20 protein-coding genes and 4 pseudogenes (2 of these 24 running past the window's edge) are annotated in these 57,671 nt (G+C 73.4%); 10 read left to right on the forward strand and 14 right to left on the reverse strand.

The window, feature by feature from the left end; translation table 11 throughout:
- The 4 genes from P8A18_RS33565 to P8A18_RS33580 all read left to right on the forward strand — a co-directional run.
- Positions 1 to 668 carry the 3' portion of an alpha/beta hydrolase gene (locus tag P8A18_RS33565; RefSeq protein WP_306061499.1) on the forward strand. 517 nt of this gene lie to the left of the window's left edge, so the window shows 668 of its 1,185 coding nt (coding positions 518–1,185); its start codon lies beyond the left edge, outside the window; its stop codon occupies positions 666 to 668.
- Positions 669 to 790: 122 nt separating this feature from the next.
- Entirely contained in the window at positions 791 to 1,969 is a 1,179-nt protein-coding gene (locus P8A18_RS33570; protein WP_371933812.1) for a macrolide family glycosyltransferase, read from the forward strand.
- Positions 1,970 to 2,053: 84 nt separating this feature from the next.
- Positions 2,054 to 3,043, forward strand: a complete 990-nt coding sequence (locus P8A18_RS33575) for a UDP-glucuronic acid decarboxylase family protein (protein WP_306061501.1) — start codon at positions 2,054 to 2,056, stop codon at positions 3,041 to 3,043.
- Between the two features lie 125 nt (positions 3,044 to 3,168).
- Positions 3,169 to 4,500 (forward strand): activator-dependent family glycosyltransferase, encoded by a 1,332-nt coding sequence (locus tag P8A18_RS33580; protein ID WP_306061503.1) that lies wholly within the window; start codon positions 3,169 to 3,171, stop codon positions 4,498 to 4,500.
- A 60-nt stretch (positions 4,501 to 4,560) separates the two neighbouring features.
- Here the strand turns inward: P8A18_RS33580 and P8A18_RS33585 are convergent, their stop codons facing one another.
- Both P8A18_RS33585 and P8A18_RS33590 read right to left on the reverse strand, forming a co-directional pair.
- Positions 4,561 to 19,341, reverse strand: a complete 14,781-nt coding sequence (locus P8A18_RS33585) for a type I polyketide synthase (protein WP_306061505.1) — start codon at positions 19,339 to 19,341, stop codon at positions 4,561 to 4,563.
- Positions 19,338 to 26,897, reverse strand: a complete 7,560-nt coding sequence (locus P8A18_RS33590; protein WP_306061507.1) for a type I polyketide synthase — start codon at positions 26,895 to 26,897, stop codon at positions 19,338 to 19,340. The genes P8A18_RS33585 and P8A18_RS33590 overlap by 4 nt, the downstream gene beginning before the upstream one ends.
- A gap of 410 nt (positions 26,898 to 27,307) precedes the next feature.
- Here P8A18_RS33590 and P8A18_RS33595 point away from each other — a divergent pair, with 410 nt between their 5' ends.
- The 3 genes from P8A18_RS33595 to P8A18_RS33605 all read left to right on the forward strand — a co-directional run bounded on the left by P8A18_RS33595 (position 27,308) and on the right by P8A18_RS33605 (position 30,138).
- Positions 27,308 to 28,057, forward strand: a complete 750-nt coding sequence (locus P8A18_RS33595; RefSeq protein WP_306061509.1) for a thioesterase II family protein — start codon at positions 27,308 to 27,310, stop codon at positions 28,055 to 28,057.
- A gap of 10 nt (positions 28,058 to 28,067) precedes the next feature.
- Complete coding sequence (locus tag P8A18_RS33600; RefSeq protein ID WP_306061511.1) at positions 28,068 to 29,315, forward strand: macrolide family glycosyltransferase; 1,248 nt, start codon at positions 28,068 to 28,070, stop codon at positions 29,313 to 29,315.
- A gap of 157 nt (positions 29,316 to 29,472) precedes the next feature.
- A complete protein-coding gene (locus tag P8A18_RS33605) occupies positions 29,473 to 30,138 on the forward strand; it encodes an FkbM family methyltransferase (protein ID WP_306061513.1) in 666 nt (221 codons plus the stop codon).
- 94 nt (positions 30,139 to 30,232) lie between these two features.
- Here P8A18_RS33605 and P8A18_RS33610 read toward each other — a convergent pair whose 3' ends face one another.
- Complete coding sequence (locus P8A18_RS33610) at positions 30,233 to 31,849, reverse strand: beta-N-acetylhexosaminidase (protein ID WP_306061515.1); 1,617 nt, start codon at positions 31,847 to 31,849, stop codon at positions 30,233 to 30,235.
- Between the two features lie 421 nt (positions 31,850 to 32,270).
- Here P8A18_RS33610 and P8A18_RS33615 point away from each other — a divergent pair, with 421 nt between their 5' ends.
- Entirely contained in the window at positions 32,271 to 33,041 is a 771-nt protein-coding gene (locus tag P8A18_RS33615) for a helix-turn-helix transcriptional regulator (protein ID WP_018554963.1), read from the forward strand.
- A gap of 65 nt (positions 33,042 to 33,106) precedes the next feature.
- Here P8A18_RS33615 and P8A18_RS33620 read toward each other — a convergent pair whose 3' ends face one another.
- Positions 33,107 to 34,315, reverse strand: a complete 1,209-nt coding sequence (locus P8A18_RS33620; protein ID WP_306061518.1) for a macrolide family glycosyltransferase — start codon at positions 34,313 to 34,315, stop codon at positions 33,107 to 33,109.
- A 195-nt stretch (positions 34,316 to 34,510) separates the two neighbouring features.
- Here P8A18_RS33620 and P8A18_RS33625 point away from each other — a divergent pair, with 195 nt between their 5' ends.
- Both P8A18_RS33625 and P8A18_RS33630 read left to right on the forward strand, forming a co-directional pair.
- A complete protein-coding gene (locus P8A18_RS33625; protein WP_306061520.1) occupies positions 34,511 to 35,161 on the forward strand; it encodes a class I SAM-dependent methyltransferase in 651 nt (216 codons plus the stop codon).
- Between the two features lie 27 nt (positions 35,162 to 35,188).
- On the forward strand, positions 35,189 to 36,052 hold the full coding sequence (locus P8A18_RS33630; RefSeq protein WP_306061521.1) for a 1,4-dihydroxy-6-naphtoate synthase: 864 nt from the start codon (positions 35,189 to 35,191) through the stop codon (positions 36,050 to 36,052).
- Between the two features lie 48 nt (positions 36,053 to 36,100).
- Here P8A18_RS33630 and P8A18_RS33635 read toward each other — a convergent pair whose 3' ends face one another.
- The 10 genes and pseudogenes from P8A18_RS33635 to P8A18_RS33660 form a co-directional block, all read right to left on the reverse strand.
- Positions 36,101 to 37,399: a macrolide family glycosyltransferase gene (locus P8A18_RS33635; RefSeq protein ID WP_306061523.1), complete on the reverse strand. Its 1,299-nt coding sequence runs from the start codon at positions 37,397 to 37,399 to the stop codon at positions 36,101 to 36,103.
- Complete coding sequence (locus tag P8A18_RS33640) at positions 37,396 to 38,427, reverse strand: Gfo/Idh/MocA family protein (protein ID WP_306061525.1); 1,032 nt, start codon at positions 38,425 to 38,427, stop codon at positions 37,396 to 37,398. Before P8A18_RS33640 ends, P8A18_RS33635 begins: the two co-directional genes overlap by 4 nt.
- A gap of 105 nt (positions 38,428 to 38,532) precedes the next feature.
- On the reverse strand, positions 38,533 to 39,843 hold the full coding sequence (gene rfbH, locus P8A18_RS33645) for a lipopolysaccharide biosynthesis protein RfbH (protein WP_306061527.1): 1,311 nt from the start codon (positions 39,841 to 39,843) through the stop codon (positions 38,533 to 38,535).
- A gap of 27 nt (positions 39,844 to 39,870) precedes the next feature.
- Positions 39,871 to 40,845, reverse strand: coding sequence for an NAD-dependent epimerase/dehydratase family protein (locus P8A18_RS33650; protein ID WP_306061529.1), 975 nt, complete (start codon positions 40,843 to 40,845; stop codon positions 39,871 to 39,873).
- A 194-nt stretch (positions 40,846 to 41,039) separates the two neighbouring features.
- The gene (locus P8A18_RS34475) at positions 41,040 to 41,765 is read right to left on the reverse strand and encodes a thioesterase domain-containing protein (RefSeq protein ID WP_445978210.1); all 726 of its coding nucleotides are present in this window, start codon (positions 41,763 to 41,765) and stop codon (positions 41,040 to 41,042) included.
- A 204-nt stretch (positions 41,766 to 41,969) separates the two neighbouring features.
- Positions 41,970 to 42,452 (reverse strand): annotated as a pseudogene (locus tag P8A18_RS34480) (acyl carrier protein); the annotation flags it as partial.
- A gap of 18 nt (positions 42,453 to 42,470) precedes the next feature.
- Positions 42,471 to 43,031, reverse strand: a pseudogene (locus P8A18_RS34485) (beta-ketoacyl reductase); the annotation flags it as partial.
- Positions 43,032 to 43,055: 24 nt separating this feature from the next.
- Positions 43,056 to 43,661, reverse strand: a pseudogene (locus P8A18_RS34490) (SpnB-like Rossmann fold domain-containing protein); the annotation flags it as partial.
- Positions 43,644 to 52,358 (reverse strand): annotated as a pseudogene (locus P8A18_RS33655) (type I polyketide synthase); the annotation flags it as partial. The pseudogenes P8A18_RS33655 and P8A18_RS34490, both read right to left, overlap by 18 nt.
- A gap of 47 nt (positions 52,359 to 52,405) precedes the next feature.
- A protein-coding gene (locus P8A18_RS33660; protein WP_511101562.1) for a type I polyketide synthase crosses the window boundary here: on the reverse strand, positions 52,406 to 57,671 show its 3' portion. Its footprint extends 1,100 nt past the window's final position; the window shows 5,266 of its 6,366 coding nt (coding positions 1,101–6,366); the start codon falls outside the window, past its right edge; the stop codon is at positions 52,406 to 52,408.

Genomic DNA, 57,671 nt, shown 5'->3' on the forward strand with positions numbered 1-57,671 from the left:
GCGGCGGGTTCACCAGCGGGGGCAAGAGCCGTGAGGCGCGGCCCCTGCTCTACCGCCTGGCCCAGCAGGGCTGGGTGTGCATCAGCGCCAACTACCGGCTGCGGCCCGAGACCGACTTCCCCGGCCACCAGATCGACGCGAAGAAGGCCATCGCCTGGGCCCGCGAGCACGCCTCCGAGTACGGCGCCGACGCGTCGAAGCTGTTCCTGGCGGGCAGCTCCGCCGGCTCCAACATGGCGGCCATGTGCGCGCTCACACCGAACGACCCGGAGTACCAGCCCGGATTCGAGTCGGCCGACACCTCGGTCACCGCGGCGATCTGCCTCTACGGCTACTACGGCCACTTCTTCGGCACGGAACCCGATGTGCCGCCCTCCGCGAACCAGCCCTACGCCTACCTCGACCCCGCGGCGCCGCCGTTCTTCATCACGCACGGAACCAAGGACGCCCTGGCGACCGTCGAGGGCGCCCGGTACTTCGTCGGCCGGCTGCGCCGCGTCTCCTCCAGCCCGGTGGTGTACGCGGAACTGCCCGGCGCACAGCACTCGTTCGACCTGTTCCACTCGGCGCGCACCGAGGCCGTCGTGGACGGTGTCGAAGGCTTCACCTCCTGGGTGCTGGCCACGTCGCACGACGCTGCCGATCCGGCCGAACAGCGCGGCAACTAGGCATTCACTCAGAAGGCCGGCCCGTGGGATCACTCCGCGCGTCGGGGCGGACATGCTGATCTGCGCCCGTAACAGGAGAGGGCGGCCACCACCGCCCCGATGCCCCGATTGGTGATCCCGCCTTGACGCCTCGCCGCGCCCACATCGCGATGATCGGTACGCCGTTCCTCGGTCATGTGATCCCGTCCTCCGAGGTGCTGGCCGAACTGGTGGCGCGCGGGCACCGGGTGACCGCCGCCAACGAGGAGGCCGTTGCGGGGCGGCTGAGCGCGACCGGCGCCGAGTTCGTCCCGGTCGTGCGGCGCTTCCCGGACGACGGCGGGGCATGGGTGCGGGACCCGGTCTCCACGCTGAACGTGCTCCTGGACTGCAACATGCAGACGTTGCCGCAGCTGCGCGACGTGTACGACGAGGACCCCGCCGACCTGTACCTGTACGACACGGGCGCCTACGTCGGCCGGGCGCTGGCCGAGGCGCAGGGGCGGCCCAGTGCGCTGGTGACGCCGTGCGTGGTCGCGCTGAATCTGGACAACGAGGTGACGACGGAGGCGGAGACCGCCGAGCTGCCCGGGGCCGAGGCCTACGAGGCGCGCTTCACCGAGTGGCTCGTGCGGAGCGGGGCCGCGACGACGGACGTGGACGCGTTCACCGGGCGGCACCGGACCCTCGCGCTGATCTCGAAGGTGCTCCAGCCGCACGCCGAGCGGCTGGACCCGGACGAGGTCACGTTCACCGGCCCGTGTTTCCTCAGGCGTGAGAGCCGGGAAGGCGGCTGGAAGCGTCCGGAGCGGGCCGAGCGGGTGCTGCTGATCTCGCTGGGATCGTCGTTCACGCGGCAGCCGGAGTTCTACCGGCGGTGTCTCGCGGCGTTCGGCGGCCTGCCGGGCTGGCACGTCGTTCTCGGCATCGGCCCGGATGTGGACCCCGCCGAGCTCGGTACCGTGCCGGAGAACGTCGAAGTACACGCCTGGGCACCGCAGTTGTCGGTGCTGGCGCAGGCGGACGCGTTCCTGACCCACGGCGGCGCGGGGAGCTGCGGGGAGGCCCTGTTCCACGGACTGCCCATGGTGGTGGTGCCGCAGGGCTCCGACCAGATCAGCACCGCCGAACTGCTGGTCGAGCGGGGAGTGGCCCGGCGTATCGACACCGAGGACGCCACTCCCGAGGCGTTGCGCGAGGCCGTGACCTCGCTGGTGGGCGACCCGCTGGTGAGGGGCCGGCTGGCGGCGCTGCGCGCCGAGGTGCGGTCCGAGGGCGGTGCGGCGCGGGCCGCCGACATCATCGAGGCGATGCTGGAGTGAGACCCGACTCCCGCCACCGGGGCCCGGCCGCCGGACCGGACGCGTTCCCCTTACCTGTCACCGCATCACTGTGAGGAGTTGGACATGAGCCACACCGCTCGAACCCAGGGTCCGTCGGAGCACATGGGGAGGCGGACGGTGGTGACCGGTGGCGCCGGTTTCGTCGGCTCCCATCTGTGCCGTGCGCTCCTCGCCGCCGGGGACAGCGTCGTCTGCCTCGACAACCTGAGCACCGGGCGGCTGCGGAACATCGGCGACCTGCTGGACCGACCCCGCTTCACGTTCCTCAACGCGGACGTCGTCGAGCCGTTCGCGATATCCGGCCGGGTCGATCTCGTCCTGCACCTGGCGTGCCCGGCCTCGCCCGTGGACTACTTCCGGATGCCGGTGGCAACGCTGCGGGCCGGCGGGCACGGGACGTACAACGCGCTGTCCCTGGCGCGCGACAAGGGCGCGAGGTTCGTCGTGACCTCCACGTCCGAGGTGTACGGCGATCCGCTCGTCCATCCGCAGCGCGAGGACTACTGGGGCAACGTCAACCCGGTGGGGCCGCGGGCCTGTTACGACGAGTCGAAGCGGTTCTCGGAGGCGCTGACGGTGGCCTTCCGCGACGAGTACGGCGTCGATACCGGGATCGCGCGGCTCTTCAACTCCTACGGCCCCGACATGCGCGGCGGCGACGGCCGGGTCGTGCCCACGTTCATCAAGCAGGCCCTGGCCGGCAAGCCGCTGACCGTCATGGGCGACGGTTCGCAGACCCGGTCGCTGTGCTACGTCACCGACACCGTGCGCGCAATCCTCGCCCTGGCCGGCAGCTACGAGACCTCGCCGGTCAACATCGGCAATCCGCACGAGATCACCATGCGGGAGCTGGCCGAGTACATCATCACGCTGACCGGCAGCGCCTCCCCCGTCCGCTACGTCGAGGCGCACCCGGACGACCCGCAGCGCAGGCGGCCCGACATCGGCAGGGCGCGCCGGGTGCTGGACTGGGAGCCCGAGGTGCGGCTGTTCGACGGGCTGAAGGAGACCATCGCCTCGTTCACCCCGGCCGGTGACCTGTCGGCCGTGTGACCCGCACGCGGACCCGCGAAACTCTGGGAGTTTCCCCCGATGCTCGGGGGGCGGCCGTCCCCGGTCCCCGGCGCGGGCCGAACCTGGACGAACTCCGGATCCTTTGACTCTCCCAGGAGTTCACCGTGCGCGTGCTGTTCGCAACCATTCCCGAGAAATCCCATCTGTTCTGCATGACGCCACTGGCGTGGGCCATGCGCGCCGCCGGCCACGAGGTCCGGGTCGCCAGCTGCAAGGAGCTGGCCGACGTCGTCGCCGCCACCGGCATGACGGCCGTGGCGACCGGCACCAACGACGGCATCAACGCGTCGATGCACGCCAACCGCGACGCGCAGGAGATGGCGGAGCTGATCAGCTGGAACGAGCTGGATCCGGCGAAGCTGACCTACGAGGCCGAGGCCTACCGCGCCCAGGTGGTCGCGTACGCGTGCGCCATGTTCAACGAGACGATGATCCCCGACATGGTGGAGTTCGCCCGGGTCTGGCGGCCCGACCTCGTGGTGTGGGACTCGCTGACGTACGCCGGCCCCATCGTCGCGGGCGTCGTCGGCGCCGCGCATGTGCGCTCGCTCTGCTTCGCGGACGTGTGGGTGAAGAAGCGCGAGATCCTGCGGGAGCTGGCCCTCGGGGTGCCGGCCGACGAGCGCAAGGACCCGCTCGCCGAGTGGCTGGGCGACCGTGCCGAGGAGTTCGGGGGCGCCTTCGGCGAGGAGCTGACGACCGGGCAGCTCACCCTGGACCCGCTGCCCGGCAGCCTGGGCATCGACACCGGCGCCCCGCGCACCCCCATCCGGTTCGTGCCGTACAACGGCCCGGCGGTCGTGCCCGACTGGCTGACCGCCCCGCCCGGGCGGACCCGGGTCTGTATGACGCTCGGCGCCTCCAACACCGAGCGCCACGGCGGTGACTACGTGTCCAAGGGCGACATCCTCGGGCAGCTCGCGGAGCTGGACGCCGAGGTGGTGGCCGCGCTGCTGCCGTCGCAGATCGAGGAGCTGGGCACGCTGCCGGACAATGTGCGCGCCGTCTCCTCCGTACCGCTGCACGCCCTGCTGCCCAGCTGCTCCCTGCTGATCCACCACGGAGGCTTCGGCAGCTACGCCAACGCGCTCATGTACGGCGTCCCGCAGCTCACCGTCACCACCCCGCTGGCCGATCAGCTCTACCGGGGCGCCGGAATCGAGGAGCAGGGGGCGGGGCTGCTGCTCGGCACGGACCGGGCGACGCCCGACGCGGTGTACGAGCGGGCCGCGCGCATCCTGGCGGACGCCTCCTTCCAGCGGAACGCCACCCGGCTGCGCGAGGAGGCCGCGGCTCTGCCCTCGCCGGCCGAGGTGGTGCCCGTACTCGAGGAGCTCACCCGTGAACGGCGCCAGGAACCCTGGCAGTTCGAGGGCCCGGCCGTCTCGCGGCTGGACGACATGTTCACCGCGCTCGTGGTGGAACCCCGGGGGTAACGGGTCCAGGGGGTAACGGGTCCAGGGGGGGGCGCCGCGACGGGCGCCCCCCTTAACCGGTCAGGCGTCCAGGTCGTCCAGGAACCGGAAGATCTCGTCGTCGCTCGCCCCGTCGAAGTCGGCGATGGCGGCGTCGTCCTCCTTGGGCGCGGCGGGCGCCTGGGCCGGGGGGACGACCGTTCCGGTCAGCCGGCCCAGCGCCGCCCGCAGCCGTGTCTCCAGCCGCTCGCGCAGCGGGTCGTCGCCCGCCAGGCCGGGAAGGGTCTCGGCCAGCTGTTCGAGCCCGCTCAGGAGCGGGGCGAGGGTGCGTTCCGCGTCGGACGGCAGGATCTCGTCGAGGTGCGCGGCGAGCGAGACCGGGGCCGGGTAGTCGAAGAGCACGGTCGCCGGCAGCCGCAGACCGGTCTGCTCGCTGAGCCGGTTGCGCAGTTCTACGGCGCTGAGCGAGTCGAAGCCCATACCGAGGAAACCCGCCTCCACGTCGACCAGTTCGGCGTCCGGGTAGGCCAGCACCACGGCCGCCTCCCGGCGCACCAGGTCGAGCAGGGCCCGCTTGCGCGCGGGGCCCGTCAGCGCGCCGAACCGGTCTCCCGGCGCGGCTTCCGCCGCCCCGGACCCGGCGCCCGGCCCGGCGCCCGGTGCCCCGGGGGCGGCGGCGACGGTCGGGCGGACCCGGCCGCGCACCAGGCCGCGCAGCATCGCGGGCACCTGGTCCGGCTGCCCGTCCTCGAAGACGCCGAGGGCCGTCCTGGCCGGTACGAGCACCGCGTCTGCGTGGCCCCGGGCCGCGTCGAACAGGGCGAGCGCCTCGGCGGTGGACATCGGTACGAGGCCGCTGCGGGCGAACCGCGCGAAGTCGGCGTCGCTCAGCTTGCCGGTCATGGTGCTCAGCTCGGCCCACGGCCCCCAGCACAGCGAGACCCCGGGCAGTCCCCGGGCCCTGCGGTGCGCCGCGAGGGCGTCGAGGAAGGCGTTCCCGGCGGCGTAGGCGGCCTGCCCGGCCCCGCCGAGTGTCGAGGCCAGCGAGGAGAACAGGACGAAGGCGGAGAGCCCGGCGTCCTCCGTCAGTTCGTGCAGGTTCAGCGCGGCGTCGGCCTTGGGCGCGAGCACCCGGTTGACCTGGTGCGGGGTGAGCGCGGTGACCACCCCGTCGTCGACGACGCCCGCGACATGCGCGACCCCGGTGAGCGGGTGCGCGGCGGGGATGCTGTCGAGCAGCTTCTGAAGGGCGGCGCGGTCCGCGGCGTCGCAGGCCTCGATCGTCACCTCGGCGCCCAGGGCTGTGAGGTCGGCGCGCAGTTCGTCCGCGCCCGCGGCGTCCGGTCCGCTGCGGCTGATCAGCAGCAGGTGCCGTACGCCGTGCTCGGTGACCAGGTGCCGGGCGAGGAGCCGGCCGAGTGTGCCGGTGCCTCCGGTGATGAGCGTGGTGCCGGCCGGGTCCCAGCCCGCGGGCGTGCCGCCGGCGGGTACCCGGGCGAGCCGGGCGAGGCGCACCCCGCCGTCGCGCAGCACCAGCTGGGGTTCGTCCCCGGCGAGCGCGGCGGCCAGTGCGCCGCCCGTCGCCGGGTCGTGCGCGCCGGTTCCGTGCCCGGGGTCGAGGTCCAGGAGCGCGAACCGTCCCGGGTTCTCGGTGATGGCTGCCCGGACCAGTCCGTGGACGGTGGCGGCGGGCAGGTCGGCCGGTCCCTCGTGGGTGCCGGCCGCCACCGCGCCCCGGGTCACCAGGACGAGCCGCGATCCGGCGAACCGCTCGTCGGCGAGCCAGCCCTGGACCAGGCCGAGGGCCCAGTGGGCGGCGGTCCTCGCGGCCTCGGCCGGTTCTCCCGCGAAGGCGGGTGCGAAGGCGAGGACGCGCTCGGGGACGGGCGCCCCGGATGCGGCCAGGGCGTGCAGGGTCGGGTGGTCGTGGAGGGTGACGGCGTCCAGGAGCGCGGCGGGTGTCCCGGGTGCGGCTTCGGCGCCGACCGTCGCCCAGGTGGCGTTGCGGGGTGCCGTTCCGGCCGGGACGGGCGTCCACTCGGTGCGCATCAGCGATTCGACGCGCGGGCGGGGTGCCTGGGCCGCGGTCCTCGGGCGGAACGCCAGCGACTCGGCGTGCGCGACCGGGGTGCCGGCCGGGTCCCAGACCTGTACGGAGACCGTGTGCTCGGCCAGGTCTTCGAGCCTGACGCGCAGCTGACGGGCGCCCGCGGTGTGCAGGACGACGTTCTGCCAGGAGAACGGCATCACGCCCGCGTCGCCGATCGTGCCCACGGACACCGCCTGGAGCGCCGCGTCGAGCAGTGCCGGATGCAGTCCGAAGCCGGCGGTGTCGGCGGTGTCGGGCAGCGCCACCTCGGCGTAGACCTCGGGGCCGCGCCGCCAGGCGGCGGTGAGGCCCTGGAACACCGGGCCGTAGTCGCTGCCGTTCGCCGAGAGGCGCGGGTAGAGGCCGTCGAGGCCGATCGGTTCGGCGCCCTCGGGCGGCCATACCGCGGGGGCGTCCACGGGGGGCGCGGTGTCGGGGAGCAGGGTGCCCGTCGCGTGCTTGTGCCACTCGGCCGCGTCGTCGGCGCTGTCCGGCCGTGCGTACACGTCGAGGGTGCGGGCTCCGGCGCTGTCGGCGGCGGCGACCCGTATCTGCACCTGGGCCGCCGAATCCTCGGGCAGCGCGAGCGGTGCGTGCAGGGTGAGTTCGCCGACCCGGCCGCAGCCGACCTGGTCGCCCGCCCGGACGGCGAGTTCGAGGTACGCGGTACCGGGCAGCACCACCGTGCCGTCGATGACGTGGTCGGCCAGCCAGGGCAGCCGGCGCGTGGAGAGCAGCGCGGTCAGGACCACGCCGCCGCCGTCGGCGAGCCGGACGGCTCCGCCGAGCATCGGGTGCCCGGGGGCATCCAGGCCGGCCGCGCGTACGTCCGCCGCGGGGGCCGGGGCGTCGAGCCAGTAGGTCTGCCGCTGGAAGGGGTAGGTGGGCAGGTCGGGAAGCGCGTCGCCGTCCGGCAGCAGGGCCGCCCAGTCGCAGGCGGCGCCGTGCACATGGAGTTCGGTGAGCGCGCCGAGTGCGGTCGCGGTTTCGTCGCGGTCGCGCCGCAGGGCCGCCGCCACCACGCCGGGGGTTTCGCCCGTGCGGCTGTCGGCGGCCATCGCGGCGAGCACGGCGTCCGGCCCGATTTCGAGGAACCGGGTCACGCCCGCCGCCTCAAGGGTGCGGATTCCGTCGGCGAACCGGACGGCCTCGCGCAGCTGCGTCACCCAGTACCCGGCGGTGCACAGCTGCTCGGCCGTGGCCATGGCACCCGTGACGTCGGACACCAGGGGAATGGCCGGCGGTGCCATCGGGATGTCCCGGAGGACCGCGGCGAACTCCTCCAGCATCCCGTCCATGTGGGGCGAGTGGAACGCGTGACTGACCCGCAGGCGCGTCGTCTTGTGACCGAGGCCCTTGAAGTGCGCGACCACACGGTCGACTTCGGCGGTGTCCCCGGAGACGACGGTGGCGCGCGGCCCGTTGACCGCCGCCACGGCGATCCGGTCCGTACGGTCGGCGAGCAGCGGCCGCACCTCGTCCTCGGCGACCGCCAGGGCGGCCATCGCGCCACCGGCCGGCACCTGGCCCATCAGCCGGCCGCGGGCCACGACCAGGCGGCACGCGTCGGCCAGGGTGAAGACACCGGCGAGGTGGGCGGCGGTCAGTTCGCCGATGGAGTGCCCGATCAAGTGGTCGGGCACCACGCCCCAGGAGGCGTAGAGGCGGAACAGCGCGACCTCGACGGCGAACAGGGCGGGCTGGGTGTATTCGGTGCTGTCCAGCAGCTCCGCCTCCGGGCTGCCCGGCGCGGCGAACACGAGGTCGCGCAGCGGCCTGGGCAGGTGCAGGTCCACCTGGGCGCAGACCTCGTCGAAGGCGTCGGCGTACACCGGGTACGTCTCGTACAGCTCGCGCCCCATGCCGGGGCGCTGGGCGCCCTGCCCGGAGAACAGGAACGCGGTGCGGCCGCCGCTCGCGGTGCCGGCGGCCGAGGGTGCGTCGGTCCGGCCGTCCAGCCAGTCGCCGAGCCGGTCGCGGAGCGCGTCGCGGTCGGTGCCCCAGCACACCAGGCGGTGTTCGAAGCGGGAGCGTGCCGCGAGGCCGCGGCCGATCGCCGCCGCGTCGTGGCCGGGCTCCGTGTCGAGGGCGCCGAGCAGGTTGCGGACCTGGTCGGTGAGCGCGGCGGGGGTGCGGGCGGACAGGGCCCACGGCAGGGGGCGGGGGGCAGCCCCGTCGGGCGCCGCCGGGAGTGCGGGTGCGGTCTGCGGGCCCTCCTCCACGATGACGTGCACGTTCGTGCCGCTGATCCCGAACGAGGAGACGGCGGCGCGGCGCGGCCCGTGGTCGTCCGGCCAGGACCGTTCGTCGGCCAGGAGCCGTACGGTTCCGGCGGACCAGTCGATGTGCGGGGTGGGCCGGTCGACGTGCAGGGTGCGCGGCATCGCGCCGTGCCGCATGGCGAGTACGGCCTTGATGACCCCGGCGATTCCGGAGGCGGCCTGGGTGTGGCCGATGTTCGACTTCACCGAGCCCAGCCACAGCGGCCGGTCGTCGGGCCGGTCCTGTCCGTAGGTGGCGAGCAGCGCCTCCGCCTCGATGGGGTCGCCGAGCGCGGTGCCGGTGCCGTGCGCCTCCGCCAGGTCGACATCGGCGGCTTCGAGCCCCGCGTCGGCCAGCGCCTGGCGGATGACCCGCTGCTGGGCGAGGCCGTTGGGCGCGGTGAGTCCGTTGGACGCGCCGTCCTGGTTCATGGCGCTGCCCCGGACGACGGCGAGCACGCGGTGGCCGTTGCGCCTGGCCTCGGAGAGCCGTTCCACGAGGACCATGCCGACGCCTTCGGCCCAGCCCGCGCCGTCGGCCTCCGCGGAGAACGCCTTGCACCGGCCGTCCTGGGAGAGTGCGCCCTGCCGGCTGAACTCGATGAACGTGTACAGCGTCGAGAGCAGGGTCACGCCGCCGGCGAGAGCCATCGTGCTCTCGCCGGAGCGCACGGACCGGGCGGCCAGGTGCAGGGCGACCAGCGAGGACGAGCAGGCGGTGTCCACGGTGACGGCGGGGCCTTCGAGCCCGAAGGTGTAGGCGATGCGGCCCGATGCCACGCTGGCCGCGCTGCCGGTGGCAAGCTGGCCCTCGAACTCGCCCGCCGAAGCGGCGGCCCGGGGCCCGTAGTCCGTCTGGTTCGCCCCGACGAACACCGCGACCGGGCTGCCCTTCAGCGTCGCCGGGTCGATCCCGGCCCGCTCGAACGCCTCCCAGGAGGTTTCCAGGAGCAGCCGGTGCTGCGGGTCGATGGCCGGGGTCTGACGCGGTGAGATCCCGAAGAACATGGGGTCGAACGCGCCGATGTCGTCGAGGAATCCGCCGCCGCGCGTGTAGTGCGTGCCGGGGTGGTCCGGGTCCGGGTGGTAGCTGCCCTCCAGGTCCCAGCCGCGGTCGTCGGGCAGACCGGTGACCGCGTCGCGCCCCTCGGACAGCAGCTGCCAGAACTCCTCCGGCGTGCTCACCCCGCCCGGGAAGCGGCAGCTCATCGAGACGATCGCCACCGGGTCGTCGTCCACCTCCCCGCCCCGCCCGGCGGCCACGGCGGGCGCGGGCTGCCGCGGGGACGCGGAGGTCTCGCCGTCCGTGCCGAACAGTTCGGAGAGCAGGTGCCGGGACAGTTGGTGGGCGGTGTTGTGGTCGAAGACGACGGTGACCGGCAGCCGCAGGCCGGTGACCTTGTTGAGCCGGTTGCGCAGCTCGACGGCGGTCAGCGAGTCGAAGCCCATGTCGCGCAGGGCCCGGTCGGCGTCGACGCCGTCCGCGTCCGGGAGGCCGAGTACCGCTGCCGCGTGGGCGCGCACCAGGTCCAGGAGCGCCTGCTCGCGCTCGGCCGGGGAGAGTCCGGCGAGTCCTGCCAGGAGGCCGGTGTCGTCCTGGGACTCGTCGGGCCGCGACGGCGCTGCCTGGCGGGCCTCCGGGAACTGTTCGAGTATCCGCCCGGTGCGGCCCGCCGTGCACGACGGCCCGAACACCCGCCAGTCGACGTCGGCGACGGCGAGGTAGCCGAGGTCGTGGTCGAGTGCCTGTTGCAGTCCGGAGATCGCCGTCTCGGGCGCCATCCCGGTCACGCCGTCGCGGCGCAGCGAAGCGCCGATGTCGCCGGAGGCGAGCCCGACCCGGTCCCAGGCGCCCCAGGCCACCGACGTGGCCGGGAGCCCTTCGGCGCGGCGGGCCGACGCCAGTGCGTCCAGGTAGGCGTTGGCCGCGGCGTAGCTGCCCTGTCCGGGCAGGCCGAGCGTTCCGGCCAGCGAGGAGAACAGGACGAACGCGTCGAGGCCGAGGTCCTTGGTCAGTTCGTGCAGATGGTGTGCGGCCACCGTCTTGGGGCGCAGCACCGCTGCGGCCCGCTCCGGGTCGAGCGCGTCGAGCAGGCAGTCGTCGAGGACGGCCGCCGCGTGGACGACGGCGGTCAGCGGGTGTTCGGGGGCGATGCCGTCGAGCAGTTCCCGCAGCGCCGTACGGTCGGTGACGTCGCAGGCCGCTACGGTGACGCGGGCGCCGAGCCCGGTCAGGCGCCGCGTCAGCTCGGCGGCTCCGGGGGCCTGTTCGCCGCGCCTGCTGGTCAGCAGGAGGTGCTGGGCGCCGTTCGCCGCGAGCCAGGCCGCGACCTCGGCGCCGATGCCGCCGGTGCCTCCGGTGACCAGGACGGTTCCGGTGGGGCGCCAGTCGCGTACGGGGGTGTGGCCGGCCAGCTTCTTGCGCGCGAGCCGGCGCACGTAGAGCCCGCCGGTCCGTACCGCGAGCTGGTCCTCGCCGTCGGGGGCGCCGAGACCGCGCACCAGCCGTTCGCCGGCCCGCTCGTCCGCGTCGGCCGGCAGGTCGATCAGCCCGCCGAACCGCTGCGGGTATTCCAGGGCCGCGATCCGGCCCAGGCCCCACAGCAGGGCCTGCTCCGGTACGGGCGCCCGGTCGGAGCGCCCGACGCCGACCGCGCCCCGGGTGGCGATCCACAGCGGCGCCGCGATCCCGGCGTCGCCGAGTGCCTGGACGAGCAGCACCGCCCGGTCCAGGTCGTGCTGTCCGTGGCCCGCGTCCTCGTGGTCCGTGCGGTCGCGGAGGGCGAGCAGGGACAGGATGCCGGTGGCCTCCGCCGCGTTCCCACGCAGCCGCGCGGCCAGTGCGGCCCGGTCGTCGCCCTCGGCGATCCCGAGCACGGTGACGTCGGCGCCGTACGCGGTGAGCGCCTGCCGGGCCCGCTCCTGCCAGGCGTGGCCGCCGGACGGGGTGAGCAGCAGCCAGCGGGAGCCGTCGATCCTCGGCGTCACGCCCTGGGCCAGGGGCTGCCACTCGACGTCGTAGCGCCATGTGTCGAGTGCGGAGTCCTGGCGGCGCCGGCGGCGCCAGCCGGCGAGGGCGGGGAGCACCTGTTCCAGCGCGGCGGGGTCCTCAACGCCGAGGGTGCCGGCGACCGCGTGCGGGTCCTCGTTCTCGACGGCCGCCCAGAACTCGGCGTCGGCCGGGTCCTGCGCGCTCTCGCCGGGGCCGGTCTGTTCCAGGTCCTGCAACCAGTAGTGGTCGCCCTGGAACGCGTACGTCGGCAGGTCGACCGGCGCCGGGGGCGAGTCGGGGAAGGCGGCGGTCCAGTCGACGTCCACCCCACGGACCCACAGCTCGGCCGCACTGGCCAGGAACCTGTCCAGGCCGCCGTCGTCGCGTCGCAGGGACCCGGTGACCACGCTCTCGTCGGCCAGTTCCTCGACGGCGGCGGACAGCACCGGGTGCGAGGAGACCTCCACGAACACCCCGTACCCCTGGGCCGCCAGCTTCTCGACCGCTTCGGCGAACCGCACCCGGGAACGCAGGTTCGTGAACCAGTAACCGCCGTCCATGACCGAGCCGTCGATGAACTCTCCGGTCACCGTCGACAGCAACGGGATCTCACCGGTCCGGGGGGCGACGCCCGCGAGGGCATCGGCCAGTTCGGACCGCAGCACATCCATGGACGCCGAGTGGGAGGCGTAGTCCACCGCGATCCGCCGCGCCCGCAGCCCCAGCTCACGGCAGGCCGCGACCACTTCCTCCACCCCGTCGACCTCACCGGAGACGACCACCTGCGAGGGGCCGTTGACCGCCGCGACCGACACCCGGTCGCCCCACGGGGCGAGGATCTCCTCGACCCGGGCCACACCGGCTCCGACGGAGGCCATCGTGCCCGCCCCGCTGGCCAGTTCCGCGATCGCGCGGCTGCGCAGGCAGGCGACGCGCAGCGCGTCCTTGAGGGACAGCACGCCCGCCACGTGGGCGGCGGCGATCTCGCCCTGCGAGTGCCCCACCACGGCGGACGGCACCACACCGAACGACCGCCATACGGCCGCCAGGCCCACCATCACGACGAACGACGCGGGCTGGACGACATCGACCCGGTCCAGGGACGGCGCGTCCGCGCCGCCGCGCAGGACCTCGGTGACCGACCAGTCGACGAGCCCCGCCATCGTGGCCTCGCACTCGGCGACCACGCCCGCGAACACCGGGGACTCCTCCAGCATCCGAGCGCCCATCGACACCCACTGCGCCCCCTGACCGGGGAACACGAACACCGGCCGGCCCACGGGCCCGGTCACCCCGGACACCACACCGGCCGACGGCTGATCCGCCGCCAGCGCACCCAGCCCGGCCCCGTACGAACCCAGCACCACAGCCCGGTGCTCGAACCGCGCACGCGTCGTCGCCAACGACCACCCCACCGACACCGGATCGGCGTCCGCCAGGGCGCCCAGCGCCTCCGCCTGACCCCGCAGCGCGGCCGCGCCCCTGCCCGACAGCAGCCACGGCACCACCGACGGGGCCGGGCCGTCCGGGGCGGGGGCCTCCTCGGCGGGCGCCTCCTCCACGATCACGTGCGCGTTCGTCCCGCTGATCCCGAACGCCGACACGGCCGCGCGCCTCGGCTGCTCGGCGCGCGGCCAGTCCCGCGCCTCGGCCAGCAGCTCCACCGCGCCCGACGACCAGTCCACGTGCGACGTCGGCGTGCCCACGTGCAGCGACTTCGGCATCAGGCCGTGCCGCAGCGCCAGCACCACCTTCATGACACCCGCGGCACCCGCCGCGAGCTGGGTGTGGCCGATGTTGGACTTGACCGAGCCCAGCCACAGCGGCCGGTCGTCGGGCCGGTCCTGCCCGTAGGTGGCGAGCAGCGCCTGGGCCTCGATCGGGTCGCCCAGCTTGGTGCCCGTGCCGTGCGCCTCCACCACGTCGACCTCGGCCGCCGCCACGCCCGCGTTCGCCAGGGCCTGCCGGATGACGCGCTGCTGGGCGGGGCCGCTGGGGGCGGTGAGCCCGTTGGAAGCGCCGTCCTGGTTCAGCGCGCTGCCGCGGACGACGGCCAGTACGTGGTGGCCGTTGCGCCGGGCGTCGGAGAGACGTTCCAGGAGCAGCACGCCGACGCCCTCGGCGAGGCCCATGCCGTCGGCGTCGTCGGAGAACGCCCTGCTCCGGCCGTCCTCCGCGAGGGCGCGCTGCCGGCTGAAGCCGACGAAGCCCGTGGGCTCGGCGGCGATCGTGGCGCCTCCGGTGAGCGCGAGCGAGCACTCGCCCGACCGCAGCGACTGCGCCGCCAGATGCAGGGCGACCAGGGCGGACGAGCATCCGGTGTCGACGCTGACGGCGGGGCCGTCGAGGCCCAGCACGTACGAGATGCGCCCCGAGGCGATGTTGGTGACCGTCCCGGTGATCAGGTGTCCCTCCACCCCCTCCGGGACCTGCCGCAGATTCGTGCCGTAGCCGTCGTTGCCGACGCCGAGGAAGACCCCGCAGTCGCTGCCGCGCAGGCTGTGCGGGTCGATCCGGCCGTACTCGATCGCCTCCCACGACGTTTCCAGGAGCAGCCGCTGCTGCGGGTCCATGGCGATGGCCTCACGCGGCGAGATCCCGAAGAACCCGGCGTCGAAGCGGCCCGCGTCCTGGACGAACCCGCCGCTGCGGGCATAGGTGCGCCCCGCTTCGTCCGGGTCCGGGCTGTAGAGCCCGGCGAGGTCCCATCCCCGGTCGCCCGGGAAGGCGGATATCGCGTCGCCGCCTTCGGCGAGCAGCCGCCACAGGTCGTCGGGTCCGCTGATCCCGCCCGGGAGCCGGCACCCCATGCCGATGATCGCGATGGCGTCGTCGTCGGTCGCGGGGACGACGGCCGCGGCGGGCGAGGCCGCGGTGCCGGTCCTGTCCTCTTCGGCGTCACCGAGCAGGGCGGTGTGCAGGTGCTGTACGAGGCGGTCGACGTCGGGGTGGTCGAAGACGAGGGTGGTGGGGAGCTTCAGACCGGTGGCGGTGCGCAGGGAGTTGCGCAGCTCGACCGCGAGCAGCGAGTCGAAGCCGAGGTCGCGGAACGACCGCGTGTTCTCCAGGGCGTCCGACGAGGCGTGCCCGAGTACGTGCGAGACGTGGGTGCGCACCAGATCGCGCAGCAGGATCTCCTGCGCGTCGGGGGCCAGCGGGCGCAGCCGCTCCAGGAGCGGGTTCTCGGCGGCGGCCGACGCTTCGCCTTCCGCCAGGGCGGCCCTGACCTCCGGGATCTCGTCGAGCAGCGGGCGCCGGCGGGCGGCGGTGAAGACGCGGCTGAAGTCCGCCCAGTCGACGTCGCCGATGACGATGAACTCCTCGTCGTCGGCCATCGCCTGCCGCAGTCCGGCCATCGCGGTCCGCGGGTCCATGAAGCGCATGCCGTACCAGTTCAGCGAGCTGGACTCGGCCGCCGCCTCGCCCATGCCGTCGTCGGCGGACCACAGGCCCCAGTAGATCGTCGTCCCGGTGCGGCCACGGGCGCGCCGGTTCCGGGTGACCGAGTCGAGGTAGGCGTTGCCCGCCGAGTACGAGCCGTGGTCGCCCGCGCCCCACAGCCCGGCGACGGACGAGTAGAGCAGGAAGGCGTCCAGGTCGCGGTCGAAGAGCCGGTCCAGGTTGGCGGTGCCGACCAGCTTGGCCGCCGCGCCGTCCTCGAACGCCGCGAGTCCCACGTCCCGGAGCGAGTCGAATCGGCTCACCCCGGCGCAGTGCACCACGGTCCTGATGGGCGGCGCCCCGTCGGCTTCCACCTCCGCGACGAGTCCGGCCAGCGCGTCGTAGTCGCAGACGTCGGCCGCGGCGACCGTCACCCGGGGCCCCATCGCCCGCAGCTCGTCGGCGAGTCGACCGGCGCCGGGCGCGTCGGGGCCGCTCCGGGAGACGAGCACCAGGTGCTCGGCGCCGCAGGTCGCGAGCCAGCGCGCCGTGTGTGCGGCGAGACCGCCGGTGCCTCCGGTGATCAGGGCGGCACCGCTCGTCCGGAAGGCCGGTGCGGACGCGTCCCGGCGCGGGTCGCGCCGCAGCCGGCGCAGCAGCACCTCACCGGAGCGGATCGCGATCTGGTCCTCGTGGTCGCCGGCGCCCAGGGCGTCGGCCAGCAGGCCGGCGTCGCGGGCCGTCGGCTCGGCGGGCAGGTCGATCACTCCGCCCCACGCCTGCGGGTGTTCCAGGCCGAAGACCAGGCCCAGACCCCATGTGCTGCTCTGCTCGGGGTGGCCGACGCGGTCGGCGGGCCCGGCGGAGACCGCGTCCCGGGTGCACAGCCACAGCGGTACGGGCTCCTCCCGCTCCGCCACGGCCTGCGTCACCAGGAGGTTCAGGGCGAGTCCGGCGCTCAGCCCGGGGCGTTCGGGGTGCGCCCGCTCGTCCAGTGCGAGCAGCGACAGCACACCGGCCGCCCCGGCGTGTGCGGCCAGCGCCTCCGCGACCTGACGCCGGTCGTGCCCGGCGTCCAGCACCACGTGTACGGCCTCGGCCCCGCGCTCGCGCAGCCCGTCGGCGACCAGCGCGACGGTGTCGTCGTCCTGCCGGCCCGCCGCGCTCACCACGACCCAGGTGCCGGACAAGCGGGCGCCCGTGGTGCCCGTGCGCGGCAGCCATTGGATGTCGTAGCGCCATGCGTCCAGCACCGCGTGGGCGGTCCGGCGTTCGCGCCACCCGTCGAGGGCGGGCAGTACGGCGCTCAGGGGCGCGTCCTCGGCGAGGCCCAGTTCGCCGGCGAGCGCACTGGTGTCGCCCGCGCGGACGGCCGCCCAGAACTCGGCGTCGACAGGGTCCTGGGCGCTCTCGCCGGAGCCCGCCTGTTCCTGATCCTTCAGCCAGTAGTGGTCGCGCTGGAAGGCGTACGTGGGGAGGTCGGCCCGTGCGGCGGGCGAGTCCGGGAAGGCGGCCGTCCAGTCGACGTCGACTCCACGGACCCACAGCTCGGCGACTCCGGCCAGGAACCGATCCAGGCCACCGTCGTCCCGCCGCAGCGAGCCGGTGACCACACTCTCGTCCGCGATCTCCTCGACTGCGGCCGACAGCACCGGGTGCGAGGAAACCTCCACGAACACCCCGTACCCCTCGGCCGCCAACTTCTCGACCGCCTCAGCGAAACGCACCCGGGAACGGAGATTGGTCACCCAATAGCTCGCGTCCATCCCCGAGCCGTCGATGAACTCGCCCGTCACCGTCGACAGCAACGGAATCGTGCCCGCACGCGGGGCAACACCCGCCAGGGTCGTGGTCAGCTCGTCGTGCAGTACGTCCATGGCCGGGGAGTGCGAGGCATAGTCCACCGCGATCCGACGCGCCCGCAGCCCCAGCTCCACGCACTTGGCAACGGCTTCCTCCACAGCAGCGACCTCACCCGAGATCACCACCTGCGAGGGGCCGTTGACCGCGGCGACCGACACCCGGCCGTCCCAGGCGGAAAGAATCTCCTCCACCTGAGCCACCCCGGCACCCACCGACGCCATCGTCCCGCCCCCACTGGCCAGCCCGGCAATCGCCCGGCTGCGCACGCAGACCACACGCAGCGCGTCCTCCAGCGACAACGCCCCCGCCACATACGCGGCAGCGATCTCGCCCTGCGAATGCCCCACCACAGCCGCCGGCACCACACCGAACGACCGCCACACCGCCGCCAGACCCACCATCACCACAAACGAGGCGGGCTGAACCACATCGACCCGCTCAAGGGACTCCGCCCCACGCAGGACATCCGTAACCGACCAGTCCACCAGCCCCGCCATCGCGGCCTCGCACTCGGCCACAACCCCCGCGAACACCGGAGACTCCTCCAGCAACCGGGCACCCATCGACACCCACTGCGCCCCCTGACCAGGGAACACAAACACCGACCGGCCCACCGGACCAGCAGCACCGGAGACGACGTGCCCCGACGGCTCACCCGCCGCCAACGCCTCCAGCCCGGCCCCATGGGAACCCAGCGCCACGGCCCGGTGCTCGAACCGCGCACGCGTCGTCGCCAGCGACCACCCCACCGACACCGGATCAGCATCGGCCAAGGCGCCCAGCGCCTCCGCCTGACCCCGCAGCGCCGCCGCGCCGCGCGCCGACAGCAGCCACGGCACCGCCGCAGGCAACACCGAAGGCGCCGGCTCCGGGGTCTCCGCCTCGGGCGCCTCCTCCAGGATCACGTGGGCGTTCGTCCCGCTGATCCCGAACGCCGACACACCCGCGCGCCTCGGCTGCTCACCGGCCGGCCACTCGCGGGCCTCGGCCAGCAGTTCCACCGCACCCGACGACCAGTCCACGTGCGACGAAGGCGTGCCCACGTGCAGCGACTTCGGCAGCACACCGTGCCGCATCGCCAGCACCATCTTGATCACGCCGGCCACACCGGCAGCGGCCTGGGTGTGGCCGATGTTCGACTTCACCGAGCCCAGCCACAGCGGGCGGTCCTCGGGGCGGTTCCGGCCGTACGTCGCCAGCAGCGCCTGCGCCTCGATCGGGTCACCGAGCGTCGTGCCCGTGCCGTGCGCCTCCACCACGTCGACCTCGGCCGCCGCCACGCCCGCGTTCGCCAGCGCCTGGCGGATCACCCGCTGCTGCGCCGGTCCGCTGGGCGCGGTCATGCCGTTGGAAGCGCCGTCCTGGTTCACGGCGGAGCCGCGGAGCACGGCCAGGATCCGGTGGCCGTTGCGCTGGGCGTCCGAGAGGCGTTCCAGGAGCAGGACGCCGACGCCCTCGCCCCAGCCGGTCCCGTCGGCGTCGTCGGAGAACGCCTTGACCCGGCCGTCCTCGGCGAGCCCGGACTGCCTGCTGAATTCGGTGAAGTTGAGCGGATGGCCCATCACCGCGGCGGCACCGGCCAGCGCGAGGGAGCAGTCGTCGTCGCGCAGGGCACGGATCGCCAGGTGCAGGGCCACCAGCGCCGAGGAGCACCCCGTGTCGATGGTGACGGCGGGCCCCTCAAGGCCCAGGGTGTACGCGATCCGGCCGGACATCACGGAGTCGTGGCTGCCGGTCAGCAGATGGCCCTCGACGCCCTCGGGGACGGCTCGTACGTCGGAGCCGTAGCCCGCGTTGCTCGCACCCACGAACACGCCCGCGCGCTCGCCGGTCAGGCTCTCGGGGTCGATCCCGGCCCGCTCGATCGCCTCCCACGACGTCTCCAGGAGCAGCCGCTGCTGGGGGTCCATGGCGAGGGCCTCGCGCGGCGAGATCCCGAAGAACCCGGCGTCGAATTCGGCGGCGCGGGCCAGGAACGCCCCGCGCCTGGTGTAGCTGGTGCCGGGGTGCTCGGGGTCGGGGTGGTACAGCCCGTCCAGGTCCCAGCCCCGGTCGCCCGGCATCTCGCCGACGACGTCGGCGGCGGCCTCGACCAGCTCCCAGTACTTCTCGGGGGTGTCGGCGCCGCCGGGGAAGCGGCAGCTCATCGCGACGATCGCGATGGGCTCGGTCCGCTTGTCCTCAAGTTCCCGGACCTTCTTGCGGCTGGTTCGCAGCTCGGCGGTGAGTCGGTTCAGGTACTCCCGCAGCCGCTGTTCGGTCGCGTCGCCGCTCATCTGATACCCAACTCCCGGTCGATCAGGTCGAAGATCTCGTCGTTCGAAGCCGCCGTCAGGTCGTCGTCGGCCTGTGCGCCGGCCGTGGTCTGCTCGGCCGGCTCCACCCGGCGCAGCAGGGAACGCAGTCGGTCGGCCAGTCCGATACGGTCGCGTTCCTCGTCCGGCAGGGCGGACAACCGGGCTTCCATACGGTCCAGTTCGGCCAATACGTCGTCGGCCCCACCGAACAGCTCGTCGCTCAAATGCTGGACGAGTGCCAGCGGAGTGGGGTGGTCGTAGATGAGGGAAGCGGGCAGCTTCAGTCCGGTCGCGACGCCCAGCCGGTTGCGGAACTCCAGCGCGGTGAGGGAGTCGAAGCCGAGTTCCTTGAAGGTCGAGCGCGGTCGCACGCTCTGCGGCCCTTCGGCCTTGAGGACGGTCGCGGCCTCCCCGCCGACCAGGTCCGTCAGGGCGCTCTCCCGCTCGTCGGCGGGCAGCCCGGCCAGCCGGTCCGCGAGCCCCGACGAGGGCTCGGGCGCCGGCTCGGCACCGTCCGTGTACGAGGCCGGCACCGGGTACGCGGTGTCCTGCTGTACGGGGCTGAGCCCGGCGACGAGGCGGCGGTCCCGCGTCATCGTGTAGAGGGGCAGGAAACGGGCCAGGTCGAAGTCGGCGACGGCGACGTTCGTGTCACCCTGGCCCACCGCGCGGGCGAGTGCCCGGACGGCCCGCTCGGGCGACATGAGGCGTACGCCGCGCTGCGCGAACAGTTCGGCGGCGTCCCCCTCGGACATGCCGCCGTCCCAGGCGCCCCAGGCGACGGACGTGGCCACCGCGCCGCGGGCGCGCCGCTCGGCGGTGAACGCGTCCAGGTAGGCGTTGGCGGCGGCGTATCCGGCCTTGCCGACGTCGCCCCAGATGCCGGCCCCGGACGAGAAGAGGACGAAGGCGTCCAGGTCGAGGTCTGCGGTGAGGGCGTCGAGGTTGCGGGCGCCCGTCACCTTCGCCCGCAGCACCCGGGCGAGTTCGGCGTCGGTCAGGTCGCCGACGGGGGTCTCCGGATGGGTGACCCCGGCGGCGTGCACGACGGCGGTCAGCGGCCGGTCCTCGCCGATCGTCGCGAGGACGGCGGCGAGCCGGTCCGCGTCGGCGGCGTCGCAGGCGGCGACCGTCACCTCGGCGCCGAGTCCGGCCAGTTCGGCGGTCAGCTCGTCGGCGCCCGGCGCGTCCGGGCCGAGTCTGCTGGTCAGGATCAGGCGGGCCGCTCCGTGCCGGGCCGCCCAGCGCGCCACGTGGGCGCCCAGGGCGCCGGTGCCCCCGGTGATCAGCACGGTGCCGCGCGGGCGCCACGGCTCGGCGTCCGGCGCGGGGGCGTGGACGAGTCTTCGGGCGTACACGGTGTCGTCGCGTACGGCCACCTCGTGCTCCCCGGTGGCCCCGGACAGGACCGCCGCGAGCTGCCGGAGGCTGTCCGCGCCCGGTTCGCCCGGCAGGTCCACCAGGCCGCAGGTCCGGTCGGCCTCCTCCAGGCCGAGCACCACGCCCAGGCCCCAGACCTGGGCCTGGAGGGGGGCGCTGACGGTGTCGTCGGACGCGGTGCCGACCGCGCCCGACGTGGCCAGCCACAGCGGGGCGCCGGGAGCGCGCGCGGCCAGGGCCCGTACCGCGGTGACGGTGCCGGCGAGGCCGGCGGTGACTTCGGGCCGGCCGCCGCTCGGCCGCTCGTCCAGGGCGGCCAGCGACAGGATGCCGTCGATCCGGTCCGGCAGGGCGGCCCCCTCGCGCGCCAGGTCGGCCACGCCGATGGCGTGGGGGGTGGCGCCGTGCCGGGCGAGGCCCGTGAGCACCGTCTCCACGAGGCCGTCGCGCGCCGGGCCCGTCGGGGTGAGCACCAGCCAGTCGCCGGAGAGCGACGGCTCCCCGGTGTCCGGCACGGGCGTCCAGTCGACGTGGTAGCGCCAGCTGTCGACGACGGCGGTCTCCCGGCGTGCGGCAACCGCGGCGGGCGCTTCGAGCCAGTGGCGGCGGCGCCGGAACGGGTAGCCGGGCAGGTCGGAGGCGGGCCGGGCGGACCCCCCGGTGAACGCGGGGCCGAAGTCGACGGGGGCGCCGCGCACCCACGCCTCGGCCAGCGAGAGGAGCAGGCGGTCGGGGCCGCCGTCGTTGCGGCGCAGCGAGCCCACGGCGCAGGTGTCGTCGTGTTCGGCGAGGGTCTCCTCGGTCGCGGCGAGCAGCACCGGATGCGGGCTGCATTCCACGAAGAGCCCGTGGCCCTGCCCGGCGAGCGCCCGCACGGCTTCGGCGAACCGCACGGGGCGGCGCAGGTTCGTGCCCCAGTAGGCGGCGTCGAGCGCCGGGGAGTCGATCCAGTCGGCGGTGACGGTGGAGAAGAACGGCACCCGGGGTGTGCGGGGCCGTACGGGGGCGAGCAGTTCGCCGAGTTCGCCGAGGATCTCCTCGACGTGCGCGGAGTGCGAGGCGTAGTCGACGGGGATCGTCCGCACCCGTACACCTCGCTCCTCGCAGGTGCGGCCCACGTCTTCGAGTGCGGCGGGGTCTCCGGAGAGCACCACCATGCCGGGCCCGTTCACGGCGGCGACGGACAGCCGCCCGTCGAACCGGGACACGAGGGCTTCGGCCTCTTCCTCGGGCACCGCGACGATGGCCATGGCGCCACGGCCCGCCAGCGCGGTCAGCGCCTTGCTGCGCAGGCACACCACCCGCGCCGCGTCCTCCAGGGACAGTGCCCCGGCCACGCAGGCGGCGGCGATCTCGCCCTGCGAGTGCCCGACCACGGCGTCCGGTTCGATTCCGTACGAGCGCCAGACGGCTGCCAGCGCGACCATCACGGCGAACGAAGCGGGCTGCACCACATCCACCCGCTCCAGCGACGCGGCTCCCTCCGCGCCCCGCAGCACATCGGTCAACGACCAGTCGACGTACGCCGAGAGGGCCTCCTCGCACTGGGCGACGGCCCGTGCGAACACCTCGGAGCCGTCCAGCAGACCGGCGCCCATGCCGACCCACTGCGCGCCCTGCCCGGGGAAGACGAACACGGTCCTGCCCAGCGGTCCCGCGAGCCCCGACACCACGTGCGCGCAGGGCTCACCGGCCGCCAGCGCCCGCAGCCCCTCGTCGTGCCCGCCGACGACCGCGGCCCGGTGCTCGAACCAGGTCCGTGCCGTCGCCAGTTCCCGTCCCACCGCCGCCGGTTCGGTGCCGCCGTCCGCCCAGGCGGCCAGCGAAGCGGCCCGGTCCCGCAGGACCTGTCCGTCGCGGGCCGACAGCAGCCACGGCACGGCGGACGGGCCGGCCGCGGCCGGTTCCGCGACGGGCTCGGGCAGCGGCCGGGGGGCCTGTTCCAGGATCACGTGGGCGTTGGTGCCGCTGATGCCGAACGCGGAGACACCGGCCCGGCGCGGCCGGTCCGCCTCCGGCCAGGGCCGGGACTCGGCGAGCAGCCGGACGCCGCCCGTCTCCCAGTCCACCCGCGAGGTGGGTTCGGCCACGTGCAGGGTGCCCGGCAGGGTGCCGTGCCGCAGCGCCTGCACCATCTTGATCACGCCGACGACGCCGGCCGCCGCCTGGGTGTGCCCCACGTTGGACTTGACCGAGCCGAGCCACAGCGGCCGCTCGGCCGGCCGGCCTTCGCCGTACGTCGCCATGAGCGCGTGCGCCTCGATCGGATCGCCGAGCCGGGTCCCGGTGCCGTGCGCCTCGACGGCGTCCACGTCGGCGGGGCCGAGTCCGGCCCGGCCCAGCGCCCGGCGGATCACCTGCTCCTGGGACAGGCCGTTGGGCGCGGTCAGACCGTTCGACGCGCCGTCCTGGTTGATCGCGCTGCCGCGTACCAGCGCGAGCACCCGGTGACCGTTGCGGCGGGCGTCGGACAGCCGCTCCACCAGGAGGACGCCGACGCCCTCGCCCATGCCGAAGCCGTCCGCGTCCTCGGCGAACGCGCGGCAGCGGCCGTCGGCGGACAGGGCGCGCAGCCGGCTGAAGCTGATCAGTGAGGCGGGTGTGGGGGTGATCGAAACCCCGGCGACCAGGGCGAGTCCGCACTCGCCCGAGGCCAGCGACTGGGCGGCCAGGTGCAGGGCGACCAGGGAGCCGGAGCAGGCCGTGTCGACGCTGACGGCGGGCCCGGTGAAGCCGAAGTGGTAGGCGAGCCGCCCAGAGGCGACGCTCGGTGCCCCGCCCGTGACCTGGTAGCCCACCAGCTCGTCCGGCATGCTGTCCGGACTGCCGTAGTCCGAGGGCATCACGCCCGCGAACACGCCCGTGTCGCTGCCCTTGAGGTCGTCCGGCAGGAGCCCCGCGTTCTCGAACGCGGCCCAGGTGGTCTGCATCAGCAGCCGCTGCTGCGGGTCCATGGCCAGTGCCTCGCGGGCGGAGATGCCGAAGAACTCGTGGTCGAACTCGGTGGCCCCGCCCAGGAATCCGCCGGCCCGCACATAGCTGCTGCCGGGCCGGTCCGGGTCGGGGTCGTACAGCGCGTCGATGTCCCAGCCCCGGTCGGCGGGGAGCGGGCCGATGGCGTCGCCGCCCGCCATGAGGAGCTTCCACAGCGCGTCCGGGCCGTCGACGTCGCCGGGCAGCCGGCACGCCATGCCGACGATGGCGAGCGGTTCGTCCGCGGCCGCCCGGACCGGTTCGGGCGCGGCGGGCGTCACGGGCCTGCCGTGCACCGCCTCCAGCAGGTACGCGGCCAGCCGTTCCGGGGTGGGGTGGTTGAACAGCACGGTGCCCGGCAGCTCGACGGCCAGGTCGGTGGCGATCCGCCCGCTCAGCCGGAGCAGCGACTGCGAGTCGAACCCGATGTCCTTGAACGGGGTCCGGGCCGGGATCGCTTCGGTGTCCTCGTACCCGAGCACGGCGGCCGCCCGCGTCCGGACCAGGTCCAGGAGGACGAGCCGCCGCTCGTCCCGCGTACGGGCCTCGGCGAGCCGTGCGCCGGCCGCGCTGGTCACGACCTCCTCGTCGGCGGCCGGTTCCGAGGCCGTGTCGAACCAGTGGCGGCGCCGCTGGAAGGCGTAGGTGGGCAGGTCCACGGTGGCCGGGGCGGGCCCCGGGAAGAGGGCCGTCCAGTCGGCGTCGGCACCGTCCGCCCACAGCCGGGCCAGAGTCGTGACGGCGGTGACGGGTTCGGGCTGCTTACGGCTGAGCGCCGCCACGGCGAGGACACCCTCACGGGTCTCACCGATCGCGCCGACGAGCCCGGCGTCCGGGCCCAGCTCCAGGAACCGGGTGACGCCCAGGGCCGTGAGCCGGATGATGGCGTCGGCGAAGCGGACCGTGCCGCGGACCTGGTCGGCCCAGTACGAAGCGGTGAACTCCTCGGTCGGCTCGCCGGTCAGCGTGGACACGATCGGGATGCGGGGGGTGTCGTACGTCAACTCGCCTGCCGCGTTGGTGAATTCGGCGAGCATCGGGTCCATCAGGTGCGAGTGGAAGGCGTGGCTGACGTCGAGCCGGCGGCCCTGCCGGTCGCTGAGCTGGGCGGCCACCGCTTCGACGGCCTCGCGCGTACCCGACACGACGACCTGCCCCGGAGCGTTCACGGCCGCGACCGAGGCACCCTCCACCAGCAGCGGGGTGACCTCCTCGGGGGTCGCCCGTACGGCCCACATCGCGCCACCCGCCGGCAGCGCCTGCATCAGCCCGGCACGCGCGGCGACCAGCCGGCACGCGTCCGCCAGGGAGAAGACCCCGGCGACGTGCGCGGCAGCCAGCTCACCCACCGAGTGACCGACCAGATAATCCGGTCGCACCCCCCACGACTCGACCAGCCGGAACAACGCCACCTCAACCGCGAACAACGCCGGCTGCGCCCAGCCGGTGTTCTTCAGGGAATCCGCGTCGGTGAACATCACCTCACGCAGCCCGTCGAAGTGCTCACACACCTCGTCCAGCGCCGTCGCGAACACCGGGAACGCCTCCGCCAGTTCCCGGCCCATCCCGACCCGCTGACCGCCCTGGCCCGAGAACACGAACCCGGTCAGGCCGTCGCCGGCCACTCCGGAGACGGTCTGCGGCAGCCACTCGCCGCGTGCCAGCGCGTCGAGACCGGCGTCCAGGCTTTCGGCGTCAACGCCCACCACCACGGCGCGGTGCTCGAACCGGGTCCGGGTCGTCGCCAGCGACCAGCCCACCTCGCGCGCATCGGCCGCGCCCACCGCCGGGCGCAGCGCCGCGGCCTGCCCGCGCAGTGCGGCGGCGCCGCGGCCGGACAGCACCCAGGGCACCACCGGCACCGGCACCGGACGCGGGGAGGCGGGCGCGGGGGCCGGCGCCGGGGGCTGGGAGAGGACGAGGTGGCAGTTGGTGCCGCCCATGCCGAAGGAGCTGACTCCGGCGATCCGGGGGCGGTCGGCGTCCGGCCACTCGGTGGGATCGCCGACGACCCGCAGGTTCAGTTCGTCCAGCGGAATGCCGGGGCCGGGCTCCTCGAAGCCGAGGCTCGCGGGGATGTGGCCGTGCGACAGGGCCAGCACGGTCTTGAGCAGGCCGGCCGCTCCCGCCGCGGCCTCCAGGTGCCCCACGTTCGTCTTGACCGACCCGACGAGCAACGGGCGCGTGGTGTCGCGGGCGCTGCCGAGCACGGCGCCGAGTGCGGCCGCCTCGACCGGGTCGCCCACCGGGGTGCCGGTGCCGTGCAGTTCGACGTACTGCACGGACTCCGGGGCGATGCCGGCCGACGCGTACGCCTGTCGCAGCACCTCGGCCTGGGCTTCACGGCTGGGGGTGGTCAGCTGCTCGGCCGCGCCGTCGTGGTTGACGGCACCGCCGTGGATCACGCCGTAGACGCGGTCGCCGGCGGCGATGGCGTCCGGGAGCAGCCGGAGGACGAGGGCGACGCCGCCCTCGCCGCGTACGAAGCCGTTGGCCCGGTGGTCGAAGGTGTAGCAGCGGCCGTCCGGGGACAGGCCCCCGAACTCCTCGGCGAGTGCGCCGGTTCCGGCCGCGAGGTTGAGGTTGACTCCGCCCGCGAGGGCGAGGGTGCTCTCGCCGCGCCGCAGGCTCTCCACCGCGGTGTGCACGGCGACCAGCGAGGAGGCCTGGCCGGTGTCGATGACGAGGCTGGGCCCGCGCAGTCCGATGGTGTGCGAGACGCGGTTGGCGATGACGCCTCGGCTGAGGCCGGCCATCGCGTGGTGGTTGAGCGCGGCGCGGCCGGCGTGGTCGGCCAGCAGGGCGTAGTCGTCGCGCATCGCGCCGACGAACACGCCTGTCGCGCTGCCGGACAGTTCGCCGGGAACGATCCGGGCGTCCTCGAACGCCTCCCAGGCGAGTTCGAGCATCAGCCGCTGCTGGGGGTCGAGTACGGCGGCCTCGCGGGGGGTGATCCCGAAGAAGCCGGCGTCGAACCGGTCGACGTCCTCGATGAACGCGCCCCAGTCGCCGCCGGCCGGTTCGCGTCCGGCCGGAACGCGGCCGACCGTGCTCCGCCCGTCGGTCAGCAGCCGCCAGAACTCGTCCGGGCCGGCCGCGCCCGGCAGCCGGCACGAGACACCGACGACCGCCACCGGCTGATCGCCGGCGCGGGAGGATTCCATGGGTCGCGAGGTGTCCATGTGACGTCCTGCCCTTCCGCGCTGTGCCGCGCTATTCCGCGATCTCGGTGAAACCCGGTCCCGGGCGCCTCGGGCCTGTCCGGCGGATCTCCGCGGGCCCGCGACGCCTGGCACGCACTCTCGCCGCGGGCTGATCCACGAAGATCCGCCGGACAGTCCCTGGGGGAAGCTCGCCGCGCCGCCCTCGTGGGCGCGCGAGCGGTCTCACGCCGCGCCCAGATGAACACGGCCGGACGGGCCCGTCCCGGTGGGTCCGGGGGTTTCTAGGTGTTCACTCAGATCCCGCCGCCACGGCCCGCCGGGCGGGCGGGAAGCGCTTCTCCTTGGGTCCAGCGGCGGACGTCGGCGGTGCCCCGGCACAGGTGGGCGCCCGCCGCGTCCGCGACCTGACGAAGGCCGAAGGGGCCAGCATGATCGACACCGATTTGTGGATTCGGCGGTACTTCCCGAGTGCGGAGGCGAAGGTCCAGTTGGTCTGCCTGCCCCACGCAGGCGGTTCGGCCTCCTTCTACCGGCCGGTCGCGCAGGCACTGCGCCCCCGGGTCGAAGTCCTGGCCGTGCAGTACCCGGGCCGTCAGGACAGGCGCCACGAGGCGCTGATCGACGATCTGGGCACGCTGGCGGACCGGGTGGCCGAGGCCGTCACCGAGGCCGTCGACCGCCCCTTCGCGTTCTTCGGGCACAGCATGGGCTCGACGCTCGCGTTCGAGGTCACCCGGCGTCTGGAAGCGCGGGGAACCTTCCCGCTGCGCCTGTTCGCCTCGGCCAGGCGGGCCCCTTCGGCGCACCGGGACGAGCAGGTGCACCTGCGTGACGACGACGGGCTGATCTCGGACGTGCGCGCGCTCAGCGGTACGAGCCAGCAGGTCTTCGGCGACGAGGAGCTGCTGCGGATGGTGCTGCCCGCCATCCGGGGCGACTACCGCGCGGCGGAGACCTACCGGTACACGCCCGGCCCCCGGCTGCGCTGCCCGGTCACCGCGCTGACCGGCGACAGCGACCCCAAGGCGACGGTCGAGGAGGTCGCGGCCTGGAGCGGGCACACGGACGGCGGTTTCGACCTGAGGACGTACTCCGGGGGCCACTTCTATCTGCTCGACCACACCGCGGAGGTCCTGCGGCTGATCGGTGATCAGCTCGCGGAGCCGGCCCTGCGATGACGGAGGAGTCATGACAACACGGCACGTCGCGATCTTCATGTTCCCGGGCTACGGGCATGTGAACCCGACGCTGGAGATCAGCCGCTGCCTCATCTCGCTGGGCCACCGGGTCACCTATGTCGTGGACGAGAAGTTCGCCGACCGGGTGGCCGCCGTCGGCGCCGGGGCGGTCCGCTACACCTCGCGGCGCAGCCGGCTCGGTGAGGGGACCGTGACCGGTGAGGACATCGGGGCGCTGGGCCTGACATTCCTGCGGGAGTCGATGGACGTGATCCTGCCGCGGGCCCTTGAGGCGCTCGCGGACGACGTCCCCGACCTGATCCTGTACGACCTCGAAAGCTTCTTCGCTGCGCGTACGGCGGCGCAGCGGTGGGACTGTCCCACCGTGCAGCTGTTCCCGTACGTCGCCGCCAACGAGCACTACGCGCTGTCGCACGAGGTCTTCGACGGGACGAGCGAGAGCCTCCAGACGTGCCTGGATCTCCTGATGGAGCACCTGGCCGCCGAGGAGGCCGATCCGGAGACCGCGGCGGCGTTCCTGGCCAACTTCGACTCCCGCAACGTGGTGCTGCTGCCGAGGTCGTTCCAGCCGCACGGTGAGACGTTCGACGACCGCTACACCTTCACCGGGCACAGCCTCCCGGCCGACCGGCCGGGCACCGGCTCCTGGCAGCGCCCTTCGGGGGACGGCCCGGTGGCCCTGATCACGCTGGGCACCGAGGTGAACGACCGGCCGGGCTTCTTCACGGACTGTGTGGAGGCCTTCGACGGGAGCGACTGGCACCTCGTCATGGCGGTCGGGCCCGGCAACCTGCCGGCCGGCCGGGCCGCCGCCCGGGGCGCGGCGAACGTCGAGATGCACGAGTGGCTGGCGTTCAACACCGTCCTCCCGCACGCGTCGGCCGTGGTGTGCCATGCCGGCATCAGCACGATGCTGGAGGCGATCTCCTTCGGCAAACCCCTGGTGGTCATCACGTACACCCCCGAGGACCGGGTCAACGGCCGGTGCACCGAGGAACTCGGTGTGGGGGTCGCGTTGCCCGGCCACGAACTGACGCCCGAGCGCCTGCGCGAAGCGGTGGAGACCGTCGCGCACTCCGACCGCATCCGCCGGCAGGTCGCCCGGATGCGCACCGAGATGCTGGCGGCGGGCGGCCCGGCCCGGGCCGCCCGGCTCATCGACGGCTGGCTCGCCGAGCCGGTCGCGGCGGCCCGGCGGCCCGCCCCGGTACCCGAATTCCAGGACGCCGATACGTGAAAGACGTACGCCGTCGAAACCGTACAAGCGAATAGCGCCTCAAAATCCCCCCACCCATCAATTGTCCAGACCGAACACTGGAGCATCCGTGACGGAGCTTGTTGAACTGGGTGGCGAACTCAAGGTCTACACGCAAAGCCCCCTCGAAGCGCAATACATGTATGATGAAATCTTCCAGCAGGGCTGCTACGACGGTCTGGATCTCGGTGACGCCCCCACAGTTCTCGACGCCGGCGGCAACATCGGAATGTTCGCCCTGTACATCAAGAGCAGATATCCGGACGCGGAAGTCCACTCGTTCGAGCCGATGCCGAACAACATCGCGCTCTTCCGGAAGAACGTCGAACTGCACGGCCTCAGCGATGTGACCCTGCACGAGACCGCGCTCGGCAGCGCCCCGGAGGCGGGCGTCGAATTTTCGTTCTTCCCGCTGCTCCCGGCGAACTCGACCCGCTACCCGGAGATCAAGGAAGGGCCGAAGGCCCAGATGGCCGAGCAGCACGGGGACCTGGCCGAGGAGTTCTACACCGCGGAGAAGGTGACCGTCGACGTCGAACGGATCGCCGCGTTCTTCCCCGAGGACCGGGAGATCGCGCTCCTCAAAGTGGACGTGGAGGGCGCCGAACCCGATGTGCTGCTCGGCGTCGACGACGCCCAGTGGCCTCGCGTCCGCCGGGTGATCGCCGAGGTCTGCGACCTGGACGGCCAGTTGGAGCGGGTCTGCGAGATCCTGCGCGGCCACGGCTTCGAGGTCACGCCGGAGCGGGCGCCGCTCACCGAGGCGGCGGACCAGTACTACATGGTCCGGGCCGTACGCGCCTGAGCCGAAGGCACGAGCCCGGCCCCACGGGCCACAACGGCATCGCCCGGCCGCATTGCTGCGGCCGGGCGATGCCGTGCTCCCGGGGGCCGGAATCTCAGCTCCCCAGCGGCCAGTCGATCTCGGGCGTCAGGTAGTAGTTGACCCGCGCCTCACGCAGCCGCGGTCCCTGCGCCGCGAGACGCGGCTCGAACTTCTTCCAGTCGTGCGAGGACGCCTTCGCCCAGCCGACCTCGGCGACCGACAGAAGCCGCGGGAAGGCCAGGTTCTCCATCTGGTTGATGCCGAAGACGGTCTCGGTGAAGATCGTCGACTCGACCCCGCCCACTGCGGACGCCGGCAGCCCTTCGAGCTGGCCCTCCGGGTCCCAGTCGTAGGAGCCCTCCACCGACGTCGGACCGGCCCACGTCTGGCCCACCGGGTACTCGGGGTAGGTCTCCGTGTACTTCTGGTCGAGGTAGGTGTACATCGCCGGCGCCATGATGACCTTGCTGCCCGCCTTGGCGGAGGCGATGATCTGGTCCTCGTTGATGCCGGGGACCCAGAACTCCGTCAGCGAGTCCTTCGCGGGAAGCGAACCGGCCGCCTCCATCCAGCCCATCGGCTTCTTGCCGTGCTTCTCCACCGTCTTCGCGATCTTGGCGAAGTAGGTGTCCAGCTGCTCCTTGGTGCGCCCGAACGTCTCGTCGCCACCGACGGCGAAGTACGGGCTCGGGCTGAGCGCCGCGACCTCGCCGATGACGTCGTCCATGAACTCATAGGTCGTCGGGTTGTCCAGGCACAGCACGCCCTCGTCGCTCTTGGGGTAGCCGAGGTAGGGCTCGATCGGCTTGCCGTCACAGGTGAGCTCGGGATACGAGGCCAGGGCCGCGTGGGTGTGGTCGGGGCCGTTGATCTCGGGAATTATCGTGACGCCGCGCGCCTGCGCGTACCGCACGATCTCCTTGTAGTCCTCCTGGGTGTAGAAGCCCCCGCCCTCGCCGCCCGCACCGGACTCGGCACCGACCTTGGTCAGCTCCGGCCAGGACTTGATCTCGATGCGCCAGCCCTGGTCGTCCGTCAGGTGCAGACGCACGTAGTTGACCTTGTAGCGGGCGACCGTGTCGATGTACTTCTCGACGTCGGGCTTCGGCAGGAAGTGCCGGCCCACGTCGATCATCGCGCCCCGGTAGGCGTAGCGCGGCGCGTCGTCGATGGTGCCGCCCTGGACCCGCCACGGGCCGGGCATCTGCTGCTTGCGCTCCACCTTCACCGGCAGCAGCTGGCGCAGCGTGGCCACGCCGTTGAAGAGGCCCGAGCGGTCGTCGGCCTCGATGGTGATGGTGTTGCGGCTGATGTCGAGCCGGTACCCCTCCTTCTTGGTCACCGCGTTCTTGCCGCCGAGCGACAGCACGATGCCGCGCGGCTTCGCCCCGGCGGGCACATCGCGCACCTTCAGCGGATAGCCGGTGGGAACCCGCAGCAGGCCGGCGAGGAAGTTCGCGGCGTCCTTCGCGTCGGACGAGTTCCGCGTCGCGTAGATCGCGTCGCTCTGCTTCAGGTCGAAGGCGACGCCGTTGGCGGTCCGGATGCTGACCGGCTGGGGCACCACCGAGGTGAGCGGAACGGCCCCCTTCACGGTCGAGACCGCCGGGTTGGGGCTGCTTGCCGAGACCGCCGCGCTGGACAGTGTCACCGTCAGCGCCATCACGACCCCGGTGACGGACATTCTCATGCCCCGGCTGCGCCAGGGGCTCGATGGACTTGCACTCACTCTCATCTGCAACCGTGTTTCCCGTCTAAGTGGCTTGGCGTCCCGATTCCCAACGAGGTTCAAGCTTTGGTCAACATCGGCTAGCGGAACCCCTAGTGTTCGCGGCCGCCCGCCGGAACCACCGCTAGAAGAGTCCCTACGGATCCCGTGCGGCCCCCCTCCCGGCGCCCCGTTCCCCGTACCGTCGGCCGTCACAAAGGTCCGCCTCCGGGACGAACCGGATAGCGCACGAGTCAGACCCGACCAGGACTGCACCGATATCCGGCCATGCGCTCCTAGGCTGCTGAGCGCTCGCCGATACACACAAATCGGGGAAGGTGTGGCGGACATGTTCCATGCGGAGACCAGCACGAGGAGCGATTTTCCACAGACGGCGGGGGAAATGTCCGTCACTGCGCGAAGACCGCTCCATGCCGTCGACGGACTGCTCGACGCCGAATCATCCCTGTTCACGGCGGAGATCCGGAGCGACGAATACAGCGCCGTGGTCCTCTCGATGTTCGAACGCTCGGGAGTCGGTCTCGCGATACTCGATCCGACCCTGCGGATACGTTCCGTCAACAACGCCTTCAGCACCCAGTGCGGACGCTATCCGGACGATATCTGCGACCGGAGTTTCGCCGAGTTCCTCCACCCGAGCGTGCGGCAGTACGTGCTGCGCCAGTTCGGCCGGCTCGTCCAGGAGCACCACGCCCCGGTCGTCAGCCGCTCCATCGCCATGTGGTTCCACGACACCGCGGTCTCCGGCAAGCTCGCCGCCTTCCCGGTGCGGGACGACAGCGGCCGGGTCAAGATGATCATGGCGCAGTTCACCCCGGAGGAGCCGGCCGACGACCGCCAGGAACTCGTCGGGTCGCAGCGGAAGCTGACCGCCCTCACCGCGAAGGTCCTGGAGGGGGTCGCGGCCGGGGACCCGACCGTGCGCCTGGCGGCCAAGCTCTTCCTCAGCCGCCAGGGCGTCGAGTACCACGTGAGCATCCTGCTGCGGCAGTTCAAGGTGCCCAACCGCACCGCGCTCGCGGCGAAGGCGTACTCGATGGGCATGTTCAGCATCGGCTGCTGGCCGCCCAGGATCCTCCCCGAGTACATCCGCCCGGACCGCCAGGGAACCGACCGCGCGCCCCGGGGCTCCCGGCAGGACAGCGGCGACTGACCGGGGCCGGACGGACCCGCACCCGCTGTACGAACCCGTATCCGAGGGTGGCCCCGCGCCTGACGTCACCTGCGCGCGGCCACCCTCTCCACGTAGTCCGCGGCGAGCACCGGCCCGTCGACGGCCCGCATCGCCCGGCTCAGCCCGCCGACCCGCTCACGGGTGTGCCCGTCCCGCACGATGCGGTCCACCTCCGCGCGCACCCGCTCCCCGGTCGCCTCGGCCTGCGGCACGTGCACGCCGAGCCCCAGCTCCTGGAGCCGGTCGGCGACGAGCCGCTGCTCGGGCATGTGCGGCACCGCGACCACCGGCGTCCCGAAGTACATCGCCTCCATCACGCTGTTCATCCCGGCATGCGACACGAACGCGTCCGCGTGCTCCAGCACGGACAGCTGAGGCACCCAGCGGTGCAGTTCGACGTTGTCCGGCACCGTGGGCAGGTCCTCGTCCTCGGCCAGCGCGCCCGCCGAGACGACCACCTGCCAGTCGCTGTCCGCGAAGGCCTCGGCCCAGGTGCGCAGCGCGTCCTTCTGGTGGTCGAAGCTGAAGCTGCCCATCGACACCAGCAGCACCGGACGGCCGTCGCCCGGCGGCTTCCAGGTGGTGTCGTGGGCCCGGTCGCCGAGACAGGCGCCGACGAAGGCGAACCGGTCGTCGAAGGTCTCGGCGGCGGGCTGGAACCGCCGCGGCAGGAACACCAGGTTCGCGTCGTCGGCCGCCGCGTTGAACTCCTCCAGGGTGACGTCCCCGAGGCCGTGATCACCCAGCAGCTTGCCCTGCTTCACGAAGAAGTCGATGAGCGCGGGGTGCTCCCGGTCGATCTCGTCCGCGTACAGCGCGCCGATCTGCTGCGTCAGCGAGTAGTGCTCGTTGGAGGCGAAGGTCGCGAACAGCTCGATGGCGGGCCGCTGCCACTTGCGGGCCAGCACCCGGCCGGCGGCGAAGGTGCTGACGTCGTACAGCAGCACGTCCGGAAGGTCGTCGCCGAACCCGGCCTCGTACACCGGAACGGTGGCGATGGCCTCGTCGATCGAGCGCACCGGCTCGCGCACCAGGTAGTCCGCGTCCACCCGGTCGGGCAGCTTGCGCGAGGCGAGCCAGGACTCGTACTCCAGCACCTTCGCGCCGGCCGCGGCGGCCAGCGGCGCGAAGCGCGCGTTGGTCGCGAAGGTCACGCGGTGGCCGCGGCGCACCAGTTCCGAGACGACGGGGAGCGTCGTGTTGATGTGTCCGAACGCGGGAAACGGCAGAAACGCCACGTGGTACGACGACATGGGCAGCAGCTTGCCAGCGGCGGCGCCGGTGGCCGCCCGCACCGGCCCAACACTGGGCCTTTCACCAGTCCGTTGCTGCAGTTCGCCGTGGAGTTCGGGAGAACACCTGGTGTCCTGCCGCCGGTGTGGTTCCGCGCGCGGGCTCCGTGCTCCCGTGGGTCCGATGACCCGTTCCTGAGAAGAGAGCGAGATGCCGTGATCCACCCAGCAGATTACGCCGACACACGGGAGCTCCACCAGCGCCGGCCCAGCCCCGGCCTGGACGTCTTCTCCCGGGGCTGGCCCGACCAGGCTCCCGACACGGTCTGCGGCTGGGGCTCCAGCGAGCCGCACACCCAGCTGGTCCGCAAGGGACTGCGCACCATCATCGAGTCGTACGACGTGAAGACGCTCAACGACGCCGGCTGCGGCGATCTGGCGTGGATGAGCACGATGGACCTCGACGACGTCGACTACATCGGCTACGACGTCCACGAGCGGGCCACCTGGCCCGAGCTGAGGCAGCGCGGCTACCGGCTGGAGGTCGTGGACATCGCGTCGACCGTGCTGCGCCGGGCCGATCTGCTGGTCTGCCGGGATGTGTTCATCCACCTGCCGAACGACATGATCCTGCCCGCGCTGGAGCGGTTCCGCGGCTCCTGCCGGTACCTGCTCACCACGAGCTACGCCAGCGATCCCGTCCCGGAGCAGGGCGCCTTCTCCAACTACGCGCGGGTCTGCGAGCCGAGCCTGCGGCACGCGAAGCTCGATCTGACGCTGGCCCCGTTCTCCCTCGGAGAGCCGCTGGAGATCATCCCCGAGAACTCCCCCAACAAGTACCTCGGGCTGTGGGACCTGACCCGTTAGCCGCTCAGCCGAAGGAACAGGAAAGTCATGGCAAGCCCTCTGGACCTCGCCCACTCGCCCTGCCCCAACGACACGTTCGTCTTCCACGCGTGGACGGCCGGGCTGCTGCCCGGGGTGCCCTCCCCCGAGGTCACCATCGCCGACATCGACGTCACCAACGGCATGGCGGCCAGGGGCGAGCTGGACGTACTGAAGATCTCGTACGGGGCGCTGCCCCACGTCCTGGACCGGTACGCGCTGCTGCCCTGCGGCGGCGCGCTCGGTCACGGCTGCGGGCCGCTGCTGCTCACCCGTACCGCCTGCGAACCGGCGGACCTCGCCGGGCGCGTCGTGGCGATCCCCACCGAGCGCTCCACCGCCTACCTGCTGTTCCGGCTCTGGGCCCGAGAGGCCCTGCCGGGGCAGGAGGTGCGCACCGTGGTGATGCCGTTCGAGCGGATCATGCCGGCTGTCAGGGACGGTGAGGTGGACGCGGGCCTGGTGATCCACGAGGCCCGCTTCACATACGACACGTACGGTCTGCACCGCCTCGTCGATCTCGGCGAGGCCTGGGAGGAACGGACCGGGCTCCCCATCCCGCTCGGCGCGATCGTCGCCCGGCGCGATCTGGGCCCCGAGCGGCTCACGGCCATCACCGAGGCCGTCCGCGCGTCCGTCCGGCACGCCTGGGCCGACCCGGGGGCGTCACGGGACCATGTGCGCTCGCACGCGCAGGAGATCGCGCCCGAGGTGCAGAAGCAGCACATCGAGCTGTACGTCAACGAGTACACCGAGGACCTCGGTGCGGACGGTCTCGCCGCGGTCCGGGTCCTGCTGGACCGGGCCGTGGAGGCGGGGGCGGTCCCCGCGTTCCCGCCCGGCGCGCTGGACCCCGTCGGTTCCGCGCGGTGACGGAGGAGCAGCCCCGGGCCTTCCCCCGGGGCTGCTCCTCCGCCGGCGTCAGAGCGTGGCCGCGGCGGTGGCAGCGGGCGTGGCCGCGGCGGTGGCACGGGCGGCCATGACGGCCTCCAGGCGGTCGGCGACCGCGGCGGCCCCCGGTGCCGTACGCACCCCCCGGCTCAGCTCCGCCACCCGGCCGCGCACCTCGTCGTCACCGGCGATGGCCTCGACGGCGGAGAGCAGGGTGCCGGCGTCGAGATCACCGGGGCTGATCGACCGGCCGACGCCGAGGTCGACGACCTGCCGCGCGATCGCCACCTGGTCCTGCTGCTGGGGCACCACCACCACCGGGACGCCCTGGTGGAACGCCTCCATCAGGCTTCCCGTGCCGCCCTGGCAGACGAACGCGGTGGCGTGTTCCAGCACCGCCAGGTGCGGGAGCCACGACCAGGCCTCGACATTGGGCGGCAGCGGCCCGAGGTCCGACGGGTCCATGCCGCTGCCGAGGGTCATCACGAGGTGCCACGGCGTGCCGGCGAAGGCTTCGGCGCAGCGCCGGAAGAAGTCGGGGCGGCAGTTGACCGAGGTGCCGAGCGAGACCAGCAGCACCGGCGGGGCGCCGGGCGGGGGCGACCACTCTCCCGCGAAGTCCGCCGCGCGCAGGCAGGGGCCGGCGAAGAGGTAGTCGTCGCCGAACGTCTCCCCCTTGATCTGGAACTCCTTGGCCACGAACGAGATGTTGACCGCGGTGTCGTCGCCGCCGGCCATCCGGTCGGCGAACAGGCCGGCGACGCCGGCCGCCTCGACGCGTGCGGTCAGCTCGGCCGCCAGGTCGAGCAGCAGCGGGTCGCCCGGGTCCACCGGGGCGTGCGCGGGGTCGGCCTCGGTCCCGTTCTGCGGCACCTGTTCGTTGGTGCCGAAGCCGGCGTAGGTGCGCACCATCGGCACCCCGTACCGCCGGCTCACCGCTGCCGCCGTGTCGGAGGCGAGCGCGTCGTGCACGACCAGGTGGGGCGGGTCGTCGGCCGCGGCCGCCAGCGCCACCTCCAGAGGGGCGTAGCTCTCCCTGAGGAAGGCCACGAGCATCGTCGTCGCGGTCTCGAAGGAGGTGATCGTCTGCGGGAAGTCGGAGGCGTAGGACACGACGCGCGCTCCGGTGGCCTCGACGGCGGCCGCGTACCGTTCGGAGACCACGTAGGTGACGCGGTGGCCGCGCCGCACGAGTTCCTCGACCATGCCGAGGGTCGCCTTGAGGTGCCCGTACGAGGGGAAGCCCAGCCACAGCACGTGGCGTCCGGGCGGTCCGGGCTGGGTGGGGACGGTGCTGTCCAGGGGGCCGTTGGGTCTGGCGGGGGTCATGAGTGCTCCTCGTCCCGGGCCGGTCCGAGCCGGCCGCGGGCAGCTGTTTCGAAGATGCCGGCCCGGCCCAGGACCGATTCGAGCAACGAGGCCTGGCGGACGGCGTCGGCGGCGTGCGGGGCGCGCGCCGCCGGGTCGGTGCAGGCCTCGGCGAAGGCGGAGACCGCGCGCAGGAACTGGTCGGCGGCCGGCAGGGTCAGCTGCTCGGTGTGCTGTCCCCGGCTCACCCGCAGCCGGGGCTGTTTGTCGGGGGGCGGGGTGAAGGCCCAGTCGACCTCGATCCGCCCTTCGCTGCCCCAGAGCGCGTAGGTGTTGCGGTAGGCGTGGTCCAGGCCGAAGTCGCACTGGGCGGTGAGGCCGGCGCCGTCGGCGAGCAGCACCGATCCGGCCATGTCGCAGCCGTCCTTCTCCTCGAACCCGAGCCGGGCGCCGAGGACCTCGATGCCGTCGCCGAGGAAGAGCTGGGCGGCCCGGACCGGGTAGCAGCCGGTCTCCCGGAGCGCTCCGCCGTCCAGTGCGCGGCTGTAGCGGATGAGTCCGCGGTCGGCTCGCGGGATACCGAAGGAGGCGGTGAGGACGCGGGGGGTGCCGATGGCGCCCTCGGCGACGAGGTCGCGGACCCGCTGGTGCTGGGTGTGGTGGAGGAAGGCGAAGTTCTCCATGAAGGCCAGACCGCGTTCCCGCGCGGTCCTGGCCAGGTCTTCCGCGGCCTCGGCGCTCGCGGTGAGCGACTTCTCCACCAGGACGTGCTTGCCGGCCCGCAGGGCGGCGTGCGCCCACTGTTCGTGCAGCGCGTTGGGCAGCGGGATGTAGACGGCGCGGATGTCCTCGCGGGCGAGCAGCCGCTCGTAGCCGGTCACCGCCTCGCAGCCGAAGCGGTCGGCGAACGTACGCGCCTTGTCGGCGGTGCGGCTGGCGACCGCCACCAGCCGCAGCCGGGGGCAGCCGAGGATGGCCGGGATGGTGCGGCGCCAGGCGATGTCGGCGGCGCCCAGGACTCCGATGCCCGTCGGTTCGGTGTCAGACACGGCCTCTCCCGCGGACGGGGCCGGGGGCGGTCGGAAAGGTGTGTGGCGTTGGCTCCATGGTGTCCCTCTTCCTGCGGACCGCAGCGGTGCGCGAGACCGGCCGGCTCAGCGGTGCTTGGCGACGAACTCGCGGATGGAGGCGACCATGTAGTCGGTCATCTCGGCGGTGATGCCGGGGTACACGCCGATCCAGAACGTGCGCTCCATGATGATGTCGCTGTTCTCGAGACCGCCGCTGATCCGGTGCTCCACGTCGAGGTACGCGGGGTGGCGCACGAGGTTGCCGGCGAACAGCAGCCGGGTGCCGATGCGGCGGGCGTTGAGGAAGTCGACCAGTTCGGCGCGGCTGAAGGGGGCGTCCTCGGTGAGGGTGAGGACGAAGGCGAACCAGCTCGGGTCGCTGCCGGGGGTGGCCTCGGGCAGCAGCAGGCCGGGCACCCCTTCGAGCCCGTCGCGCAGCCGCTTCCAGTTGCGCTTGCGGGCGGCGGTGAAGTCGTCGACCCTGCTGAGCTGGCTCAGGCCCAGGGCGGCCTGGAGGTCGGTCGACTTCAGGTTGTAACCGATGTGCGAGAAGATGTACTTGTGGTCGTAGCCGTGCGGCAGATCACCCATCTGGTACGTGAAGCGCTTGAGGCACTTGTTGTCCTCGCCCGGCTCGCACCAGCAGTCGCGCCCCCAGTCGCGCATCGACTCGGTGATCCGGGCCAGCTCCACACTGTTGGAGAGCACGCATCCGCCCTCGCCCATCGCGAGGTGGTGGGCCGGGTAGAAGCTGACGGTGGCGTAGTCCCCGAATGTGCCGGTCTTGCGTCCCTGGTACGTCGACATCAGGGCGTCACAGTTGTCCTCGACGAGGAACAGCCCCCGGTCCTCGGCCAGTTGGGCTATCTCGGTGGCCTCGAAGGGGTTGCCGAGGGTGTGCGCCATCATGATGGCCCTGGTGCGCGGGCCGATCGCTGCCTCGACCCGTTCCAGCGTCGTGTTGTACGTGCCGAGGTCCACGTCGACGAAGACCGGCACGAGACCGCACTGCACGATGGGGTTGACGGTGGTCGGCCAGCCGGCGGCGACGGTGATCACCTCGTCGCCGGGGCGCAGCCGGCGGTCCTCCAGCTCCGGCACGGTGAGCGAGGCCAGCGCCAGCAGGTTGGCGGACGAGCCCGAGTTCGTCAGGTGGGCCTTGCGGACGCCAACCGCCTTGGCGAACTTCCGCTCGAAGCGCAGCGCGGTGGCGCCGGAGGCGATCCGCATCTGGAGCGCGTGCTCCACCAGCGTGGCGCGGTCGTCCTCGTCGAGAACCGCGCCGGCCGGAAGGATCGGGGTGACTCCCGGGACGAATTCCTGCCCGGAGGCCTCCTGGTCCCGGTGGTACTTGCGGGTCAGCTCGATGATGGACTGCACGTCGGCGTCGTTCATGGATGCCCTCCTCGTCCGCTGTGGTGGTCAGATGTGGTGTCGTGGCATGGGTACGGGGACGCGGAGGCTGCCCCACAGGGCGTGCAGCGCGTCGGTCACGGTGCGGGCCGGGGCCCAGCCCAGCTCCCGCCGTGCCAGGCCGGTGTCCAGGGGCCGGTCGCCGGCTCCGGCGTCGCGGCGTACGGCGGCCGCCGGGCCGCGCACGACCGCCGGGGCCGGCCCGTCCGCCCCGGCGATCCGGATCAGCTCGTCCACGGTGTCGGTCAGCCGGACGAGGACGCCCGAGCCGACGTTGACGATGGGCGGCAGCCGGTCCGCGCGCGCCGCGCACAGCACGGCGTCGGCCACGTCCCGGATGTCGACCAGCTCCCGGCGTACGCCGTCGAGCGGCGGCAGCCGCACCTCGGCGGGGTACGCGGCGAGCTGCCGGGCGAACCCCCCGAGCAGGCTGTCGCCGGGCGTGAACGGGCCGAGCGCGATCGGAATCCGCAGCACGGTCGCGTCCACCCGCCCGAGCGCCGCGGCGCGGACGACGGCCCGGGTGCCGGCGAGCTTGGTCTGCGCGTACCGGCCGACGGGGCGGCCCGGCAGTGTCTCCGTCAGCTTCTTGCCGGGGTGCGTGCCGTACTCGTACGCCGAACCGATGTGTACGAGCCGCACCGGCCCCGGCAGGGCGGCGACGGCGTCGACCAGCCGCTGGACCAGGGTCACGTTGCCCTCGGTCAGCTGGTCGTCGGTGACGTTCCACAGGGCGCCCGCCGCGTTCACGACCAGGCCGGGCCGCAGGGCGGCGAGTGCGGCGGCCGGCTCCGCGGGGTCACCTCGGGTGAGGTCCAGGGCCACCGGGCGGCAGCCCTCGGGCAGGTGGTCGGTGCTGCGGGCGACGGCGGCCACGGGGCGGCCCGCGTCGCGCAGCGCGGCGCACACATTGCGGCCGACGAAGCCACTGGCGCCGAGCACCACGGCGGTCGGCCGCCGGTCCGCGGAACCCACTGGGTCCATCAACGACTCCCGGATGTCTGGTCCGTTGGGGCGACGGCCCGGCCGGGCGGTCGTCACTGCCGCCACTATCCACGCGCCCCGGGAATGCACACAGCCGCCGCGGGGCCATGCACCCAATCTCTGGGTGTTTCCCCCGATGCACGCGCGGCCCGGCCCCCCTTGCTCAGGGGACCGGGCCGCGCGGCGCGATCGGCTCAGGAGCCGTCCGGCTGGGCCGGCTGCTCCCGTATCCAGCGGTCGACGGCTTCGGCGGTGGTGTGGGCCAGGTCCTCCATCATCGTGAAGTGGTTGCCGGGCACGTCCACGACGCGGCCCGCCTCGCTCCAGCCCGTCTGCCACTTCTCCGGGGCCAGCCCCTCGCCGCCGGGCATCGGCTGCCCGGCCCGTACGAGCAGCACGGGTGAGGCGAGCGGGCCCGGCCGCCAGCCGCCGAGCAGGTTGAAGTACCAGCTCATCGCGGACAGCCGCGCGGCGTCCATCCGCGCGAAGCCGGCCTCCCGTTCGAACATGCCGCCGAGCAGCTGGTCCTCGAACTGGCCGAGCGAGTCGTCGCCCGGCACATAGGTGTCGACGAGCACGACCCCGGCCGGGGCCCGGCCCTCCCGTTCCAGCCGGGCGGCCGTCGCGTAGGCGAGGACACCACCGGACGACGAGCCGAGCAGCGCGAAGGGCGCGTCCCCGACCTGCTCGCGCACCATCCGCGCCAGCAGCCCGATCAGCGCGTCCTCGGTCGCCGGCAGCGCCTCACCCGTCGCGAATCCGGGCACCGCGAGCGCGGTGACGTCCCGTACGTCACGGAACGCCGAGGCGAACCGCGCGTACTGGTGCACACCCGCGAGCGCCACCTGCGAGCTGAAGCAGACCAGCCGGACCGGCTCGGCGCCCTTGGCCAGCCGGACCGAGGTCGGGGACTCGGCCACCTCGTCGGCGTCGGCGAACGTCGGCCGCAGCCGGGCGACGCTCTGCAGCAGCTCGAAGCCCTCGCGCAGCCTGCGCTCCTCGCAGGCCCGGCGGAACAGCCGGCCGATGGTCTCGTCGGTGTCGGAGGCGGCGACGGGCGCCGCATCCGCACCGTCCGCCGCGCCGGCCGGTGCCGTGCCGAGCAGGGTGTCCAGGTGGCCGGCCAGGTCGAGCGGCGTGGCGTGGTCGAAGGCGACGGTGGCCGGCAGCCGCAGCTCGGTCGCCGCCGCCACCGCGTTGCGCAGCTCCACCGATGTCAGGGAGTCCAGGCCGAGTTCGAGGAACGGCTGCTCGGGCTGGACGGCGTCGGCCGACGCGTGTCCGAGTACGGCGGCGGTGGCGCCGCGCACCAGGTCGAGCACCGCGTCCCGGCGGGCCGCCCCGGCCAGTTCCCGCAGCCGGGGACCGGCGGCGTGCCCGGTGCCGGACGAAGCGGCGGTGCGCCGGGCCGCCGGGCGGGCGAGGCCGCGCAGCAGCGGGGCGGTGTCCGGGCCGAGCGCCGCCGTGTCGAGCCGCATGGGCACGAACTGGGCGCCGTCGGCACGGAGCGTGGTGTCCAGGAGCGCGAGCCCGTCCCGGTCGCTCAGGGCGAGCACACCGCCCCGGGCCATGCGGCCCCGGTCCACCCCGTCGAGCCGGCCGGCCATGCCGTGCTCCCAGGCGCCCCAGGCGAGCGAGCGGCCCGGCAGCCCGTCGGCGCGCCGCTGCTCCGCCAGGGCGTCGAGGAAGGCGTTGGCGGCCGCGTAGTTGGCCTGGCCGGGGGTGCCGAAGGTGGCCGCCGACGAGGAGAACAGCACGAATTCGGCCAGCCCGGTGTCGCGGGTGAGTTCGTGCAGGTGGAGCGCGGCGTCCGCCTTGGCGCGCAGCACCGCGTCGAACCGGTCCGGTGTGAGCGAGGTGATCACCCCGTCGTCCAGGACGCCGGCCAGGTGGACGACGGCGGTCAGCGGATGGGCCGGGTCGACCGCCGCCAGGGCCCCGGCCAGGGCGTCCCGGTCGGCCGTGTCGCAGGCGGCCAGGGTCACTTCGGCGCCCAGCTCCGCGAGTTCGGCCCGCAGGGGCCCGGCGCCGGGGGCGGCCGGTCCGCTGCGGCTGAGCAGCAGCAGGTGCCGTACGCCGTGCCCGGTGACCAGGTGCCGGGCGACCAGGCCGCCGAGGGCGCCCGTGGCCCCGGTGACCAGCACGGTGCCGTCCGGGTCCCAGGCGGTGCCCGGCTCCTCGGACACGGCGACCCGGGCAAGCCTGGCCGCGCGCAACTCACCGCCCCTGATCGCCAGTTGGGGTTCTCCGGTGCGGAAGGCCGCGGGCAGGGCGAGGACCGATGCCGCCGCCTCGTCGAGGTCCACGAGGTGGAAGCGGCCGGGGTTCTCCGACTGGGCGGTCCGCACCAGGCCCCAGAGCGGCGCACACGCCAGGTCGTCCGGGCGCCCGGTGCCGTCGCCGAGCGCGCCCCGGGTGACGAAGACCAGCCTCGCCCCGGCGAACCGCTCGTCGGCGACCCAGGTCTGCACGGTCCGCAGCGCCTCGCCCGTGATGTCCCGTACGGCGCGGGCGGGGTCGGCCCCGAGGTCGGAGGCGACGGAGACCAGGACGGTCCCGGGCAGGGTCATGCCCGCCGAGGCCGCGGCCGACAGGGCCTCCAGGTCGGCGAACGACTCGGTCCACACTCCCGCCCCGGTCAGCGTGTCCATGATGCCCAGCGCGTCCGTGCCGACCAGCGCGCAGCGGCCCTGATCCGCGCCCTGCTCCGCGCCCGTCTCCGGGACCGGCTGCCAGTCGACGCGGAACAGCCCGTCGGCGGGTGACGCCTCGCGGGGGCGTCCGACGGCGTGGGGCCGCAGCGTGAGCGAGGCGATCGTGGCGACCGCCCGCCCTGCCGGGTCCACGGCGCTGAGCGCCACTTCCTCGGCGCCGGTCGCGGTGAGCCGTACGCGCAGTGCGGTGGCGCCCTGCGCGTACAGGGCGGCGCCCGCGAAGGAGAACGGCACGAGCCGGCCGGCGGCACCGGGCAGCAGGTGGGCGAGTCCGTGCAGGGCCGCGTCGAGCAGGGCGGGGTGCAGCCCGTACCGCCCGGTGTCCTGCGGGGCCGGTTCGGGCAGCGCCACCTCGGCGTACAGCTCGCCGTCGCGCCGCCAGGCCGCACGCAGCCCCTGGAAGGCGGGGCCGTAGGCGACGCCGGTCCCGTCCGGGTCCTGGTCGCCTTCGTAGAGCCCGTCGAGCGGAACCTCCAGCGCGCCGTGCGGCGGCCAGACGGAGGTGTCGAACGGCTCCCCGCCGGACGGGGCGGCAGCGGCGAGTGTCCCCGTCGCGTGCAGCGTCCAGGGCGCCTCGGCCGGTGCGTCGGCCGGCCGGGAGGAGATCCGTACGGTGTGGTTCCCGGCCGGGCCCGCGGGCCCGGTCAGGACCTGGAGCTGCCGGTCGCCCGCGTCCAGGGGGAGGGGCGCGGACAGCACCAGTTCGTCCACGAGCGCGCAGCCGGCGTGGTCGCCCGCGTGCACGGCCAGGTCGACGAGCGCGGTGCCGGGCAGCAGCACCGCCCCGGCGACGAGGTGGTCCGCGAGCCACGGGTGGGCGGCGGTGGAGAGCCGCCCGGTGCAGACGGACCCGCCGCCGGAGAGCGGGACGCAGGCGCCGAGCAGCGGGTGGTCGGCGCCGCTGAGTCCGGCGCCCGCCAGGTCGGCCGGGGCCGAGGCGTTCTCGGCCCAGTACCGCTGGTGGTGGAACGCGTACGTCGGCAGGTCGACGCGGCGCGCCCCCGTGCCCTCGTAGAACTCCGGCCGCCGCACCCCGCTTCCGTGGACGAGCAGCGGGGCGAGCGCCGCGGCGAGCGTCCCGGTCTCGGACCGGCCGCGGCGCAGGACGGCGGCGCGCACGACCGGTGCCGCCCCGGTGTCCTCGGTGTCGTCGCCCGCGAGGCACTCCCCGACGGCGGCTGTGAGAACGGGGTCCGGGCCGAGTTCGACGAAGGTGCCGGCCCCGGCCGTGTGCAGCCGGGTGACCGCGTCGTGGAAGCGCACGGTCTCGCGGACCTGCCGCACCCAGTACTCCGGTGTCCCGAAGGCGTCCGGCTCGGCGGCGAGCAGGCCGCCGGTCGGCACGACGGGGATCTCGGCCGGCCGGTAGGTGACGGACTCGGCGACCCGGCGGAACTCCTCCAGCATCGGGTCCATCCGGGCCGAGTGGAAGGCGTGGCTCACCCGCAGCTGCTTGGCCCGGCGGTCCGCGAACCGCCCGGCCACCGCGAGGACGGCTTCCTCCTCGCCCGACAGCACCACGGCCCTGGGGCCGTTGACCGCGGCGAGGTCCACGCCCTCACCCAGCAGGGGGGTGACCTCCGCCTCCGTCGCCCGCAGCGCCAGCATCGTGCCGCCCGCCGGGAGCGCCTGCATCAGCCGGGCGCGGGCCGCGACCAGCCGGCAGGCGTCCGGCAGGGACAGGACGCCCGCGACATGGGCGGCGGCCAGTTCCCCGACCGAGTGGCCGGCCAGCTCGTCGGGGACGACGCCGAAGGACTCCAGCAGCCGGTACAGGGCCACTTCGAGGGCGAACAGCGCGGGCTGCGCGTACCCCGTGCCCGACAGGGCCTCCTCGTCGGTGAACATCAACTCGCGCAGGGAAGTGCCGAGTTCGGTGTCGAGGTGGGCGCACACCGCGTCCAGGGCCTCGGTGAACGCGGGCGCGGACGCGTACAGCTCGCTGCCCATGCCGACGCGCTGGCTGCCCTGTCCGGTGAACAGCACCGCGACCCGGCGCCGCGCGGCCCGGCCGTGTGCGACGCCCGGTGCGGTGGTGCCGGCCGCGATGGCGTCCAGCCCGGCGAGCAGTCCTTCCCGGTCGGTGGCGACCGTGAGCGCCCGGTGGTCGAAGAGGGGCCGGGTGGTGGCGAGCGAGTAGGCGGCGTCGAGCGGGTCGAGCCCGGGGTGCCGTGCGAGGTGGTCGCGCAGGGCGGCGGCCTGGCCGGGCACGGCCGCCTCGGTGCGGGCCGACACCATCAGCGGCAGCACGGGCGGCGCCGGCCGGGTGGCGGGCGCCGCTCCGGCCGCCTGCCGCCCTGCCGGGGCCTCCAGGATGACGTGCGCGTTGGTGCCGCTGATGCCGAAGGAGGAGACACCGGCCCGGCGGGGGCGGTCGGTCTCGGGCCAGGAGACCGTCTCGGTGAGCAGTTCGACCTGCCCGCCCGCCCAGTCGACCTCCTCGCTCGGCCGGTCCACGTGCAGGGTCGGCGGGAGCACGCCGTGCCGCATGGCCTGCACCATCTTGATGATGCCGCCGACGCCCGCGGCGGCCTGGGCGTGCCCGATGTTCGACTTGAGGGAGCCGAGCCACAGCGGCCGGTCCTCCGGCCGGTCCTGGCCGTAGGTGGCCAGCAGTGCCTGGGCCTCGATGGGGTCGCCGAGCACGGTTCCGGTGCCGTGGCCCTCGACGGCGTCCACCTCGGCGGGCCGCAGCCCGGCCCGGTCCAGGGCCTGCCGGATGACGCGCTGCTGGGCGGGGCCGTTGGGCGCGGTCAGGCCGTTGGACGCGCCGTCCTGGTTGACGGCCGAGCCGCGGACGACCGCCAGTACGCGGTGTCCGTGGCGGCGCGCGTCGGAGAGCCGCTCCAGCATCAGCATGCCGACGCCCTCGGCCCATCCGGTGCCGTCGGCGGTGGACGAGAAGGACTTGCAGCGGCCGTCGGGGGCGAGGCCCCGCTGCCGGCTGAAGTCGATGAAGGTGCCCGGGGTCGCCATCACGGTCACCCCGCCGGCCAGCGCCGTGTCGCACTCGCCCGCGCGCAGTGCCTGTGCCGCGAGGTGCAGCGACACCAGCGAGGAGGAGCAGGCGGTGTCGACCGTCACCGCGGGTCCTTCGAGGCCCATCAGGTAGGCGACGCGGCCGGTGACGACGCTGCCGGCCGAACCGGTGCCGAGGAACCCTTCGGCGCCCTTGGGGATGGTGTGCAGCCGGGCCAGGTAGTCGTGGTACATGACGCCCGCGAAGACCCCGGTGCGCCGGCCGCGCAGGGTGGCGGGGTCGATTCCCGCGGATTCGACGGCCTCCCAGGACGTTTCCAGGAGGAGGCGCTGCTGCGGGTCCATGACCAGCGCCTCGCGCGGCGAGATCCCGAAGAACGCCGCGTCGAACTCGGCCGCCTCGTGCAGGAACCCGCCCTCGCGCACATAGCTCGCGCCCCCGGTGTCCGGGTCGGCGTCGTAGAGCCGCTCCAGGTCCCAGCCCCGGTCGTCGGGGAAGGGGGTGACGCCGTCGGAGCCGGTACGCACCAGGTCCCACAGGTCGTCGGGGCTGCGGACGCCGCCGGGGTAGCGGCAGGCCATGCCGACGATGACGATGGGGTCGTCGGCGTCCGCGCGGCCCGCGCGCCGTGCGGGCGCGGCCGGTTCGGCGGGCTCCTCCCCGAACAGCCGCTCCAGCACATGGCGGGCGACGGCCTCGGCGGTGGGGTGGTCGAAGACGAGGGTCGCGGAGAGCCGCAGCCCGGTCGCGGCGTTGAGGTGGTTGCGCAGTTCGACCGCGGTGAGCGAGTCGAAGCCCAGCTCGCGGAAGGGCAGGTCGGGCGCCACGTCGTGGGCCGAGCCGTGGCCGAGCACGGTTGCCGCCCGTTCCCGGACCAGTTCGCACAGGGCGGCGAACCGCTCCTCGGGCGGGAGCGGGGTGAGCCGGCCGGTCAGCGAGTCCGCCGTGGCCGTGCCGGCGGCGGCGGCGCGCCGGCGCGGGGCGCGGACCAGGCCTCGGAAGACCGGCGGCAGGTGTTCGGCGGACTCCCGCAGTACGGCGAGGTCGAGACGGACGGGCAGCACGGCGGCGTGCCCGGTGGCGGCCGCCAGATCGAACAGGGCGGTGCCGTCGGTGACGGACAGCGGCACCACACCGCCGCGCGCCATGCGCCGCCGGTCGGCCTCGCCGAGTTCGCCGGTCATCTCGCCCGAGCCGTCCCACAGGCCCCAGCCCAGGGAGAGCCCGGGGAGTCCTTCGGTGCGGCGGCGCTGGGCGAGCGCGTCGAGGAAGGCGTTGGCGGCCGCGTAGTTGCCCTGTCCGGGCGCGCCGAGCGCGGCGGAGACCGAGGAGAACAGGACGAACGCCGACAGCGGCGCGTCGCGCGTCAGTTCGTGCAGGTGCAGTGCGGCGTCCACCTTGGGCCGCAGCACCCGCGCCACCTGCTCCGGCGTCATGGACGTCACCGTCGCGTCCGCGAGGACACCGGCTGTGTGCACGACTCCAGTCAGCGGGTGTGCGTCGGGCACGGTGGCGAGCGCGGCGGCCAGGGCGTCCCGGTCCGCAGCGTCGCAGGCGAGGAGGCCGACTTCGGCGCCGAGGCCGGTCAGCTCGGCGACCAGCCCGGCGGCGCCCGGCGCGGCCGGCCCGCGCCGGCTGAGCAGCAGCAGGTGCCGGACGCCGTGGGCGGTGACCAGGTGCCGGGCGATCACTCCGCCGAGTTCACCGGTGGCTCCGGTGACGAGCACGGTGCCCTCGGGGTCGTACACGGGGGCCTCGGCCGTCGGCGGTGCGGCGGCCAGACGGCAGGCGAACAGCCCCCCGCCCCGGACGGCGAGCTGCGGCTCGGACGAGCCCTGAGCGAGACCGGCGGCCTCGCTCAACTCCCCGTCCCAATCCATGAGTTGGAACCGGTCCGGGTGTTCGGACTGCGCCGAGCGCACGAGCCCCCAGACGGCCGCGCCTGCCAGGTCCGACACATTCTCATCGGGCCGGACCGCCACCGCGCCTTCGCAGACGAGGACCAGGCGGGTGGAGCCGAAGCGCTCGTCGGAGAGCCAGTCCTGGAGGAGTGCGAGGGTCCGCAGGACGGCCTCGTGCGTACGGTCGGCCGTTTCGCCGCCGGCCGTCGCTCCTCCGGTCGCCCGGGTCACGACCACATCGGGCAGGGGCTGCCCGGCGTCGACCGCCGCGCGCAGGGCCGTCAGGTCGGGGTACGCGGACGGGCCGCCGTCCTCGCCGAGCAGCGCCCAGCCGGGCGCGTCGGCCCCGGAGAGCGGGTCGGGCGTCGCGATCCGCGTCCAGTCCAGCCGGAACAGGGCGTCCTTCGGGGCGCCGTCCACCGATGCTGCGGCGCCGGAGCCCTCGGAGCCTTCGGAGTCCTGCGCGTCCGTGGCCATCGGCCGCAGCGTCAGCGCGTCCACCTCGGCGACGGGCCGGCCGGTGACGTCGGCCACCTGGACGGAGACGCCGTCCGGCCCGCCCAGCGTGAGGCGCGCCCGCAGGGCACCGGCCCCCACCGCGTGCAGGGACACCCCGTTCCAGGAGAACGGCAGCTGCCCGGACCCGCTTTCGCCCCCGCCCGCCCCGTCACCCGTGACGCCGAGCGCCATCGCGTGCAGGACCGAGTCCAGGACGGCGGGGTGCAGCGGGTAGGCATCGGCGCCCGACGGCTGGGCGGGGTCGTCGAGCAGGGCCTCGACGAAGACCTCGTCGTCCCGCCGCCACGCCCGGCGCAGCCCGCGGAAGACGGGACCGTACTGAAGGCCGAGCCCGGCCAGGGCCGCGTAGAGCCCGGCCGTGTCCAGCTCCCGCGCGCCGTCCGGGGGCCACTGGCCGAGGTCGTACGCCGGTTCCTCGTCCCGGGCCGGGGCGAGCAGGCCGGTGGCGTGACGCGTCCACCGGTCGGCGGGCTCGCCGTCCTGCCGGGAGGAGACCTGTACGGAGCGGCAGCCGGTGGCGTCCAGCGCGCCGACCAGCAACTGCACGTGGACGACACCGTCCTCCGGGATCACCAGGGGCGCCGTCAGGGTCAGCTCCTCGACGCGTTCGCAGCCGACGTGCTCCCCGGCGCACAGGGCGAGATCGAGAAACCCGGTGCCGGGGAACACGATCCGCCCCGCCACCTGGTGGTCCGCCAGCCAGGGGTGCGCCTGCGCCGAGAGCCCGCCCAGGAACAGCACGTCCCCCGAGTCCGCCAGGCTGATCACGGCCTGGAGCAGCGGGTGCCCGGCCCCGACGGAACCGAGCGGAACAGGGCCCGCCATGAACCGGGCGGTCGGCCAGTAGCGCTGGTGCTGGAAGGCGTACGTGGGCAGGTCGATGGTGCGTGCGCCGGTCGGGGCGTAGAACGCCGCCCAGTCGACGTCGGCTCCGTCCGCCCAGAGCCGGGCGAGCGCGGTGACGGCGGTGGCCGGTTCGGGCTGCTTACGGTTCAGCGCCGCCACGGCGAGGGCGTCACCGTCGTACGTCTCATCGATGGCACCGGTCAGCGTGGCGTCGGGGCCGAGTTCGAGGAACCGGGTGACGCCCAGGGCCTTGAGCCGGATGACCGCGTCGGCGAAGCGGACCGTGCCTCGGACCTGGTCGGCCCAGTAGGCGGCGGTGAACTCGGCGACCGGCTCGGCGGTGAGGGTGGAGACGATCGGGATGCGCGGGATGTCGTACGTCAACTCGCCCGCCGCGTTGGTGAATTCGGCGAGCATCGGGTCCATCAGGTGCGAGTGGAAGGCGTGGCTGACCTCCAGCCAGCGGCCCTGGCGGTCGGGGAGCTGAGCGGCCACCGCTTCGACGGCCTCGCGCGTGCCGGAGACGACGACCTGGCCGGGGGCGTTCACCGCTGCTATCGAAGCACCGTCGGTCAGTAGCGGGGTGACCTCCTCGGGGGTCGCCCGTACCGCCCACATCGCACCACCCGCCGGCAACGCCTGCATCAGACCCGCACGCGCCGACACCAGCCGGCACGCATCCGCCAGGGACAGCACCCCGGCGACATGCGCGGCGGCCAGCTCACCCACCGAGTGGCCGACGAGGTAGTCCGGGCGGACCCCCCACGACTCGACCAGCCGGAACAACGCCACCTCAACGGCGAACAGCGCGGGCTGCGCCCAACCGGTGTTCTTCAACGCCTCCGCATCAGCGAACATCACCTCACGCAGGCCCTCGAAGTGCTCACACACCTCGTCCAGGACCGTGGCGAACACCGGGAAGACCTCCGCCAGCTCCCGGCCCATCCCGACCCGCTGACCACCCTGACCCGAGAAGACAAACCCCGTCAGACCGTCCCGGGCCACGACCGGCGCCAACTGCTCGCCCAGCCGCGTACGCAGCTCGTCCGTGTCTGCGCCAAGGACGACAGCCCGGTGCTCCAGCCCGGCACGGGTCGTCGCCAGCGACTGGCCGACGTCCACCACGTCCAGGCCCTCTGCCCCGGCCGCCAGCCGCCGCGCCTGCTCCGCGACACCGGCCGCCGTCTTCGCGGACACCAGCCACGGCACCACCGGCAGAACAAGCTCCGAGGCCACCGGCTCCCGCGTAAGCTCCGGCGCCTCCTCGATGATCACGTGCGCGTTCGTCCCGCTGATCCCGAAGGACGACACTCCGGCGCGACGAAGCCGTTCGGAGTGCGGCCAGGCGCGGGGCTCGGACAGCAGCTCGACCGCACCGGCCGTCCAGTCCACGTGCGAGGACGGGGTTCCGACGTGCAGGGACTGCGGCAGGGTCCCGTTCCGCATCGCCAGGATCATCTTCATGACACCCGCGACACCGGCAGCGGCCTGCGTGTGACCGATGTTGGACTTGATCGAGCCGAGCCAGAGCGGCTGACCGGCCGGTCGGTCCTGGCCGTACGTGGCGAGCAGCGCCTGCGCCTCGATCGGGTCACCCAGCTTGGTGCCCGTGCCGTGCGCCTCCACCGCGTCCACCTCGGCGGCCGTCAGGCCGGAGTTGGCCAGGGCCTGGCGGATGACGCGCTGCTGGGACGGGCCGTTCGGGGCGGTGAGGCCGTTCGACGCGCCGTCCTGGTTCACCGCGCTGCCGCGTACCACCGCCAGGATCTGGTGGCCGTTGCGCTGGGCATCGGACAGGCGCTCCAGGACCAGGACACCCACGCCCTCGCCCCAGCCCGTACCGTCCGCGTCCTCCGAGAACGCCTTGCACCGGCCATCACCGGCAAGGCCCCCCTGCTTCTCGAACTCGATGAAGGCTCCGGGCGTGGACATGATCGTCACACCACCGGCCAACGCGAGATCGCACTCACCCGACCGCAACGCCTGCGCGGCAAGGTGCATGGCCACCAGCGACGACGAGCACGCCGTATCGATCGTGACCGCCGGGCCCTCGAACCCCAGCGCGTACGAGACCCGCCCCGACAGCACACTGCCCGAGCTGCCCGTACCGCCATAGCCTTCGGCGGACTCCCCCGCCAGCGCCAACGCGGTCGGGTAGTCCTGGCCGTTCGTCCCGGCGAAGACACCGACCGGAAGTCCCTTCAGCGAGTACGGGGCGATGCCCGACCGCTCCAGCGACTCCCACACGACCTCCAGCAGCAACCGCTGCTGCGGGTCCATGGCAAGCGCCTCACGCGGCGAGATCCCGAACAGACCGGCATCGAAATCCGCCACGCCCTCGACGAACCCGCCGACGCCCTGGTGACCGTCCCAGCCCCGGTCCGGGGGGAACGCCTCCAGCGCGTCGGTGCCGTCCGCCACCAGCCGCCAGAGCTCCTCCGGCGAGTTCACCCCGCCCGGGAAGCGGCAGCCCATACCGACCACGACCACGGGTTCGGTACCGGCGGATTCCACGCTGTGAAGGCGCTGCTTGGTCTCGTGAAGCTCAAGCGTGACCTTCTTCAAGTACCCGAGAAGCTTGTCCTCGTTACTCATCAAGCTCACCGCTTCCCGATCTCATGATCGATAAGAGCAAAAATGTCGTCGGATGTAGCGGCTTCGATCTTCGCCGAGATGTCCACGGCACTCGTATCGGTTGGCGCACCGTCCAGTCGTTTCATCAGTTGTTGCAGGCGCGTCGCGATCCTCAGCCGTGCGTACTCGGGGGCGGGCAGAGCGAGCAGGGCGGCCTCGATCCGGTCCAGTTCGGCTGCTACGTCCCGGACCTCGTCGCCCGACTCCCCACCCAGCTCGCCGAGCAGGAACTCGGTCAGGGCCAGGGTGGTCGGGTGGTCGAAGGCCAGCGTCGAGGGGAGCTTGAGACCGGTCTCGGCGGTGAGCGCGTTGCGCAGTTCGACAGCGGTCAGGGAGTCGAAGCCCAGGTCGCGGAAGGCCTTCGACACCTCCACGGCCGCCGGGTCGGCGAACCCGAGCACGGCCGCCACCTGCCCGCGCACCACATCCATCACCAGCGAACGCCGTGCCACGTCCGACAGCCCGGCCAGCCGCTCGCCCAGTCCCCCGGCTTCAACGGCCGGGCGTTCCGCCCTACGCGGCGCGACCTCGTCCCAGAGACGGTTCGCGCGCAGGGCCGTCACGGACGATACGAACCGTTCCCAGTCCATGTCGGCCACGGCGAAGCAGCCTTCCGCCGAGCCCAGGATGTCGAGTGCGGTGTCGGGGTCGAGCGGTCGTACGCCGCCACGGTCCATCCGGGCCAGGACGGTGGCGTCGTCCGCCATCCCGCCTTCCGCCCACGGCCCCCACCCGATCGAGGAACCGGCAAGACCCTGCGCACGCCGGTACTCCACCAGCCCGTCCAGCGCCGCATTCGCCGCCGCGTACGCACCCTGCCCCGCACCGCCCCACACACCAGCAGCCGACGAGAACAACACGAACGCGTCCAGCTCACGACCCAACGACGCGTGATGGAGATTCCAGGCTCCTGCTGCCTTGGCGTCCCAGACCCCGGCCACCCGCTCCGGAGTCAGACCGTCAACGACACCGTCGTCCAGGACCCCGGCCGTGTGTACGACCGCCGAGACGTCAAAGCGTGCGAAGAGCGCCTCCACTTCGGAGCGTACGGCCACATCACAGGCCACTACATCGGCTGCGGCGCCCAGGGCACGAAGCTCGGTCAGCAGCTCTTGCGCGCCTTCGGCTTCCGGGCCGCGCCGGCTGATCAGGACGACATGCTCGGCGCCCCGCTCCGCCACCCAACGCGCCACCCGAGCACCCAGCGCACCCGTACCACCCGACACCAGCACCGTTCCGGCGGGCGACCACGCCGCGTCCCCGGACCGCGCAGACACCAGACGACGACCGAGCACCGCCCCGCCGCGCACCGCAACCTCGTCCTCATCCCCACAACCACCGGCCACCACCTCAACGAGCCGGCCAACGGCCTCCCGGGACGTCTTGTCCGGGACATCGACCAACCCGCCCCAACGCCCCGGCTCCTCCAACGCGACAACCCGGCCCAGACCCCACACACCAGCCCGCACCGGACGCGTAACCACATCACCAGGCCCCGCCGACACCGCACCCGACGTCACCCACCACACCGGGCAAGCAACCCCCGCGTCACCCAACGCCTGGACAAGGACAGCCGACGCGGCAACACCACCCGACCCCGACTCCTCCTGACCCAGGAACGACACCACACGCGCGTGATCGGCGAACAGCTCAAGCCGAGCCGCCAGCGCCGAACGGTCCAGATCGCCGGACTCCAGCCGCAACCGGGTGACCTGCCCACCCCGCCCTGTCAGCTCCTCCGCAAGCGCATCCGCCCACGACGCATCCTCAGCACCAGCCGGCTCAACAATCAGCCAGCCACCACCCGACACATCAACAACCGCAGACCGCAACGGAGCCCAGGACACCTCATAACGCAGCCGGTCACTCGCCTCACGCTCCCGACGACGACGCTGCCACGCCGAAAACGCCGGCAACGTCTCCCGCAACGGCGCCCCCACATCAACACCGAACTCCGCCGCGAACAACTCACCGTCACCACGCTCCACCGCATCCCAGAACACGGCATCAGCAGCCGAAGCCACCACAGACTCCCGCCGCACACCCGGCCAGTAGCGTTCCCGCTGGAAGGCGTACGTGGGCAGGTCGACGGTGCGGGCGCCGGTCGGGGCGTAGAACGCCGCCCAGTCGACATCCGCCCCGTCCGCCCAGAGCCGGGCGAGCGCGGTGACGGCGGTGGCCGGTTCGGACTGCTTACGATTCAGCGCCGCGACGGCGAACGCGTCCTCGTCGCTCTCACCGATCGCACCCACAAGGCTCGCGTCGGGGCCCAGCTCCAGGAACCGGGTGACGCCGAGCGCCTTGAGCCGGGTGACCGCGTCGGCGAAGCGGACCGTGCCTCGGACCTGGTCGGCCCAGTACGAAGCGGTGAACTCCCCAGTCAGCTCACCCGTCAGCGTCGACACGATCGGAATGTCCGGGGTGTCGTACGTCAACTCACCGGCGGCGTTGGTGAATTCGGCGAGCATCGGGTCCATCAGGTGCGAGTGGAACGCGTGACTGACCTCCAGCCAACGCCCCTGCCGGTCGCCGAGCTGAGCCGCCACCGCCTCGACCGCCTCGCGCGTACCCGACACGACGACCTGTCCCGGAGCGTTCACGGCCGCGACCGAGGCACCCTCCACCAGCAGCGGGGTGACCTCCTCGGGGGTCGCCCGTACGGCCCACATCGCGCCGCCCGTCGGCAGCGCCTGCATCAAACCGGCGCGCGCGGCCACCAGCCGGCACGCATCTGCCAGGGACAGCACCCCCGCCACATGCACGGCGGCCAGCTCACCCACCGAGTGACCGACGAGGTAGTCCGGGCGCACCCCCCACGACTCCACCAGCCGGAACAACGCCACCTCGACCGCAAACAACGCCGGCTGCGCCCAACCGGTGTTCTTCAGGGAATCCGCATCAGCGAACATCACCTCACGCAGCCCGTCGAAGTGCTCACACACCTCGTCCAGGACCGTGGCGAACACCGGGAAGACCCCTGCCAGCTCCTGGCCCATGCCGACCCGCTGACCGCCCTGACCCGAGAAAACAAACCCGGTCAGGCCATCACGGGCCACGACCGGCGCCAACTGCTCGCCCAGCTCCCCCGTACCGGTACCGATGACAACAGCCCGGTGCTCCAGGGCGGCCCGGGCCGTCGCCAGCGACAGGCCGACATCGGCCGCGTCCAGACCCTCCACCCCGGCCGTCAGCCGCCGCACCTGCTCCGCGACACCGGCCGCCGTCTTGGACGACACCAGCCACGGCACCACGGGCAGCGCGAAGTCCGGGGCCACCGGCTCCCGCGTAAGCTCCGGCGCCTCCTCGATGATCACGTGCGCGTTCGTCCCACTCACGCCGAACGCGGACACACCCGCCCGCCTCGGCCGGTCACCGGGCACCCACTCCCGAGCCCGGTCCAGCAGCTCGACCGCGCCCTCCGACCAGTCCACGTGGGACGACGGAGCCCCCACGTGCAAGGACTCCGGCAGGGTCCCGTTCCGCATCGCCAGAATCATCTTCATGACACCCGCGACACCAGCAGCAGCCTGCGTGTGACCAATGTTCGACTTGATCGAACCGAGCCACAGCGGCTGGTCCGCAGGCCGGTCCTGGCCGTACGTGGCCAACAGCGCCTGCGCCTCGATCGGGTCACCCAGCTTCGTACCCGTGCCGTGCGCCTCCACCGCATCCACCTCAGCGGCCGACAGACCAGCAGTCGCCAACGCCTGCCGAATCACCCGCTGCTGCGAAGGACCATTCGGCGCCGTCAGACCATTCGACGCACCATCCTGATTCACCGCACTACCCCGCACCACCGCCAGCACCTGGTGGCCCTTGCTGCGGGCATCCGACAGGCGCTCCAGAACCAGAACGCCTACGCCCTCACCCCACCCCGTACCGTCCGCATCCTCCGAGAACGCCTTGCACCGGCCATCCCCAGCCAGGCCACCCTGCTTCTCGAACTCGATGAAGGCACCCGGCGTCGACATCACTGTCACGCCACCGGCCAGCGCAAGATCGCACTCACCCAACCGGAGCGCCTGCGCGGCCAAATGGAGCGCGACCAGCGACGACGAGCACGCGGTATCCACCGTCACCGCCGGGCCTTCGAGGCCCAGCGCGTAGGAGACCCGTCCCGACAACACGCTGCCCGAATTCCCCGTACCGCCGTATCCGTCGCCCGACTCACCGGCCAGGGCCAGCAGCGCCGGGTAGTCCTGGCCGTTCGTCCCGGCGAAGACGCCGACCGGGAGCCCCTTCAGCGAGTACGGGGCGATGCCCGACCGCTCCAGCGACTCCCACACGACCTCCAGCAGCAACCGCTGCTGCGGGTCCATGGCAAGCGCCTCACGCGGCGAGATCCCGAACAGACCGGCGTCGAAGTCCGTCGCACCGGCAACGAACCCGCCGACGGGCGCGAAGCCCTGGCCGGCCGCACCGCCCTCCAGCTCCCAGCCACGGTCGGCGGGGAAGCCGCCCAGCGCGTCGGTGCCCTCCACGAGCAGCCGCCACAGCTCCTCCGGGGAGTTCGCACCACCGGGGAAGCGGCAGCCCATACCCACCACGACCACCGGATCATCGCCCACGGCCTGGCGCACCGGCACCACACCCGGTGCCGCCGGCTCCTCGTCCGATCCGAACAGTTTGGTCACCACGAACGTGGTCAGCGCCTCGACCGACGGGTAGTCGAAGACAACCGTGGACGCCAGGGTGAGACCGGTCTCGGCGGTGAGCGCGTTGCGCAGTTCGACGGCGGTCAGGGAGTCGAAGCCCAGGTCGCGGAAGGCCTTCGACACCTCAACGGCCGCCGGGTCGGCGAACCCGAGCACGGCCGCCACCTGCCCGCGCACCACATCCATCACCAGCGAACGCCGGGCGACCCCCGACACCCCGGCCAGCCGCTCCCGCAGCCCCCCGCCGCCGACTGCCGGGCGTTCCGCCCGACGCGGCGCGACCTCGTCCCACAGAGGGTTCGGCCGCAGCGCGGTCATCCCGGGGACGAAGCGCTCCCAGTCCACATCCGCGACCGTCACACAACCCGACGCCGAGCCGAGGACGCGGAGTGCGGACTCGGGCGCGAGCGGGGTCAGCCCGCCGCGTTCGGCTCGGGCCAGGACGGTGGCGTCGTCCGCCATCCCGCCCTCGGCCCACGGCCCCCACCCGATCGAGGAACCGGCAAGACCCTGCGCACGTCGGTACTCCACCAGCCCGTCCAGCGCCGCATTCGCCGCCGCGTACGCACCCTGCCCC

Origin of the sequence: Streptomyces sp. Mut1 (assembly GCF_030719295.1) — a bacterium.
GTDB classification, from domain to species: Bacteria; Actinomycetota; Actinomycetes; order Streptomycetales; family Streptomycetaceae; genus Streptomyces; species Streptomyces castrisilvae.

Coding starts and splice junctions, on each gene's coding strand:
- P8A18_RS33635 (WP_306061523.1), bottom strand. CDS start 37,399: ATGACCCCCGCCAGACCCAACGGCCCCCTGGACAGCACCGTCCCCACC.
- P8A18_RS33620 (WP_306061518.1), bottom strand. CDS start 34,315: ATGTCGTCGTACCACGTGGCGTTTCTGCCGTTTCCCGCGTTCGGACAC.
- P8A18_RS33630 (WP_306061521.1), top strand. CDS start 35,189: ATGGCAAGCCCTCTGGACCTCGCCCACTCGCCCTGCCCCAACGACACG.
- P8A18_RS33600 (WP_306061511.1), top strand. CDS start 28,068: ATGACAACACGGCACGTCGCGATCTTCATGTTCCCGGGCTACGGGCAT.
- P8A18_RS33595 (WP_306061509.1), top strand. CDS start 27,308: ATGATCGACACCGATTTGTGGATTCGGCGGTACTTCCCGAGTGCGGAG.
- P8A18_RS33575 (WP_306061501.1), top strand. CDS start 2,054: ATGAGCCACACCGCTCGAACCCAGGGTCCGTCGGAGCACATGGGGAGG.
- P8A18_RS33605 (WP_306061513.1), top strand. CDS start 29,473: ATGTATGATGAAATCTTCCAGCAGGGCTGCTACGACGGTCTGGATCTC.
- P8A18_RS33590 (WP_306061507.1), bottom strand. CDS start 26,897: ATGGACACCTCGCGACCCATGGAATCCTCCCGCGCCGGCGATCAGCCG.
- P8A18_RS33585 (WP_306061505.1), bottom strand. CDS start 19,341: ATGAGCGGCGACGCGACCGAACAGCGGCTGCGGGAGTACCTGAACCGA.
- rfbH (WP_306061527.1), bottom strand. CDS start 39,843: ATGAACGACGCCGACGTGCAGTCCATCATCGAGCTGACCCGCAAGTAC.
- P8A18_RS33650 (WP_306061529.1), bottom strand. CDS start 40,845: ATGGACCCAGTGGGTTCCGCGGACCGGCGGCCGACCGCCGTGGTGCTC.
- P8A18_RS33615 (WP_018554963.1), top strand. CDS start 32,271: ATGTCCGTCACTGCGCGAAGACCGCTCCATGCCGTCGACGGACTGCTC.
- P8A18_RS33610 (WP_306061515.1), bottom strand. CDS start 31,849: ATGAGAATGTCCGTCACCGGGGTCGTGATGGCGCTGACGGTGACACTG.